The organism is Streptomyces sp. NPDC002467, from assembly GCF_042889825.1.
GTDB lineage: Bacteria > Actinomycetota > Actinomycetes > Streptomycetales > Streptomycetaceae > Streptomyces.
Genome location: NZ_JBIARJ010000018.1, coordinates 109,888 through 167,558, shown reverse-complemented (window position 1 = coordinate 167,558; position 57,671 = coordinate 109,888). Strand labels below are relative to the sequence as shown.

48 protein-coding genes (2 of these 48 only partly in view) are annotated in these 57,671 nt (G+C 71.5%); 13 read left to right on the top strand and 35 right to left on the bottom strand.

The window, feature by feature from the left end; genetic code table 11:
- The 20 genes from ACFYYJ_RS31565 to ACFYYJ_RS31470 all read right to left on the bottom strand — a co-directional run.
- Positions 1-44 carry the start of an ABC transporter permease gene (locus tag ACFYYJ_RS31565; RefSeq protein ID WP_385363918.1) on the bottom strand. 697 nt of this gene lie to the left of the window's left edge, so only the first 44 of its 741 coding nucleotides appear in the window; the start codon lies at positions 42-44; its stop codon lies beyond the left edge, outside the window.
- A complete protein-coding gene (locus ACFYYJ_RS31560; RefSeq protein WP_389137480.1) occupies positions 41-976 on the bottom strand; it encodes an ABC transporter ATP-binding protein in 936 nt (311 codons plus the stop codon). Before ACFYYJ_RS31560 ends, ACFYYJ_RS31565 begins: the two co-directional genes overlap by 4 nt.
- A gap of 137 nt (positions 977-1,113) precedes the next feature.
- The gene (locus ACFYYJ_RS31555) at positions 1,114-2,982 is read right to left on the bottom strand and encodes a peptidoglycan binding domain-containing protein (RefSeq protein WP_389137478.1); all 1,869 of its coding nucleotides are present in this window, start codon (positions 2,980-2,982) and stop codon (positions 1,114-1,116) included.
- A gap of 316 nt (positions 2,983-3,298) precedes the next feature.
- Positions 3,299-3,682, bottom strand: a complete 384-nt coding sequence (locus tag ACFYYJ_RS31550) for a DUF6113 family protein (RefSeq protein WP_385126071.1) — start codon at positions 3,680-3,682, stop codon at positions 3,299-3,301.
- Positions 3,679-4,575: an N-acetyl-1-D-myo-inositol-2-amino-2-deoxy-alpha-D-glucopyranoside deacetylase gene (mshB, locus tag ACFYYJ_RS31545; RefSeq protein ID WP_385126069.1), complete on the bottom strand. Its 897-nt coding sequence runs from the start codon at positions 4,573-4,575 to the stop codon at positions 3,679-3,681. The genes ACFYYJ_RS31550 and mshB overlap by 4 nt, the downstream gene beginning before the upstream one ends.
- Before the next feature lie 66 nt (positions 4,576-4,641).
- Complete coding sequence (locus ACFYYJ_RS31540) at positions 4,642-4,836, bottom strand: hypothetical protein (RefSeq protein ID WP_053677094.1); 195 nt, start codon at positions 4,834-4,836, stop codon at positions 4,642-4,644.
- A 436-nt stretch (positions 4,837-5,272) separates the two neighbouring features.
- A complete protein-coding gene (locus ACFYYJ_RS31535; protein WP_385126067.1) occupies positions 5,273-6,343 on the bottom strand; it encodes an ABC transporter ATP-binding protein in 1,071 nt (356 codons plus the stop codon).
- Positions 6,336-7,319, bottom strand: a complete 984-nt coding sequence (locus ACFYYJ_RS31530; RefSeq protein ID WP_385126066.1) for an ABC transporter ATP-binding protein — start codon at positions 7,317-7,319, stop codon at positions 6,336-6,338. Before ACFYYJ_RS31530 ends, ACFYYJ_RS31535 begins: the two co-directional genes overlap by 8 nt.
- Positions 7,320-7,331: 12 nt before the next feature.
- The gene (locus tag ACFYYJ_RS31525) at positions 7,332-8,258 is read right to left on the bottom strand and encodes an ABC transporter permease (RefSeq protein ID WP_385366219.1); all 927 of its coding nucleotides are present in this window, start codon (positions 8,256-8,258) and stop codon (positions 7,332-7,334) included.
- Positions 8,259-8,343: 85 nt separating this feature from the next.
- A complete protein-coding gene (locus ACFYYJ_RS31520; RefSeq protein WP_385126065.1) occupies positions 8,344-9,267 on the bottom strand; it encodes an ABC transporter permease in 924 nt (307 codons plus the stop codon).
- A gap of 30 nt (positions 9,268-9,297) precedes the next feature.
- Positions 9,298-10,926 (bottom strand): ABC transporter substrate-binding protein, encoded by a 1,629-nt coding sequence (locus ACFYYJ_RS31515; RefSeq protein WP_385126063.1) that lies wholly within the window; start codon positions 10,924-10,926, stop codon positions 9,298-9,300.
- A 107-nt stretch (positions 10,927-11,033) separates the two neighbouring features.
- The gene (locus ACFYYJ_RS31510) at positions 11,034-11,999 is read right to left on the bottom strand and encodes a GNAT family N-acetyltransferase (protein ID WP_389137472.1); all 966 of its coding nucleotides are present in this window, start codon (positions 11,997-11,999) and stop codon (positions 11,034-11,036) included.
- 66 nt (positions 12,000-12,065) lie between these two features.
- Complete coding sequence (locus ACFYYJ_RS31505) at positions 12,066-13,685, bottom strand: ABC transporter substrate-binding protein (RefSeq protein ID WP_385366218.1); 1,620 nt, start codon at positions 13,683-13,685, stop codon at positions 12,066-12,068.
- A 93-nt stretch (positions 13,686-13,778) separates the two neighbouring features.
- Positions 13,779-14,831 carry an ABC transporter ATP-binding protein gene (locus ACFYYJ_RS31500; protein WP_385126059.1) on the bottom strand — a complete coding sequence of 351 codons (1,053 nt, stop codon included), beginning with the start codon at positions 14,829-14,831 and terminating at the stop codon, positions 13,779-13,781.
- Positions 14,824-15,870 (bottom strand): ABC transporter ATP-binding protein, encoded by a 1,047-nt coding sequence (locus ACFYYJ_RS31495; protein ID WP_385126091.1) that lies wholly within the window; start codon positions 15,868-15,870, stop codon positions 14,824-14,826. Before ACFYYJ_RS31495 ends, ACFYYJ_RS31500 begins: the two co-directional genes overlap by 8 nt.
- Positions 15,871-15,890: 20 nt before the next feature.
- Complete coding sequence (locus ACFYYJ_RS31490) at positions 15,891-16,838, bottom strand: ABC transporter permease (RefSeq protein WP_385126058.1); 948 nt, start codon at positions 16,836-16,838, stop codon at positions 15,891-15,893.
- The gene (locus ACFYYJ_RS31485) at positions 16,831-17,763 is read right to left on the bottom strand and encodes an ABC transporter permease (protein WP_385126057.1); all 933 of its coding nucleotides are present in this window, start codon (positions 17,761-17,763) and stop codon (positions 16,831-16,833) included. The genes ACFYYJ_RS31490 and ACFYYJ_RS31485 overlap by 8 nt, the downstream gene beginning before the upstream one ends.
- A 174-nt stretch (positions 17,764-17,937) precedes the next feature.
- Positions 17,938-19,575, bottom strand: coding sequence for an ABC transporter substrate-binding protein (locus ACFYYJ_RS31480; protein WP_385126055.1), 1,638 nt, complete (start codon positions 19,573-19,575; stop codon positions 17,938-17,940).
- 429 nt (positions 19,576-20,004) lie between these two features.
- Entirely contained in the window at positions 20,005-21,909 is a 1,905-nt protein-coding gene (typA, locus tag ACFYYJ_RS31475) for a translational GTPase TypA (protein ID WP_385126054.1), read from the bottom strand.
- Between the two features lie 378 nt (positions 21,910-22,287).
- Positions 22,288-24,822: an ABC transporter family substrate-binding protein gene (locus tag ACFYYJ_RS31470; protein WP_389137468.1), complete on the bottom strand. Its 2,535-nt coding sequence runs from the start codon at positions 24,820-24,822 to the stop codon at positions 22,288-22,290.
- 355 nt (positions 24,823-25,177) lie between these two features.
- Between ACFYYJ_RS31470 and ACFYYJ_RS31465 the strand changes: the two genes are divergently transcribed.
- The 7 genes from ACFYYJ_RS31465 to ACFYYJ_RS31435 all read left to right on the top strand — a co-directional run bounded on the left by ACFYYJ_RS31465 (position 25,178) and on the right by ACFYYJ_RS31435 (position 35,114).
- Positions 25,178-25,408: a hypothetical protein gene (locus ACFYYJ_RS31465; RefSeq protein ID WP_376659823.1), complete on the top strand. Its 231-nt coding sequence runs from the start codon at positions 25,178-25,180 to the stop codon at positions 25,406-25,408.
- A 91-nt stretch (positions 25,409-25,499) separates the two neighbouring features.
- Positions 25,500-26,327, top strand: a complete 828-nt coding sequence (locus ACFYYJ_RS31460) for a hypothetical protein (protein WP_389137466.1) — start codon at positions 25,500-25,502, stop codon at positions 26,325-26,327.
- 1 nt (position 26,328) lies between these two features.
- Positions 26,329-28,233: a fumarate reductase/succinate dehydrogenase flavoprotein subunit gene (locus ACFYYJ_RS31455; RefSeq protein WP_389137464.1), complete on the top strand. Its 1,905-nt coding sequence runs from the start codon at positions 26,329-26,331 to the stop codon at positions 28,231-28,233.
- Entirely contained in the window at positions 28,230-29,006 is a 777-nt protein-coding gene (locus tag ACFYYJ_RS31450; RefSeq protein WP_384744428.1) for a succinate dehydrogenase/fumarate reductase iron-sulfur subunit, read from the top strand. Before ACFYYJ_RS31455 ends, ACFYYJ_RS31450 begins: the two co-directional genes overlap by 4 nt.
- Before the next feature lie 64 nt (positions 29,007-29,070).
- Positions 29,071-32,178, top strand: a complete 3,108-nt coding sequence (locus ACFYYJ_RS31445) for a protein kinase (RefSeq protein WP_389137462.1) — start codon at positions 29,071-29,073, stop codon at positions 32,176-32,178.
- Positions 32,179-32,265: 87 nt separating this feature from the next.
- Complete coding sequence (locus ACFYYJ_RS31440) at positions 32,266-34,341, top strand: TPM domain-containing protein (protein ID WP_389137526.1); 2,076 nt, start codon at positions 32,266-32,268, stop codon at positions 34,339-34,341.
- Between the two features lie 53 nt (positions 34,342-34,394).
- Positions 34,395-35,114 (top strand): PspA/IM30 family protein, encoded by a 720-nt coding sequence (locus ACFYYJ_RS31435; RefSeq protein WP_385126047.1) that lies wholly within the window; start codon positions 34,395-34,397, stop codon positions 35,112-35,114.
- 253 nt (positions 35,115-35,367) lie between these two features.
- Here the strand turns inward: ACFYYJ_RS31435 and ACFYYJ_RS31430 are convergent, their stop codons facing one another.
- From ACFYYJ_RS31430 to ACFYYJ_RS31395, 8 genes are all read right to left on the bottom strand, one after another.
- Entirely contained in the window at positions 35,368-37,986 is a 2,619-nt protein-coding gene (locus tag ACFYYJ_RS31430; protein WP_385126046.1) for a SpoIIE family protein phosphatase, read from the bottom strand.
- 137 nt (positions 37,987-38,123) lie between these two features.
- Positions 38,124-38,552 (bottom strand): ATP-binding protein, encoded by a 429-nt coding sequence (locus tag ACFYYJ_RS31425; RefSeq protein WP_385126088.1) that lies wholly within the window; start codon positions 38,550-38,552, stop codon positions 38,124-38,126.
- 218 nt (positions 38,553-38,770) lie between these two features.
- Entirely contained in the window at positions 38,771-39,163 is a 393-nt protein-coding gene (locus ACFYYJ_RS31420) for a (deoxy)nucleoside triphosphate pyrophosphohydrolase (protein WP_385126045.1), read from the bottom strand.
- A gap of 64 nt (positions 39,164-39,227) precedes the next feature.
- Positions 39,228-39,413 (bottom strand): SPOR domain-containing protein, encoded by a 186-nt coding sequence (locus ACFYYJ_RS31415; protein WP_360900784.1) that lies wholly within the window; start codon positions 39,411-39,413, stop codon positions 39,228-39,230.
- Between the two features lie 160 nt (positions 39,414-39,573).
- Positions 39,574-41,274 carry a purine-cytosine permease family protein gene (locus tag ACFYYJ_RS31410; protein WP_389137457.1) on the bottom strand — a complete coding sequence of 567 codons (1,701 nt, stop codon included), beginning with the start codon at positions 41,272-41,274 and terminating at the stop codon, positions 39,574-39,576.
- Positions 41,275-41,606: 332 nt separating this feature from the next.
- A complete protein-coding gene (locus tag ACFYYJ_RS31405; RefSeq protein WP_385126043.1) occupies positions 41,607-42,359 on the bottom strand; it encodes a GntR family transcriptional regulator in 753 nt (250 codons plus the stop codon).
- Between the two features lie 199 nt (positions 42,360-42,558).
- Positions 42,559-43,722: a DUF4190 domain-containing protein gene (locus tag ACFYYJ_RS31400; protein WP_389137455.1), complete on the bottom strand. Its 1,164-nt coding sequence runs from the start codon at positions 43,720-43,722 to the stop codon at positions 42,559-42,561.
- Between the two features lie 125 nt (positions 43,723-43,847).
- Entirely contained in the window at positions 43,848-45,425 is a 1,578-nt protein-coding gene (locus ACFYYJ_RS31395) for a S8 family peptidase (protein ID WP_385126041.1), read from the bottom strand.
- Between the two features lie 226 nt (positions 45,426-45,651).
- Here ACFYYJ_RS31395 and ACFYYJ_RS31390 point away from each other — a divergent pair, with 226 nt between their 5' ends.
- The 3 genes from ACFYYJ_RS31390 to ACFYYJ_RS31380 all read left to right on the top strand — a co-directional run bounded on the left by ACFYYJ_RS31390 (position 45,652) and on the right by ACFYYJ_RS31380 (position 48,982).
- The gene (locus tag ACFYYJ_RS31390; RefSeq protein ID WP_385365843.1) at positions 45,652-46,764 is read left to right on the top strand and encodes a threonine synthase; all 1,113 of its coding nucleotides are present in this window, start codon (positions 45,652-45,654) and stop codon (positions 46,762-46,764) included.
- A 413-nt stretch (positions 46,765-47,177) separates the two neighbouring features.
- A complete protein-coding gene (locus tag ACFYYJ_RS31385; RefSeq protein ID WP_385364263.1) occupies positions 47,178-47,999 on the top strand; it encodes an isocitrate lyase/phosphoenolpyruvate mutase family protein in 822 nt (273 codons plus the stop codon).
- Positions 48,000-48,058: 59 nt separating this feature from the next.
- Entirely contained in the window at positions 48,059-48,982 is a 924-nt protein-coding gene (locus tag ACFYYJ_RS31380) for an EamA family transporter (protein ID WP_385364265.1), read from the top strand.
- Positions 48,983-49,004: 22 nt separating this feature from the next.
- Here ACFYYJ_RS31380 and ACFYYJ_RS31375 read toward each other — a convergent pair whose 3' ends face one another.
- The 4 genes from ACFYYJ_RS31375 to ACFYYJ_RS31360 form a co-directional block, all read right to left on the bottom strand.
- On the bottom strand, positions 49,005-49,796 hold the full coding sequence (locus ACFYYJ_RS31375; protein ID WP_385126037.1) for a trypsin-like serine peptidase: 792 nt from the start codon (positions 49,794-49,796) through the stop codon (positions 49,005-49,007).
- On the bottom strand, positions 49,793-50,884 hold the full coding sequence (locus ACFYYJ_RS31370; RefSeq protein ID WP_389137451.1) for an alpha/beta hydrolase: 1,092 nt from the start codon (positions 50,882-50,884) through the stop codon (positions 49,793-49,795). Before ACFYYJ_RS31370 ends, ACFYYJ_RS31375 begins: the two co-directional genes overlap by 4 nt.
- A gap of 247 nt (positions 50,885-51,131) precedes the next feature.
- Entirely contained in the window at positions 51,132-52,289 is a 1,158-nt protein-coding gene (locus ACFYYJ_RS31365) for an alpha/beta hydrolase (protein ID WP_389137449.1), read from the bottom strand.
- 161 nt (positions 52,290-52,450) lie between these two features.
- The gene (locus tag ACFYYJ_RS31360; RefSeq protein WP_389137447.1) at positions 52,451-52,888 is read right to left on the bottom strand and encodes a MarR family winged helix-turn-helix transcriptional regulator; all 438 of its coding nucleotides are present in this window, start codon (positions 52,886-52,888) and stop codon (positions 52,451-52,453) included.
- Between the two features lie 87 nt (positions 52,889-52,975).
- Between ACFYYJ_RS31360 and ACFYYJ_RS31355 the strand changes: the two genes are divergently transcribed.
- Positions 52,976-53,992, top strand: coding sequence for an SMP-30/gluconolactonase/LRE family protein (locus ACFYYJ_RS31355; RefSeq protein ID WP_389137445.1), 1,017 nt, complete (start codon positions 52,976-52,978; stop codon positions 53,990-53,992).
- Positions 53,993-54,003: 11 nt separating this feature from the next.
- Here the strand turns inward: ACFYYJ_RS31355 and ACFYYJ_RS31350 are convergent, their stop codons facing one another.
- Positions 54,004-54,867: a hypothetical protein gene (locus ACFYYJ_RS31350; RefSeq protein ID WP_389137443.1), complete on the bottom strand. Its 864-nt coding sequence runs from the start codon at positions 54,865-54,867 to the stop codon at positions 54,004-54,006.
- 419 nt (positions 54,868-55,286) lie between these two features.
- Between ACFYYJ_RS31350 and ACFYYJ_RS31345 the strand changes: the two genes are divergently transcribed.
- Positions 55,287-55,490, top strand: a complete 204-nt coding sequence (locus ACFYYJ_RS31345) for a hypothetical protein (RefSeq protein ID WP_389137441.1) — start codon at positions 55,287-55,289, stop codon at positions 55,488-55,490.
- Here ACFYYJ_RS31345 and ychF read toward each other — a convergent pair.
- Positions 55,480-56,568, bottom strand: coding sequence for a redox-regulated ATPase YchF (ychF, locus tag ACFYYJ_RS31340; protein WP_384743076.1), 1,089 nt, complete (start codon positions 56,566-56,568; stop codon positions 55,480-55,482). The genes ACFYYJ_RS31345 and ychF overlap by 11 nt on opposite strands.
- A gap of 216 nt (positions 56,569-56,784) precedes the next feature.
- Between ychF and ACFYYJ_RS31335 the strand changes: the two genes are divergently transcribed.
- On the top strand, positions 56,785-57,234 hold the full coding sequence (locus tag ACFYYJ_RS31335) for a DUF6542 domain-containing protein (protein ID WP_385126000.1): 450 nt from the start codon (positions 56,785-56,787) through the stop codon (positions 57,232-57,234).
- On the opposite strand, the gene ppgK is transcribed toward ACFYYJ_RS31335, so the two are convergent.
- Positions 57,231-57,671 carry the 3' portion of a polyphosphate--glucose phosphotransferase gene (gene ppgK, locus ACFYYJ_RS31330; RefSeq protein ID WP_385364286.1) on the bottom strand. It continues 315 nt past the right edge of the window, so the window shows 441 of its 756 coding nt (coding positions 316-756); its start codon lies off the right edge, out of view; it ends in the stop codon at positions 57,231-57,233. The two genes, ACFYYJ_RS31335 and ppgK, sit on opposite strands and share 4 nt — an antisense overlap.

Sequence of the window (57,671 nt, the reverse complement as noted above, 5' to 3'; positions counted from 1 at the left end):
TTTCGCAGGGCGCGGATGATCTCGAGCTTGACGAGGGCGTTCACTTCGTGGCCTCCTCGGCCTCGGTGAGGGCGATGAAGGCCTGTTCCAGGCCGAGGCCCGCGACCTCCAGGTTGCGGGGGTAGAGCCCCAGCCCGTACAGGGCGTGGACGGTCGCGTCGGCGTCGCGGGACTGGAGCCGCACGGTGTCGCCGCGCTGCTCGAAGGACGTCAGGAAGGGCAGCTCGCGCAGGCCGGTGGTGTCCGTCCCGTCGGCCACGTCGAAGGTGATCTTCCGGGCTCCGGCCTTCGCCTTGATCTCGGCGGCGGTGCCGTCGGCGAGGACGCGGCCCTTGGCGAGGACGATGACGCGGTCGGCGATCGCGTCGGCCTCCTCCAGGTAGTGCGTGGCGAAGAGGACGGTGCGGCCCTGGTCGGCCTGTTCCCGCATGGTGGCCCAGAAGGACTGGCGGGAGGTCACGTCCATGCCGGTGGTCGGCTCGTCGAGCACGATGAGGTCGCTGTCGCCGACGGTGGCGAGCGCGAAGCGCACCCGCTGTTCCTGGCCGCCGGAGAGCTTGTCGACCTTGCGGTCGGCGATCTTGTCGATGCCGGCGCGGGAGAGGACCTGGTCGATCGGGTGCGGCCGGGGGTGGAGGGCGCAGCCGAGCGCCACGATCTCCCGTACGGTCACCTCCTCCATGAGGCCGCCGCTCTGGAGCATCGCGCCGACGCGGCCGGCGGCGACCGCCTCGCGCGGGGTGGTGCCGAAGAGCCGGACGGAGCCGGAGTCTGCGGGGCGCAGGCCGAGGAGGAGGTCGAGGGTGGTGGATTTGCCGGCGCCGTTGGGGCCGAGGAGTGCGACGGTCTCGCCCGGGTGGAGTGCGAGGGAGAGGCCGTCGACCGCCCGGACCGTGCCGTAGCTCTTGGTCACGTTCTCGAAGCTCACCACGGTGTCGGTGGCGGGCTGCGCGGTGCGTGTCGCGGTCGTTGTCATGTACCGAGCTTCGCCGCCGGGGGGTGCCTCGCGGCAGTGTCGCCCGTCGTGAGGGGCGCATGACGGATGTCATGCCGTGGACATGACGGTGCCCCCGCCCGGGATCCGGACGGGGGCACTGCCGTACGCCGTACGCCCTAGCTGGGGTTGGTGTCGACGACCACGGTGCGCTCGGCCGTGGTCTTGCCGCGCAGGGCCTTGGTGAGGGCGCCGGCCACGTCCTGGGGGGTGACCGGGGTCTTCTCGCCGGTGCCCCGGGTGATCAGGATCCCGTCCCAGGTGTTCCCGTAGGTGGCCTTGAGCGCGTCGAGGTCGTACTTCTCGACGAGGTGGCCGTCCACGGGCTGCATGCTGAGGATCTTGGGCAGGGACTTGGCGCCGAAGGCGATGGGCTTGTTGCCGATCTTGACGATGGCGTTGGCGGACATCGCGGGCTCGGCGAACTCCTTCATCGCCCGGTCGATCTCGCCCTGCTCGATGGTCGGCGCCTTGGTGGTGACGGGCAGTTCGGGCGGGGCCGCCTTGCCGGTCGCGACCATGTCGCGGAAGGCCTTGGTGACTATGGCGACGGAGGCGTCGACGTCGAGGGTGGTGCCGGCCTTGCCGGGGACGGCGACGGCCTTGCCGGTGTCGAACTTGATGGTCGCCTCGGTGGCGGTGCCCGCGGTTCCGGCGATCTCCTGGAGGGCCGCCTGGAGCTTCTCCTCGTCGACCGGCATCACCGGGTCGGCGACGCGCTGGTTGCCGAGGAGCGAGCCGATGACGGTGATGGGGTTGTAGTCGCTGCCGGCGGCGTTGCGGACGGTGGTCTGGGCGTCGAGGCTCAGACCGGCCTTGTCCGGCTTCAGCTCGGCCTGCTTGCCGCCGACGCTGACCTGGAGCGGGGCGGCGGCGCGGGTGCCGAAGGCGGTCTGGAGCTTGGCCACGGCCTCGTCACGGCTGCCGCTGATGTCGGTGCCGAGGACGGTGGTGCCCTTGGGGACGTCGGAGTGGTTCAGGAGCAGGCCCGCCCCGTAGGCCACGCCGAACAGCAGGATGAGGCCGCCGCCGATCAGGACCGCCTTGGAGCGGCCCTTCTTCTTGGCGGGGGCGGACTTCGCCTGCGCGGGCGCGGGGCGCGGCGCGGACGGTCCGGGGGCCGGTACGCGGGCCGTGGACGGGGAGGAGGTGTCCAGGCCGGGACCGGGCCAGCGGTGCGCGTCCGGGCCGCCGGGGCCGTTGCCGAGTCCGGGTCCGGCGGTGGGGCCGGCGGGGGCTCCGCCCTGCTCGGCCCGGAACGCCTGGAGGGGCTGCGTGGAGCCGACGCCGGGCGCGTCGGGGCCGGGAGCTCCGGGGACCAGCCCGCCGGGCACGGGACCCGCGGGCGCCGGTGCGCCGGGCACGGGGCCGGGGCCGAAGCCGTGGGCGAGGTCCGACATCGGCGCGGCGGGCGTGGGCGGCTGGGGCGCGAAGCCGGCGCCGGGCACCGCCGGGTTCGGCGGCATCGGCGCCTGTCCGGGCGCGGGGGCCGCCATCGGGCCGGGGAGCGAGGCGCCGGTGGGCCGCGTCGGCAGCTGCGGGGCGGGCCCGGGGGCCATGGCGCCGGCGGACCGGGTCGGCAGCGGGGCGGGCCCGGGGCCCGGAGCAGGAGCCTGGGCGGGCGCGGGCGCCGGGGCGGGCGGCGGAGTGGGTGTCTTGCGGGGGGCGAACCAGTTGCTGGACGGTGCCTCGGCTTCGCCGGCCGGCTCGGGCTCTGCCTGGATCCGGGTCGGCTGGGGCTTCGGCCGCTGCTCCAGGCGCGGCTGCGCCTGGGCGGGCGCGGCGGGCAGGGCCGGGCGCGACCCGTGCTCGGGGCTCTGCGGCACGTCGGGTCCGTCGTCCGCCGAGCCGGAGTCGGCGCTCATCGGCTTGCGTACGACCACGGGCGGGATCGGCCGCGAACCCGGGATGTTGATCCGGATCCGGGTCGTCAGCGTGGTCTCGGTCTTGGGCCCGTCGGGATCGGGCGTTGACGGGTTCGAGGTCACAGGGTTCTCCTCCGGGGACTGGCCGGTTCCATACGGCGGCGTACCCGAGGGGTAGGCGGCTCCACCGGGCCCTTTGGACCCGGAGGACGAACTGGCGGTTTCACGACTCAAGGCAGGTTCTCCCGGTTGGCTCCGCCGCCCGTCATACCGTGCGCGGGCAGCTCGGCGGCCCGTCCACCATACTGGCCGCCGCCCGGACGCAACTGACCCCGGGGATTCAGGGGTTCCCCGGACCCCTCATCGAACCCCCGTGCGGCGGCCCGCGAGCCCCTCGCCCGTCCCCTCCCCGGATCCCTCTACGGAGTCCGACACCACGTCACTTGGCGGGCCGCCCGGCCGAAATCGGCCGCTCCAGCGGGCCGCGCAGGGTGGCACACATCACAGCGAGCACCGTACCGCCCAAAAGGTAGGCGTACATGCCGATTCCGGACGAACTCAGCAGGAAGTCGCCCTCGGGGCGCGGGACACCGAGCATCACGTACGCGAGGAACCAGCCGACCACGGGTCCGCCCACCCCGAGTCCGGTCCCGAGGGCGATCCGGCCGCCGAGGAACAGTCCGAAGAGGGCCGCCAGCCCGAGCAGCAGCCCGAGGGGGAACCACAGGTCCACCACGAGCCAGCCGGCGAGACCAGTCAGTGCGCCGAGCACCAGGAGGCCCAGGGCCGCGGCGATCCGCGCCGGGGTCAGCGCCGCGGTCACGCCCCGACCCCCGCGAAGAGGTCGTGCTCGCGCTCGCCCGCCGGGGCGCCCGGCTCGCCCTCGACGAGTTCGTAGTACTCGCGGACGAACAGCGGCTGCCCGAGGTCGTTGGAGAGCGCGAAGAAGGGTCCGTCCACGGCGATCTGGGTGACGTGGGCGCGCATCGCGGCCGCCTTCGCCGCCGCGAGCTCCTCGGGCACCTCGATCTCGGCGGTGATCCGCTCGTCGGCGACGACGCCGGGCACGTCCTTCGGGGAGGCGATCCCCGGGAAGGGCGACTCGGTCCCGGTCGCGCGCAGTTCGGCGAATCCCTCCTCGACCACGGAGAGCGGGACGCGGTTCCAGTAGACCTTCGCGATCCGGTGCGGCTCGCCGAGGTCGCGGCGGTAGGCGCCCTCCGCGGCCAGTTCTGCGGCGCGCGTGGCGACCCGGTGGGCCTGGATGTGGTCGGGGTGCCCGTATCCGCCGTCGGGGTCGTAGGTGACGAGCACCTGCGGGCGGACTTCGCGGATCACCTCGACGAGGTACGCGGCGGCCTCGTCCACGTCGGCGGACCAGAAGGCCTCGGGGCGGTCGTTCTGCGGGGCGCCCATCATCCCGGAGTCCCGGAAGCGGCCGGGACCGCCGAGGAACCGGTGGTCGGTGACGCCGAGTTCCGCCATGGCGTCGGCGAGCTCGCCGACGCGGTGGGCGCCGAGGGTGTCGTCACGGTCGGCCGCGAGGTGCGCGAGGGCGGGCGGGATGACCTCGCCCTCCTCGCCGAGGGTGCAGGTCACCAGGGTGACGTGGGCGCCCTCGGCCGCGTACTTGGCCATGGTGACGCCGTTGTTGATCGACTCGTCGTCCGGGTGCGCGTGCACCAGGAGCAGCCGACGGGCGGGGAGACCGTTCATGGGCCCAGCCTAGGGCCTGTCATTTCGATCGGGCCGGACCCCGGGAGGCACCCCCGCGCGACGGGCTCAGAACTTGAGGCCGCTGATCATGCTCGCCACGTTGGAGGTGAGCTGGCTGAGGGTCGGAGCGATCGTGGAGCTCGCCAGATAGAAGCCGAGCAGTACGCAGACCACCGCGTGTCCCGCTTTCAGGCCCGACCTGCGGACCAGCAGGAAGACGACGATCGCCAGCAGCACCACGGCCGAGATCGAGAGTGCCACGGCGGTTCACCTCCACGTCGAGCGGACATCGGTAAGCGCATTCGTGCTCGGTAGGACTCATACCCACCGTGCGCTACGGATCATAACTATCCGTACCAGCGCATCGATCGAATTCCGGCAGCACGAGGGGCGCACGCCGCGCACGGGTTGGGTCACGGCAGAGGCCGACCGGAGGGGTTCTGGCCCCCTCCGGTCGACTGTCGGCACCCGCACGGCCGCACGTCACACAGGCTGCATGCCCCGGATCCCGGGGCAGAAACGGTCAAGTTGCCTACATGTTAACCGAGTTGCTCGTACCTCCCGGCATCCCGAACGGTCGGCCGGAGGCCGCCGGGCGTGGCCGGAAATCATCGGTACTTCGGCATGTCCGGCGCGGCGGGGCGCATTCGACCGGAACGGCCCGGCCGTGCGCCCCGAACGGGCGCCCTGCGCCGGGTCATACGCCCCCGCCGCCCAGGGTCTTCCCGACCGCACCGCCCTCCGGCGGAGAGGGGGGCACCACCTGCTTCTCCGCCGCGAAGTGGCAGGCCGAGGGGTGGGCCGCCGGGCCCGAGGGGAAGGCCGCGGGGACGGCCAGCAGCGGGACCTCGGTCGTGCAGCGGGGCTGCGCCTTCCAGCAGCGGGTGCGGAAGCGGCAGCCCGACGGCGGGTTGGCCGGGGAGGGCACGTCGCCGCTGAGGATGATCCGCTCGCGGTGGGCGCGGGCCTCCGGGTCCGGGACGGGCACGGCCGACAGCAGGGCCTGGGTGTACGGGTGCGTCGGGTGGTCGTAGATCTGGGCGTCGGAGCCGATCTCCACGATCCGGCCCAGGTACATCACGCCGACCCGGTCGGAGATGTGCCGCACGATCGACAGGTCGTGCGCGATGAAGACATAGCTCAGGTCGAACTCGTTCTGGAGCCGCTCCAGCAGGTTGATCACCTGGGCCTGGACGGAGACGTCGAGCGCGGAGACCGGCTCGTCGGCGACGATGATCTCGGGCCGCAGGGCGAGGCCGCGGGCGATGCCGATGCGCTGGCGCTGGCCGCCGGAGAACTGGTGCGGGTAGCGGTTGACGTACTCGGGGTTCAGGCCGACCACGTCGAGGAGTTCCTGGACCTTGCGCCGCCGGTCGCCCTTCGGGGCCACCTCGGGGTGGATCTCGTACGGCTCGCCGATGATGTCGCCGACCGTCATGCGCGGGTTGAGCGAGGTGTACGGGTCCTGGAAGACCATCTGGATGTTGCGGCGGACGGCCTTGAGGGCCCGGCCCGACAGCTTGGTGATGTCCTCGCCCTTGTACGAGATCGCGCCCGCGGTCGGGCGTTCCAGGTTCACCAGCATCTTGGCGACGGTGGACTTGCCGCAGCCGGACTCTCCGACGATGCCGAGGGTTTCGCCGGCCCGCAGCGCGAAGGAGACCCCGTCCACGGCCTTGACCGCGCCGACCTGTTTGCGGAAGACGATGCCCTGGGTCAGGGGGTAGTACTTGACCAGGTCCTTCACTTCGAGAAGGGACTCAGCCATGGAGGCACTCCTTCCAGAAGTGGCAGGCGCTGGTCCGCGCCTCGGGCGTCCCGGTCACCCCGTACAGCGGCGGGACGTCGGTGCGGCACACGGCCTGCGCCATCGGGCAACGCGGGTTGAAGGCGCAACCGGACGGGATGGCCAGCAGGTTGGGCGGCAGGCCCTTGATGGCGTAGAGCTCCTGGCCCTTCTGGTCCAGGCGCGGGATCGAGTCCAGCAGGCCGCGGGTGTAGGGGTGGGCCGGGGCCTTGTAGATGGCGTGGACGGGCGCCGCCTCGACGATCCGTCCCGCGTACATGACGGCGATCTTGTCGGCCACGTCGGCGACCACGCCCAGGTCGTGGGTGATCAGGATGAGGCCCATGTGCAGTTCGCGCTGGAGCTCGGCCAGCAGGTCCATCACCTGCGCCTGGACGGTGACGTCGAGGGCGGTGGTCGGCTCGTCGGCGATGATCAGCGAGGGCTCCAGGGCCAACGCCATGGCAATCATGATCCGCTGGCGCATGCCGCCGGAGAACTGGTGCGGGTAGTCCCCCACCCGCTCCCTGGCGGCGGGGATCTTCACCCGGTCCATCAGCTCGACGGCCTTGCCCCTGGCGTCCTTGCGGGACATCCCGCGGTGCACCTCGTACATCTCGCCGAGCTGCGCGCCGACGCTCAGCACGGGGTTCAGGGAGGACAGCGCGTCCTGGAAGATCATGGCCATGCCGGCGCCGCGGACCTTGCGCCGTTCGTCCTCCTTCATCTTCAGGAGGTCCTTGCCGTTGAACAGGATCTCGCCGCTCGTGATGCGGCCCGGCGGCATGTCCAGGATCCCCATCACGGCCTGGGCGGTCACCGACTTGCCGGAGCCGGACTCGCCGAGCACGGCGAGGGTCTCGCCCGCGTCCACCGAGTAGTCGACTCCGTTGACCGCCTTCGCGACTCCGTCGCGCGTCTTGAATTCCACGTGCAGGTCGCGGACTTCGAGCAGCATGTGCGGGGCTCCTCAGCGCAGCTTGGGGTCGAGGGCGTCGCGCACCGCGTCGCCGAGCATGATGAAGGCGAGCACCGTGATGCTCAGCGCGGCCGCCGGCCAGAGCAGCATGTGCGGGGCGTTGCGGATCTGCGAGGCGGCGTTGGAGATGTCGATGCCCCAGGAGACGGTGGGCGGGCGCAGGCCCACGCCGAGGAAGGACAGGGTGGCCTCCAGGGCGACGTACGTGCCGAGCGCGATCGTGGCGACGACGATGACGGGGGCGACGGCGTTGGGCGCCACGTGCCGCAGCAGCATCCGGCCGTTGCCGGCGCCCAGGGCCCGGGCGGCCTGGACGTAGTCGTTCTGCTTGGCGGTGATCACCGAGCCGCGGGCGATGCGGGCGATCTGCGGCCAGCCGAGCAGCACGATGAAGCCGACCACGGGCCAGACGGTGGTGCCGGTGACGACCGACAGGAAGACCAGGCCACCGAGGATGACCGGGATGCCGAAGAAGATGTCGGCGACCCGGGAGACCAGGGAGTCGCCCCAGCCGCCGAAGAAGCCGGCGAGGCCGCCGAGGGCGGAGCCGAGCAGGGCGGCGCCGAGGGTGGCGCAGACGCCGACGGTGATGGAGGCGCGGGCTCCGTAGACGGTACGGGTGTAGACGTCACAGCCCTGGGTGTCGTAGCCGAAGGGGTGGCCCGGTGCGGAGCCCTCCTGGGACTTGGACAGGTCGCACTGGAGGGGGTCGCCGCTCGCGATGAGCTGCGGCCAGATCGAGATGACGACGAGGAAGAGGATCACCAGCGCGGAGAGGATGAAGACGGGGTTGCGGCGCAGCTGGTGCCAGGCGTCGGACCACAGGGAGCGGGCCTTCTCCTTCGGGCCGCTCGGGCCCGGTCCGGCGGTCTTCTCGATGCCTTCCACGCTTTCGGCCTCGTCCAGCGCGAGATCCATGGGTCCCCCCTGGCCGGTGGGGGAGACCGCCTCCTTGGGGCGGGGGCCCACCGGGTCGTAACCACCTGGTTCGGGGCGCTCGGGATCAGGCATAACGGATCCTCGGGTCCAGGACCGCGTAGAGCAGGTCGACGAGCAGGTTCGCCAGCAGGAAGACGATGACGAGGATGGTCACGAAGCCGACCACCGTGGGCGCGTTGTTGCGCAGGATGCCCTGGTACAGCTGGTAGCCGACGCCCCGGATGTTGAAGATCCGCTCGGTGATGATGGCCCCGCCCATGAGGGCGCCGATGTCGGTGCCGATGAAGGTGACCACCGGGATCAGGGAGTTGCGCAGCAGGTGGCGCGTGACGATCCGGCGGCGCGGCAGGCCCTTGGCGACGGCGGTGCGGATGTAGTCGGCCTTGACGTTCTCGGCGATGGAGGTGCGCGTGAGGCGGGTGACGTACGCCAGGGAGACCAGGGCGAGCACGAGGCCGGGCAGGATCAGCTCGTTGAAGGGGACGTCCGGGGAGACGGTGGGCCGCACCCACTGGAGTTTGACGCCGAAGACGAACTGGAGGACGTAGCCCGTCACGAAGGTGGGCACGGAGATGACCACGAGGGTCAGCACCAGCAGCGAGGTGTCGGTGGCTTTGCCCCGGCGCAGTCCGCTGATCACGCCGAGGGTGATGCCGATGACGATCTCGAAGAAGATCGCGACCATGGTCAGGCGCAGGGTGACGGGGAAGGCCGAGGCCATCAGCTCGGTGACGGACTGGCCGTTGAAGGCCGTGCCGAAGTCGCCCTGGAAGATCTGCCCCATGTAGTGGAGGTACTGCTGCCACAGGGGGCGGTCGAGGTAGAGGTCCTTGCGGATGCGCGCGGCGGTGGCCGGGTCGGGGGCCTTGTCTCCGAAGAGGGCGGCGACCGGGTCACCGAGCGCGTACACCATGAAGAAGATCAGGAACGTGCTGCCGATGAACACGGGGATCATCTGGAGCAGCCGCCGGATCACATAACGTCCCATGGACTGCTCCAGGTTCGATCCGGTGGGTGGTCAGCTGACCTTGATCTGGTCGTACACGGGGACGCTGAACTGGTTGAGCGTCACGTCCGAGAGCCGCTCGGAGTAGCCCGCGCTGCCGTTCTGGTACCAGAGGGGGATGGACGGCATCTGCTGGGCGAGGACCTTCTCGGCGTCCTGGAACTTGGCGATGGCCTTGGCGGAGTCGCTCTCCCGGTTCGCCTCGTCGACGAGCTTGTCGAAGTCGGCGTTGCTGAACTTCCCGTAGTTGGAGGAGGCGCCGGTGTAGTACAGCGGCTGGAGGAAGTTCTGGATGAGCGGGTAGTCGGCCTGCCAGCCGGAGCGGAACGGGCCGGTCAGCTTGTAACTGCTCTGCTGGTTGCGGAAGTCGGCGAAGGTGCCGACCGGGTTGACCGTGCAGACGGGGCCCTCGCCCAGCGCGTTGTTGATGCTGTTGCAGACGGCGTCCATCCACTCGCGGTGCGAGCCGGTGTCCACGTTGGAGGTCAGCGTGACCTTGCCGCCGGGCAGGCCGCCGCCCTCCTGGATGAGCTTCTTGGCCTCGGCCGGGTCGAAGACGCAGGCGTCGCCGCAGATCGTCGCGTTGAAGCCGCCCTTCTCGCCGAGGGCCGGGGAGGTCCAGTCCTTGGCGGGGGTGCGGGTCTCGCGGAAGATCTGCTTGGTGATCTCGTCGCGGTTGATGGCCCGCGAGATGCCCAGGCGGACCTTCTCGGAGCCCTCCTTGTTCCACTGGGGGTCGTACAGCGGGAAGGTGAGGGTCTGGATGATCAGGGCCGGCTGGTTGATGTAGCGGTCGCCCAGGTCGTTCTTGACGTTCTTCAGCTGCTGCGCCGGGACGTCGTCGACGAGGTCGAGGTTGCCGGAGATCAGGTCGGTGTAGGCGGTGTTGTTGTCGGTGTAGACCTTGAGGTCGACGCCGTTGTTCTGCGCCTTGTCGGGGCCGCCGTAGGCGTCCCACTTGCGCAGCTGCATCCCGGTGCCCTTGGTGTACGAGTTCACCGTGTAGGGGCCGTTGCCCACCGGCTTGTTCAGCCAGCCGGAGTGGTCGGTGAAGAAGGACTTGGGCAGCGGGGAGAAGGCCTGGTAGCCGAGGGTCTCGGGCCAGGTGGAGAACTTGTCCTTCAGGGCGACCGTGAAGACGGTGGGGCTCTTGACGACCAGCCCGGACATCGTCTTGGCCTTGGGCTCGCCGCTCGCCGGGTGCACGTCCGCGTAGCCGACGATGTCGGAGAAGAAGGGCGAGTTGTTCTGCTTGTTGCGCACGTCCGCTCCGTAGTTCCACGCGTCCACGAAGGACTGGGAGGTGACGGGCTCGCCGTTGCTGAACTTCCAGCCGTCCTTCAGCGTGATCGTGAAGTTCTGGCTGTCCGTCGTCTCGATCTTCTCGGCGACCATGTTGTTCGCCTGGCCGGTCTTCGGGTCGTACCGCTTGAGGCCGCGGAAGAGCATGTCGAGGACCTTGCCGCCCTGCACCTCGTTGGTGTTGGCCGGCTCCAACGGGTTCTGGGGGTCGCCCCAGGAGGAGCTGACGATTCCGGAGCCACCGCCTCCACCGCTGTCACCGCCCCCGCCGCAGGCCGTCGCCGTGAGGGCGACGGCGACCGCACATGCGGCCCACTTGGCGTGGGTGGCTCCGCGCATGGAGTGCCTCCTATGGCTCCCAAGACTCACTTAGGGCCCAATGTCACCCTATGTGGGGGCCGCGACACTCCTCGTTGGACCGATTGCACCCTCGCGTCCCGCGCCTGTCACCCGCGCGAGTGCAAACTCAGCTCCCAGGTGTCCACCGCGTGGTGCGGGCGCATGCCGTACGCCTCGTAGAACGCGAGGGCGCCGGTCTCGTTGCGGGTGTCGACGCCGAGGCCGAGGGTGTCCCGGCCGCGCGCCGCGTAGGCGGCGAAGGCGTGGCGCAGGAGGAAGCCGCCGATGCCCCGGCCGCGCAGGTCGGCGCGGACGCCGAGGTAGTGGAGCCAGCCCATGCTGGTGCGGTCGTCGCGGGTGAGCAGGACACCCGCGTCGCCGGTGTCCGGCAGACCGGCGATCCAGACCAGCGACCAGTCGAGGCCGCGGGCGTCGAGGTGGTCCAGCCATCCCTCGTACGGGCGGCGCACATGGCCGAAGTGGGCGGCGAAGGCCTCCTCGACGAGGGCGTGGGCACGGCGGCGGTCGGCCTCGTCGGCGGCGCAGTCGCGCAGGACGAGCCCCTCGGGAGGGACGGGCTGCGGGTCGGCGGCCGGGGACAGGGCCCGGGTCATCACCTGGTGGCGGCGCACGGACCGGTAGCCGCGGCCGGGCAGCACGTCGGCGTCGAGGACCGGCTCCGCGCCCAGCCGGAGCCGCAGGACGGCGTCCCCCTCCCCCGCGGTCAGCTCGCGGGCCCGGGCCTCCATCAGCTCCAGCAGCCGGACGGCGGCCGGGCGGTGGCCGGGCAGTACGCAGTGGTCGGAGTCGATCCTGCCGGGCCCGGAGTCGTGCCACACCTGGGCGTAGGACACGAGCCGGCCGTCCTCGAAGGCCAGCCAGGAGTCCTTGGCCAGGTCGGTGCCGGGGTGGTGGAGGTCGGCCTCGACGGCGGCGAGGTCGGTCTCCGGTCTGCCGATCTCGATCACGTCGACGGCGTTGAGCAGGGCGCAGATGTCGGAGGCGTCCCCGGGCCCGGCGGGCCGTACGGTCGGCGTGCGCCGCCTGCGGCGGTCGTACGGTGTCGCGATCACCCGCCCACTGTCCGCGCGTCGGCGGGGCCCCGCAACTCCCTGCGGCGCGGACCCCCCGACGGGGTGTCAGTCGAGCTCGACGTGCGCGAGGTCCATCCGGCCCTGGCCGTCGACCGCGACGTTCCTCACGGACTTGGTGTGGGCCACGGCCGACATGTAGGTGAAGACCGGGATGTACGGGAGGTCCCTGATGACGATGTCGTCGGCCTGCTGGTAGAGCTTCAGGCTCTCGGCCGGGTCGGTCGCCCGGTCGGCGGCGGCGAGGACGGCCTCGAACTCGTCGTTCGCGTACCGCCCGAAGTTGGAGCCGTTCGCGATGGCCTCCTTCGAGAAGACCGGACGCAGGTAGTTCTCGGCCGCCGGGTAGTCCATGGCCCAGCCCATCCGGAAGGCGCCCTTGAACCGCTGGGACTTCACGTCGTCGGTCAGGGCGCCGGCGCTCTGGTACGGCTTGGTGGTGACGTCGAGGCCGAGGTTCGCCTTCAGCTGGGCGGCGACGGCCTCGATCCACTCCCGGTGGCCGCCGTCGTCGTTGTAGCCGAGCTCCAGCTTGTTGCCGGGGATGCCGCCGGCCTGCTCGAACAGTGCCTTCGCCTTGATCGGGTTGTAGGTGCCGGCCTCGCCCAGGGCGCCGCGGCGGTAGCCGGGGACGACCGGGCTGATGAAGTCGTCGGCCACCTTGCGGGTGCCGTGGAAGACCTTCTTGGAGATGGCGTCCCGGTCGATGGCCATCGAGATCGCCCTGCGGATCTCCACCTTGCCGAAGGCCTCGGGGTTGGCCGCCAGCGGGAGGCCGAGGTAGCCGACGGACGCCTCCGGCTTGTAGATGTAGCGGTCGCCGAACTCCTCGGCGACCGTGGCGAGAGCGGAGACCGGCAGCTTGTCGGTGATCTGGAGGGCGTTCTTGCGCAGGTCGGCGTAGGCGGTGTCCAGGTCGTCGTAGATCTTGAAGGTCACGGCGTCGAGCTTCGCGCGCCCCTCGGCCGGGTACTTGTCGTACTTCTTGACCTTGATCTGCTTGTGGTGCTCCCAGGCGCCGTCCATGCGGAACGGGCCGTTTCCGATCGGGGACTGGCCGAAGGCCTTCGGGTCGGCCTCGAACGCCTTGGGCAGCGGGTAGAAGGCGTCGTATCCGAGCATGGTCCGGAACTGGGAGAACGGCGCCTTCAGGGTGACCGTGAACGTCCGGTCGTCGACGACCCGCAGGCCCTTCAGCTCCTTGGCGGTGGGCTTCCCGCCCTTGCCCGGGGCCAGCTGCTCGGAGCCCTCGATCTTCGAGAAGAAGCCCATCGCCTCGGCACCGTTCTCCTGGTCGGCACCCCAGTTCCAGGCGCGGACGAAGGACCGCGCGTCGACCTTCTCGCCGTTGTGGAACGTGAACCCGTCCTTGATCCTGATCGTCCAGGTCTTGGAATCCGCGCTGTCGATGGACTCGGCGATCGCCAGCATGGGCTCGTTGGTCTTCGTGTCGTACTCGACCAGGCCGGTGAACAGCGCGTGGAGGACTTCCGCGCCCTCGGTCTCGACGGTCTGCTGCCCCACCAGCCCCCGCTGCGGCTCGCCGAGGGCCACGGTGATGTGCCCGCCGGCCTTGCCGGACCGCGTGTCCTCACCGGCTCCGCACGCGGTGGCGGTCAGCGCCAGGACGACGGCACCGGCGATCCACTGGGTGCCCGCTGTGCGCATGGGGGGTGCCTCCTGGGGGTCGCTTTCGGCGGTGCGGGAAAGCGGACGGGGCCCAGCCGGGATCGGCTGGGCCCCGTCCGTCGTTCCGGGGGATCAGATGGCCAGGACGGCCTTCTCCTCCGCGAAGTGGCACGCCGACTCGTGCGCGGCCGGGGAGTCGCCACCCTGGAAGCGCGTCGGGATCGCCAGCAGCGGCTCCTCCGTGGAGCAGCGGTCCTCGGCCTTCCAGCAGCGGGTGCGGAAGCGGCAGCCCGACGGCGGGTTGGCCGGCGAGGGGACGTCACCGGTGAGGATGATCCGCTCGCGGTGGGCGCGGGCCTCCGGGTCCGGGACGGGCACGGCCGACAGCAGGGCCTGGGTGTACGGGTGCGTCGGGTGGTCGTAGATCTGGGCGTCCGTGCCGATCTCGGCCATCTTGCCCAGGTACATGACGCCCACGCGGTCCGAGATGTGCCGGACGATCGAGAGGTCGTGCGCGATGAAGATGTAGGAGAGGTTGAACTCGTCCTGCAGCTTCTCCATCAGGTTGATCACCTGCGCCTGCACCGACACGTCGAGCGCGGAGACCGGCTCGTCGCAGATGATGATCTCCGGGTTGAGCGCGAGGCCGCGGGCGATGCCGATGCGCTGGCGCTGGCCGCCGGAGAACTGGTGCGGGTAGCGGTTGATGTACTCGGGGTTCAGGCCCACGACGTCCAGGAGTTCCTGGACCTTGCGGCGCCGGTCGCCCTTGGGAGCCACCTCGGGGTGGATCTCGTACGTCTCGCCGATGATGTCGCCGACCGTCATACGGGGGTTCAGCGAGGTGTACGGGTCCTGGAACACCATCTGGATGTTGCGGCGGACGGCCTTCAGGGCGCGCCCGGACAGCTTGGTGATGTCCTGGCCCTTGTAAAAGACCTCGCCGGCGGTGGCCCGCTCCAGGTTCATCAGCAGCTTGGCGACGGTGGACTTGCCACAGCCGGACTCGCCGACGATGCCGAGCGTCTCGCCCTGGTACAGGTCGAAGCTGATGCCGTCGACGGCCTTGACCGCGCCGACCTGCTTCTTGAACAGGATGCCCTGGGTCAGCGGGAAGTGCTTGACCAGGTTGCGGACCTGGAGGATCGGCTCGCGCTCAGGGGCGTTCTTGGTGAGCTCAGCCATGGAGCTGCTCCTTCCAGAAGTGGCAGGCGCTGGCGCGGCCGGGCAGCTCGGCGCCGTCCTGCCCGCTGACCACCTGGAGCAGGGGCACGTCGGTACGGCAGACGTCCTGCGCGACGGTGCAGCGCGGGTTGAACGAGCAGCCGGTCGGCAGCCGCAGGAGGTTGGGCGGCAGGCCCTTGATCGCGAAGAGCTCCTGGCCCTTCTGGTCCAGGCGCGGGATCGAGTCCAGCAGACCGCGGGTGTACGGGTGCGCCGGGCGCTTGTAGATCTCGTGCACCGGGGCCGTCTCGACGATCCGGCCGGCGTACATGACCGCGATCTTGTCCGCGACGTCGGCGACGACGCCGAGGTCGTGGGTGATCAGGATCAGACCCATGTTGAGCTCGCGCTGGAGCTCCGCGAGGAGGTCCATGACCTGGGCCTGGACGGTCACGTCGAGGGCCGTGGTCGGCTCGTCGGCGATGATCAGGTCCGGCTCCAGCGCGATCGCCATGGCGATCATGATGCGCTGGCGCATACCGCCGGAGAAGTGGTGCGGGTAGTCGTCCACACGCTCCTTCGCCGCCGGGATCTTGACCTTGTCCATCAGCTCGATGGCCTTGAGGCGGGCTTCCTTCTTCGACAGCCCCTGGTGGACGCGGAACATCTCGCCCAGCTGGTAGCCGACGGAGAGGACCGGGTTCAGCGAGGACAGCGCGTCCTGGAAGATCATGGCGATCTTCCGGCCGCGGAGCTTGCGCCGCTCCTCGAAGCTCATCTTGAGCATGTCCTGGCCGCGGAAGAAGATCTCGCCCTGCGGGATCTTGCCGGGAGGCATGTCGAGGATGCCCATGATGGCCTGCGCCGTCACGGACTTGCCCGAGCCGGACTCGCCGAGGACGGCGAGGGTCTCACCGGCACCCACGCTGTAGTTGACGCCGTTGACGGCCTTGGCCACGCCGTCGCGGGTGTGGAACTCGACGTGCAGGTCGCGCACTTCGAGGAGCGGCGCCTGGTCGTTCCCGTCGCGCGGGGCGGGAACACTGGAGGTGTTGTCCATGGTGATCACTTACGCCCTCCTCAGCGCAGCTTGGGGTCGAGGGCGTTGCGGACCGCTTCGCCGAGCATGATGAAGGCGAGGACGGTGATGCTCAGCATGATCGAGGGGTACAGCAGGATGTGCTGCGCGACTCGGATCTGGGCGGCACCGGCGGAGATGTCCACGCCCCACGAGATGGTCGGGGACGCGAGACCCAGACCCAGGTAGGACAGGGTGGCCTCGGCCGCAATGTAGCCGCCGAGCGCGATCGTCGAAACCACGATCACCGGGGCCATGGCGTTCGGCAGAATGTGCCGGAACAGGATCCGGGTGGTGCCGGCGCCCAGCGCCTTCGCGGCGTGCACGTAGTCGGCCTGCTTCACGGTGATGACCGAACCGCGCATGACGCGGGTGATCTGCGTCCAGCCCAGGAAGGCCAGGGCGAAGACGACCGTCCACACGGTGCGGTCGGTGAAGGCCTGGAGGACGACCATCGAGCCGAGCAGGAAGGGGATGCCGAAGAAGATGTTGGTGACACCGGAGATCAGCGTGTCCGTGAGGCCGCCGAAGTAACCGGCGATCATGCCCGTGATACCGCCGACGAGGGTGACGATCAGGGTCACGCAGGTGGCGACGATGATCGAGGCCCGGGTGCCGTAGATCAGGCGGGCGTAGACGCTGCGGCCCTGACCGTCGTACCCGAACCAGTCGGGCGAACCGATCTGGGAGAGCTCCGGCTTGCCGAGGAAGTGGTGGACCAGGTCGCCCTTGGTGGGGTCGGCGCTGGTGAACCAGCCCGGGAAGGCCGCGATCACGAGGAGCACGAGGATCAGCGCCGCGGAGACCACGAAGTACGGGTTGCGACGCAGGTCGGACCAGGCGTCGCCCCAGAGGCTGCGCGCCTTCTCCTTGGTGGCGGGAGCGATCGCGTCGACGGGGGCGAGAGCGCCCTCGGTCGAGACGGCTTCGGTCTTGGTCATGTCAGGCATACCGGATCCTCGGGTCCATGACCGCGTAGAGGAGGTCGACGAGCAGGCTGGCTATGAGGTAGACGACGACCAGGACGGTGACGACACCGACGACGGTCAGACCCTCGCGGCGGACGACGGAGTCGTAGATCAGACCGCCGACGCCCTTGACGTTGAAGATGCCCTCGGTGACGACGGCGCCGCCCATGAGCGCACCGATGTCGGTGCCCAGGAAGGTCACGACGGGGATCATCGAGTTGCGCATCAGGTGGACGCCGATGACGCGCCGCTTGGGCAGGCCCTTGGCGATGGCCGTGCGCATGTAGTCCGAGCGCAGGTTCTCCGCCATCGAGGTGCGGGTCAGGCGGGCCACGTAGGCGAGCGACAGCGAGCCGAGCACGATGGCCGGCGCGATGAGTTCGCCCCACGTCTCCTTGTTGCTGACGTTGGGGTCGATCCAGCCGAGCTGGAAGGCGAACACCGACTTGACGATGAAGCCGAGCACGAAGACCGGCATCGAGATGATCAGCAGCGTGAGGATCAGGACCAGGTTGTCCACCAGCTTGCCGGCCTTGAGGCCTGCGACGATCCCGAGGGCCAGACCCAGGACGATCTCGATCGCGAAGGCCAGGAAGGCCAGTCTCAGCGTGACCGGGAAGGCCGAACCGATGACGTCCGTGATCTCACGTCCGCTTCGGATCTGCTTGCCGAAGTCGAAGTGGACCAGGATGCCCTTCATGTATTCGTAGTACTGCTGCCACACCGGCAGGTCGAGCCCGTGTTCGTGCCTGAGTGCGGCGAGCGTGGCCGGGTCTGTTCCCTTGTCACCGAAGAGCCCGGCCACGGGGTCGCCGGGCAGGCTGTAGACCATCAAGAAGATGAGCGCGGTCGTCCCGAAGAAGACCGGAATCATCTGGAGCAGTCGTCGTGCGACATAGCGCCCCATCATGCCTCCGTAGAAGATGCGGCAGAGGCAGCCGGACGGGCCCTTTCGCCACGCACGCGCGTGACGAACCGTCACTGCGTCGCGAAAGGGCCCCCCGGGGCTCTGCGTTTAGGCCCGGATGCGGACCGGCTCCCCGCCGGTCCGCATCCGTCGAGCGGAATTACGCTGTGGGACTTACTTCTTGACCTCGACGCCTTCGAGGATCGGGTCGCCGTCCTGGGCGTACTTCACGTTCTGGACCTTCTCCGAGAAGCCCGCGTTGACCTTGTAGTACCAGAGCGGGATCGACGGCATGTAGTTCACCAGGTCCTTCTCGACGGCCTGGTAGGCCTTCACCGACTCGTCGAGGGACGAGGCCGTGTCGGCAGCGGCGATCTTGGCGTCCAGGTCGGCGTTGGAGAAGCCACCCTGGTTGCCGCCCGCGCCGGTGCGGAACAGGTCGCTGATGAAGTTGGCGTTCACCGGGTAGTCGAGGACCCAGCCGGAGCGGTAGATCGACTTGACCTGCTTGGACTTGCGGGCCTGGAGGTCGGCCTGGAAGTCCGGCTTGGCGTCACCGGTGCACTTGACCTGGGTGGCCTGGGTGATGCTGTTGCAGACAGCGTCGACCCATTCCTTGTGACCGCCATCCGAGTTGAACTGGATGAAGATCTCGTTGTTCGGAACGCCACCGCCCGCGGTGATGAGCTCCTTGGCCTTGGCCGGGTTGAACTTGGTGACGTCACCGGTCGCGTTCGGCGTGTAGCCGAGGACGCCCTTGGCGACCCAGCCCGTGGCGGGCTCGCGGGTGCCCTGGAGCACGGTCTTGGTGATGGTGTCACGGTCGATCGCCATCGACAGGCCCTGGATGACCTTCGGGTCGACCGGCTTCGGGGTCTTCCACTGGTCGGCGTAGAAGGCGATGGCCAGGGTCTGGATCGCGGAGTACGCCTGGTCCACGGCGCGGTCGCCGAGGTCGTTGCGGTAGACCGGGAGGTCCTTCGGGCCGATCTGACGCAGGACGTCGACGTTGCCCGACTTCAGGTCCTCGTAGGCGGTTTCGAGGGTGGAGTAGTTCTTGAGGATCACACCACCGTTCTTCGCCTTGTTCTCGCCCTTGTACTCGTCGAAGCGCGTGAGCTCGATCTGCTTCTTGTGCTCCCACGACTTGAACTTGTACGGGCCGTTGCCGACCGGCTTCTCACCGGCGGCCTTCGGGTCCTTGTAGAAGGACTCGGGCAGCGGGGAGAAGACCTCGTAGCCGAGCTTGTACGCGAAGTACGGAACGGCGTTGGCGAGCTCGATGGTGAAGGTGTTCTCGTCGACGACCTTCAGACCCTCCAGGGCCGTGGCGGTGGGCTTGGCGCCCTCGGCCTCGGGGTGGAGCGCCTCGAAGCCCTTGATGTCCGCGAACCAGGACGCGTTGCCCTGCTTGTTCTCGATGTTCGCGGCCCAGTTCCAGGCCTTGACGTACGAGTCGGCGGTCACCTTGGTGCCGTCGTGGAACGTCCAGCCCGACTTGAGCTTGACGGTCCAGAGCTTGCTGTCCTTGGACTCGACCGACTCGGCGTTGACCATGGTCAGCTTGCCGTCGGCGTCGTAGTCGACGAGCTGCGAGAACAGCCCGGACATGACGATCGAGCCGTTGGACTCCATCGTGTCGGCCGGCTGGAGGAGCTTCTCGGGCTCGCCCACCTCGACGGAGTAGATGCCGTTCGGGTCAACCTCACCCTTGCCGGCGGCGTCGCCCTTGTCGTTGCCACCGCAGGCGGTCGCAGCCAGGGCGACGACGATCGCGCCCGCTACCCACTTGGCGCTCTTGGCACCGCGCATGGGTTTCCTCCTCATGAGTCCACTGTTTGATGTGCGGGACACATGGACGTTTCGCCGACACCCCTGACGGCGAGTTGAACAGTGCCCCGAGTGTGCTCGTGAGTCGGCGCTCCCCACAGCGCGTGACCCATTGACCCGAGCTCAATGGAGCCAATCCTCGGGGACGGCCTGACCGTAAACCACACTTAAGTGGTCTCGTTTTCACAACATCACCGCATGGCGAAAACCCGAAATCCGGACAAACGGATAGGAGACAGACACGTGCGAAACGGACGGTTGATCCATCTTCCGGAGTGTCACGGTCGCTATACGGACACCGCGGACACTGGAACACGAGAATCCGGTTGACAAACGCCAACAGCCCCTCCCCACGAAACCGTGGTGGAGGGGCTGCCGGTGGCGTCTCGGCCCGTCAGGGCCGACGTGCCGTTACTTCGCGGACTTGGCGCGCGAAGCGGTGCGCGAGCGCTCCTTCTGGTCCAGGACGACCTTGCGGATGCGGACGGCCTCGGGGGTCACCTCGACGCACTCGTCGTCGCGGCAGAACTCCAGGGACTGCTCCAGCGAGAGCTTGCGGGGCGGGACGATCGCCTCGAAGGTGTCCGCGGAGGAGGAGCGCATGTTGGTGAGCTTCTTCTCCTTGGTGATGTTCACGTCCATGTCGTCGGCGCGGGAGTTCTCGCCGACGATCATGCCCTCGTACACCTCGGTGCCGGGGTCGGTGAACAGGACGCCGCGCTCCTGGAGGTTGGTCATCGCGAACGCGGTGACCGCACCGGAGCGGTCGGCGACCAGGGAGCCGTTGTTACGGGTGACGAGCTGGCCGAACCACGGCTCGTGGCCCTCGTGGATCGAGTGGCCGATGCCCGTGCCGCGGGTCTGGGTCAGGAACTCCGTACGGAAGCCGATGAGGCCGCGGGACGGAACGACGAACTCCATGCGCACCCAGCCGGAGCCGTGGTTCGACATGTTGTCCATGCGGCCCTTGCGGACACCCATGAGCTGCGTGACGGCGCCCATGTGCTCCTCGGGCACGTCGATCGTCATGCGCTCGACCGGCTCGTGGACCTTGCCGTCGACCTCGCGGGTGACGACCTGCGGCTTGCCGATGGTCAGCTCGAAGCCCTCGCGGCGCATCTGCTCGACCAGGATGGCGAGCGCGAGCTCACCACGGCCCTGGACCTCCCAGGCGTCCGGACGCTCGGTGTCCAGGACGCGCAGCGAGACGTTACCGATCAGCTCGCGGTCCAGACGGTCCTTGACCTGGCGCGCGGTGACCTTGCGGTCCTTGACCGCGGCCTTGGCGTCCGCGCCCTTGCCGGAGCCGCCGCGGCCGACCATCGGGGAGGTGTTGGTGCCGATGACCATGGAGATGGCCGGCTCGTCCACCGTGATGAGCGGCAGGGCGATCGGGTTCTCCGGGTCGGCCAGGGTCTCACCGATCATGATCTCGGGGATACCGGCGACCGCGCAGATGTCACCGGGGCCGGCGACCTCGGCGGGCTTGCGGGTGAGCGCCTCGGTCATCATCAGCTCGGTGATGCGGACGTTCGAGATCGTGCCGTCACGCTTGATCCACGCGACCGTCTGGCCCTTGCGCAGCTCGCCCTGCTCGACGCGGAGCAGCGCGATGCGGCCGAGGAAGTTGTCGGCGTCGAGGTTGGTGACGTGGGCCTGGAGGGGGGCCTCTTCGTCGTACGTCGGGGCCGGGACGTGCTCCAGGATGGTGGAGAAGAACGGCTCCAGGTTCTCGCTGTCGGCGGGGACGGTGCCGTCCTCCGGCTTGGTCAGCGAGGCGATGCCGTCACGGCCGCAGGCGTAGACGATCGGGAACTCGATCTGGTCCTCGTCGGCGTCCAGGTCCAGGAACAGGTCGTAGGTCTCGTTGACGACCTCGTCGATCCGGGAGTCCGGGCGGTCCGTCTTGTTGATGCAGAGGATGACCGGCTTGCGCTGCTGGAGGGCCTTGCGGAGCACGAAGCGGGTCTGGGGCAGCGGACCCTCGGAGGCGTCCACCAGCAGGACGACGGCGTCCACCATCGACAGACCGCGCTCGACCTCACCACCGAAGTCGGCGTGGCCGGGGGTGTCGATGATGTTGATCGTGATCGGGGCCCCGCCGTCCTTGGGGTGATACTTCACCGCCGTGTTCTTGGCGAGGATCGTGATGCCCTTCTCACGCTCCAGGTCGTTCGAGTCCATCATGCGGTCGTCGAGCTGCTGGTGGGCGGCGAAGGCACCGGCCTGCTTGAGCATGGCATCGACGATGGTCGTCTTGCCATGGTCGACGTGGGCGACGATGGCGACGTTACGGATGTCGTGGCGCGTGGGCACTTCGGCGCTTCTCCCGGGATAAGTGGATGGCGTCGCGTACGGTCCGGCACGCTCGCCTCGGCCGGGCGAAAACCTGCCACGGCCTTACCCCATGGTACGTCGCGCAGCGGGAACCGCCTGCCGGGGGGTCTGTCAAGAGGCCGGACGCATGAGCGCGGCCGAGTACGGGGTGGGGTGCCTCGGCCGCCGGTCCTGCCGGTAATCACGCGGGTCAACGGGCAGATCAGTGGGTGTGGCCATGACCTTGCCCGCCGGGGAACCGGCGGGCAAGGGACTTGAGTCACATCTGAGCTTCCGACCCTCCGGTCAACCGGACAGGCACCTTTTTGTCACCACTTCTTGGGCCGGGCTTCGCGGGCCCGGGAGTCGCGGTCCGGGCTACTTCTTCTTGTCCTTCGCGGTCGGCGGCTTCTTCCAGCCGATGTCCTGGAAGCGGGGGGCGCCGAGGCCGAAGGCACCCGCGTTGACCAGGCCCGGCTTGGCCGCCACCAGCTCGGGGCGCTGGTAGAGCGGGATGGAGCCGGCCGCGGCCCAGATCCGGGCGTCCGCCTTGCGGATCAGGTCGCGGGACTCGTCCTCGTTCAGGGAACCGAGCGCCTGGTCGAAGAGCTGGTCGATCTGGTCGGTGCCGACCCGGGTGTAGTTCTGTTCGACGAGCAGCGAGCCGTCCGCGGCCGGCTCCGGCTTGGCGAAGATGGGACGGGCGTCGGTGGCGGGGTAGGCGGTGGCCGGCCACGAGTAGAGGGCCAGGTCGTACTGGCCGGACGCGATGTGGTCCTTGAAGAAGCTCTCGTCGGCGACCTTGGTGATCTCGGTGTTCACGCCGATCTTCCGGAGCTCCTGGGAGATCCGCTCGCCGACCGCGCGCAGGGACTCCGAGCCGGCGCCCGCCGGGACCACGAAGCGCAGGGTCAGCGGCTTGCCGTCCTTGGCCAGCACGGAGCCGGAATTGCGGGCGGCCTGCTTGGCCGGGGCCGGGGAGCCCTGGGCCGGGGGCTCGGCGGCTTCCACGTCACGGGCCGGGCTGCGCTTGCCGTCCTCGACGGCGGTGATCCCGGCGGCCTGGGCGAGCAGGGACTTCTCCTGCTGGGCCCGGAAGGGGGCGGGGGCCAGCACCGGGGAGGGCCGGACCCCGGACGCATCCCGGGCGAAGACGTCGGCGTCGACGATCTCCCCGTCGGGGCCGTACGCGGCCGCGCCCTCGGCCAGGGCTCCGTCGCCGCTGTGGCCCTCGGGGCCCTCGGGGCGGCTGCCGAGCGTGCCCTGGTGCTCCCGGCGGGCGGCGGAGGTGGTCACCGCCCGCAGGTCGGAGGCGGCCGAGTGGAGCTCGCCGTCGTTCTTGTCGTCCTGGCCCACGATGTAGAGGCCGTCGTTGCCGGTGCCCGGGCCCGAGGCGTTCGAGGGGGCCGAGGCGGTCGACGGGGTCTTGGAGTCGTCCTGCTTCTCGCTCTCCGGGCCGGCCTTGGCGCCGGCCGGCTCGGTGATCTTCCCGCCGAGGCGCCAGCCGGCGTCCGCGAGCAGGGCCTGGGAGGCCTTGGTGTCCAGGCCGCCGAGGGAGTCGCTGTTGTCCTCGTACGCCTGCTGCCCGGCCAGCGCCACGTGGCTGCCCACCGGCTTCGCGGGCAGGCCGAGCGGCTTCAGCACGAGCTCGGCGATCTGCTTGCGGTCCAGGGCCCGGGCGACCGCCCGACGCACCCGCTCGTCGGCGAGCGGGCCGGAGGCACCGTTCATGGCGAGCTGCGTGTAGGCGGGCTCCAGGGACTTGCGGACCGTGAAGGCCCGCAGGGCCGTCTGCTCACCGGCGTACCGTTTCACCGCCTCGGCGTGCTTCTGACGGTTCTCCTTCTCGGCCGCGGCCTTGGTCTCGTCCGCGCCGAAGGCGTTCGCCCACGACAGGGTGGCCTGCGCCGGGGTCAGCGCCGCGGCCGGGCCGTGCGCCGGCGCCCCGCCCGCGCCGGTCTCGGCGGCGGCCCCCTCGGCCGGGGCGCCCTCGGCCGGGGCGCCCTTGCCGGAGCCGGCCTTGCCCGCCGCCTCCTTGGCGGCGGCCTCCTTCTGCGCCAAGGCGATCCGGTCGGCGCCCGCCCGGTCGATCTCGGCCAGGTCGAGCTTGCCCTCGGCCAGCGCCGCCGGCCGGTCCGCCCGGGGCACGGCCGTCAGCACCAGGGAGTCCAGCTTGGTCGGGGCTCCCCACCAGCGCGGGTTGCGGGTCAGGGCCACCGTGCCCGTCTTCTTGTCGACCGCGCCCAGCGAGAAGGGCCCGGCGGTCGCCTTGAGCGTGCCCCGGGCGCTCTCGTTGAAGGCGTCCGGGGTGCCCGTGACCTGCTTGGGGTAGAGCGGGGTGAACAGGGAACGCCAGTCCGCGTACGGCTTGACGAAGGTGACCTTGACCTCCAGGTCGGTCTTGCCCCGTTCGATCTTCTCGATCCGCTCGTAGCCGGCGTTGCGGGCGGTCCAGTACGCCGAGTCCTTGCCGTTCAGGGCCCGCCACTGCGCCACGAAGTCCGCCGCGCCGATCTCGCGGCCGTCGCTCCACACCGCCTGCTGGTTCAGCTTGTACAGGACGACCTGCTTGGGCTCCCGCTCGACGACCTCGGCCTTCTCCAGGTAGTCGGGATTGGCCACCGGACGCCCCCTGGCGTCCAGGACGAACAGCTGCGGCAGCACCGCACCGGCGATCCGGTTGGTGGTGGCGTCGGCATCGGCCTGGAAGGAGTTCAGGGTGTCCGGGATTCGGTCCACCGCCCAGCGCAGGGTTCCGCCGTCGGCGACCTGGTCGCGCTTGGTCGCGGCGATGTCCTGTCCGGCGGCGGCCGGGCCGCCCTCGTCGTCACCCGCACCGCAGCCCGCGAGCAGCGGCAGCGCGAGGACTCCCGAGGTCAGCAGCGCCAAGGACCTGCGCCTTCTCTGGGACATGGGTGGTACCTCCGGGGGCGGGACGTGGGGGGACGCATGATCACGTTCGGCGGTATATGGAGCTGATCACACCGGTTGCCGAAAACCACTGAAATCGACATCCCGCCGCACCCCTCGCACCGGCCCCTCGCCACGCCGCGAACCCCACCCGTGCGGACCAATGCGGTTTGCGCGCCGGAGGAGCGTTCCCCCGGCAGAGGGATGAGAATGGGGTGCAGGGAGGGGCGCACAGTTCACGCCTGCGCGCCCGCAATCGCTGCACGTCCCTTCACAACCGGGGACGCGAAGCGCGACACTCGCAGGCGCACATGAGCGTTGCCATTGCCACCGCACTCTGCGGAAGTGAGGTCACATCATGTCCCTGCAAGACGATCTGACCGCCGTACGACGCAACCTGGACGAGCTGACGCGCAAGGTCGAGCAGCTCGAACAGCAGGCCCGGCGCCAGAAGCCCGGGAGCTCGACGCCGGCGGCCGCTCCGGACCCGTCCCGCATGGTGACGGTCCCGGACACACCGTACGACGCCACCCTGTGGCAGGACGTCGACGACGAGGGCCTCGGCGCCCGCGACCGCCGCGCCCCCTGACCATCCGCATCCCCCGCACACCCCATCTGGCCCGGCCGCCCCGCGGCCGGGCCTCCTGGGCCACCCCTCATCACTCCACCCGGAGTCACCCTTGGCCACAGGCACGGAACCACCCCAGCAGCGGCGGCCCGCCGGCGTCCACGACGCCTCGCGGGCCGCGATCTCTGCCCGGCACCTGCGCACCGACCGGTGGTGGCTGGCCCCCGCCGGCACCGCGGCCGGGCTGCTCGCCTTCATCGTCTACTCGACGTGGCGGGCCTTCTCGAACGCCGACTACTACGCGGCCCCGTACGTCTCCCCCTTCTACTCCCCGTGTCTCGCGGAGAACTGCCAGGAGATGAGCGGCGGCCCGAACTGGGACCTCTTCGGCAGCTGGTGGGTCCTCTCCCCCGCCCTGCTGATCCTGATCTTCCCGCTCGGCTTCCGGCTGACCTGCTACTACTACCGCAAGGCCTACTACCGGGGCTTCTGGGCATCGCCACCGGCCTGCGCCGTCGCCGAACCGCACGCGACGTACACGGGCGAGACCCGCTTCCCGCTGATCCTCCAGAACGCGCACCGCTACTTCTTCTACACGGCGCTCCCGGTCGCGGGCATCCTCACCTACGACACCGCGCTGACCTTCCGCGACGAGGACCACGAGTGGGGCCACATGGGCCTCGGAACCGTGCTGTTCCTGGTCAACATCACGCTGATCTGGGCCTACACGCTGTCCTGCCACTCCTGCCGGCACATCATGGGCGGCCGCCTCAAGCACTTCTCCAAGCACCCGGTGCGCTACCGGCTGTGGGGCTGGGTCAGCCGGCTCAACACCCGCCACATGCAGCTCGCGTGGGCCTCGCTGATCAGCGTGGCCCTGTGCGACTTCTACGTGTACCTGCTCGCCACCGGCGCCTTCACAGACCCGAGGTTTTTCTGACATGGCTCAAGTGGAACGGCAGCAGTGGGACGTGGTCGTGGTCGGCGCGGGTGGCGCCGGGCTGCGGGCCGCGATCGAGGCGCGCGAGCGGGGCGCCCGTACGGCCGTGATCTGCAAGTCCCTGTTCGGCAAGGCCCACACGGTGATGGCGGAGGGCGGGATCGCCGCCTCCATGGCCAACGTCAACGAGCACGACAACTGGCAGGTGCACTTCCGCGACACCATGCGCGGGGGCAAGTTCCTCAACCAGTGGCGGATGGCCGAGCTGCACGCGAAGGAGGCCCCGGACCGGGTCTGGGAGCTGGAGACCTGGGGCGCGCTCTTCGACCGCACGCCCGACGGGAAGATCTCCCAGCGCAACTTCGGCGGGCACGAGTACCCGCGCCTCGCGCACGTGGGCGACCGTACGGGCCTGGAGCTGATCCGCACCCTCCAGCAGAAGATCGTCCAGCTCCAGCAGGAGGACTTCAAGGAGTACGGGGACTACGAGGCCCGGCTCAAGGTCTTCCAGGAGTGCACGGTGACACGGGTGCTCAAAGACGGGCAGAGGGTCTCGGGGACCTTCTGCTACGAGCGCGAGTCCGGCCGCTTCTTCGTGCTGGAGGCCCCCGCGGTGGTCCTGGCCACGGGCGGGATCGGCAAGTCCTTCAAGACCACCTCGAACTCCTGGGAGTACACCGGCGACGGCCACGCGCTGGCCCTGCTCGCGGGCGCGCCCCTGCTGAACATGGAGTTCGTGCAGTTCCACCCCACGGGCATGGTCTGGCCGCCCTCCGTGAAGGGCATCCTCGTCACGGAATCCGTCCGTGGTGACGGCGGAGTGCTGCGCAACTCCGAGGGCAAGCGGTTCATGTTCGACTACGTCCCCGACGTGTTCAAGGAGAAGTACGCGGAGTCGGAGGAGGAGGGCGACCGCTGGTACGAGGACCCGGACCACAACCGGCGTCCGCCCGAGCTGCTGCCGCGCGACGAGGTGGCGCGGGCCATCAACTCGGAGGTGAAGGCCGGCCGCGGCTCCCCGCACGGCGGTGTCTTCCTCGACGTGTCGACGCGGATGCCGGCCGAGAAGATCAAGCGGCGGCTGCCCTCCATGTACCACCAGTTCAAGGAGCTGGCGGACGTGGACATCACGGCGGAGCCGATGGAGGTCGGCCCGACCTGCCACTACGTGATGGGCGGGATCGCCGTCGACTCCGAGACCGCCGCCACCCTCGGCGTGCCCGGTCTCTTCGCGGCGGGCGAGGTCGCCGGCGGGATGCACGGCTCGAACCGGCTCGGCGGCAACTCCCTGTCCGACCTGCTGGTCTTCGGCCGCCGGGCGGGGCTGCACGCGGCGGAGCACGCCGCGACCGCCGCAGGCGCCCGCCCCGCCGTCTCCCAGGAGGGCATCGACGCGGCGGCCGCGGAGGCGCTGGCCCCGTTCCACGCCGCCGACGGCGCGGAGAACCCGTACACGCTCCACCAGGAACTCCAGACGACCATGAACGACCTGGTCGGCATCATCCGCCGGGCGGGCGAGATGTCCGAGGCCCTGGAGAAGCTGGCGGGCCTGCGCGAGCGGGCCTCCCGGGCCGGGGTGGAGGGGCACCGGCAGTTCAACCCGGGCTGGCACCTCGCCCTAGACCTGCGCAACATGCTGCTGGTCAGCGAGTGCGTGGCCCGCGCCGCCCTGGAACGCACCGAGAGCCGGGGCGGGCACACCCGCGAGGACTGCCCGACGATGGAGCGGAGTTGGCGCCCGGTGAACCTGCTGTGCCGCCCGGTCGACCCGGTGTCCGGGGACCCGGCCGCCGACCGGATCGAGCTCACCCGGGTGCGCACCGAGCCCATCCGTCCCGACCTGCTCGGGCTCTTCGAGAAGGAAGAGCTGGCCAAGTACCTCGCCGAAGAGGAGCTCTCCGAATGAGTACGTACGACGCGAGCTTCCGGGTCTGGCGGGGCGACGCGGAGGGCGGGGAACTACGGGACTTCACCGTCGAGGTGCACGACGGGGAGGTGGTGCTGGACATCGTCCACCGGCTGCAGGCCACCCAGGCCTCGGACCTCGCGGTGCGCTGGAACTGCAAGGCCGGCAAGTGCGGCTCGTGCAGCGCGGAGATCAACGGCCGACCGCGGCTGATGTGCATGACGCGCATGTCGACCTTCGAGCGGTCCGAGACGATCACGATCACCCCGCTGCGCGCCTTCCCGGTCGTCCGCGACCTGGTCACGGACGTGTCCTTCAACTACCGCAAGGCCCGGGAGGTGCCGGCCTTCGTGCCGCCGGAGGGGGTGGCCCCGGGCGCGTACCGGATGCAGCAGATCGACGTGGAGCGCTCGCAGGAGTTCCGCAAGTGCATCGAGTGCTTCCTGTGCCAGGACACCTGCCACGTGGTGCGTGACCACGAGGAGAACAAGCCCGCCTTCGCCGGTCCGCGCTTCCTGATGCGGGTGGCGGAGCTGGACATGCACCCCCTGGACGCGGCGGCGGAGGCGGGCCTGGACCGCAAGCGCACCGCGCAGGAGGAACACGGGCTCGGCTACTGCAACATCACCAAGTGCTGTACGGAGGTCTGCCCCGAGGGCATCAAGATCACCGACAACGCGCTGATCCCGCTGAAGGAGCGGGCGGTGGACCGCAAGTACGACCCGCTGGTGTGGCTCGGAAGCAGGATCCGGCGGCGTTCCGACCCGCAGTAGTCCGCGCGCGGTACACAATGCCCCCTGGGTGACCGTCGATCGACGTGACGTCAGGGGGTTTCGCGTGCGTGTGGGGGATCGGCTGGCCGACCGCTACCGGCTGGACCGGCGGCTCGGACAGGGCGGGATGGGCGAGGTCTGGCGCGCCCATGACGTGCGGCTGGACCGGTCCGTGGCGGTCAAGGTGCTGCTGGAGGCGGTGACGGGCGAGGAGGCCGTCGCCCGGTTCCTTCGCGAGGCGACCATCGGGGCCCGGCTCCAGCACCCGGGCATCACGGTGGTGCACGACGTGGGGCAGGAGGACGGGCGGCGCTTCATCGTGATGGAGCTGCTCTCCGGCGAGGACCTCGGGACGGTGCTGGCCCGCGAGCGGGCCGGGCTGCCGGTCGACACCGCGCTGGACCTGGCAGCCCAGACCGCGGAGGCCCTCGCGGCCGCGCACGAACAGTCGGTCGTCCACCGGGACCTGAAGCCCGCGAACCTCTTCCTGCTGCCCGGCGACCGCGTCAAGGTCTGCGACTTCGGCATCGCGCATTCCGCGGACGCCACAGCGGGACTGACGGCCACCGGCCGGGTGTTCGGCACCCCCGCGTACATGGCCCCCGAGCAGGTGCTGGGCCGGCACGTCGACGCCCGGTGCGATCTGTACGCGCTGGGGTGCGTGCTGTACGCGCTGCTGAGCGGGGGCCCGCCGTTCGGCGTGGAGGAGCCGTTGTACGTCCTGCTGCGCCGGCACGTCGAGGACACCCCGCCCGATCTGGGGATTTCCCCCGCGCTGGGCGGGCTGCTCACGGCCCTGCTGGCGAAGGCCCCCGCGGACCGGCCGGAGTCGGCCGAGGCTGCGGCCAAGGCGCTGCGGGGGCTCGTGGGGGCGGGAGCCGCTCCCGCGTACGTGCCCACGCTGGTCGACCCGGCCCCGCAGGGCGAGGAGTCGCCCTGGAAGTTCGTACGGGAACTGCTGCGCGAGGTGGAGGAGACGCTCGGGGCCGCCACCGGCGGGGCGGAGCCGCACGTGCGGGCCCTGACCGCCGCCGCGGACGCCGCCGCGCGCTTCGACGCCGGGCTGGCGGGGCGGCTGCTGGCCGCCGCCGAGGCGCACGCCTGGACGGCGGGCGGGGGCGACGGGGCCAGGATCGCTCCGCTGCTGGCCGAACTGGCCGCCGAGCTCTCGGAACACGCCCCCGCGCGCGCCGAGCGGCTGACCGTCGAGGCCGAGCAGGCGCTGTTCACGGTGTTCGGTTCGAACCGCGAGCAGGCACTGAGGGCCGTGGCCCCCGACCTGGCGGTGGTCGCCCCGGAGCGCGGCGCCCACTTGGCCCTGGAGTTGTCGGACGGGGACCTCGCGGACACGGCCTGGGCCTTGGCGGCCCTGGCCGCGGCCCGCACGGACTCCGGGCCCGTGGATCTCTACCTGGACCGGATCGAAGACGCCCCTTCGCGCGCGTTCGTCGAGGCGCAGGTCGTCAAGGAAATCGGCTCCCGGGACCTGCCCGCGGCCCTGCGGCGCGCCGGACAGCTCGGGGAGCCCGGCATGCGCGTCCTCGCCCTGGCCGGGCTGGCGGAGGCCAGGGCCCTGGCCGGGGACGCGCAGGACGCCGCCGATCTGCTCGGCTCCGCGGAGCGGGCCGCGGCCCACGCCTTGCGGGAGCGGGCCGCCGCGCTGCGGGAGGAGGCGACCGGGCTCGCCGCGCAGGGACAGCCCGTCCGGGCCGAGCGGCTGCGCGGCCAGGCGGAGGGTCTGCTGCGCCCGGATCCGGTGCCCGTGGGCGACGGGGATGCCGACGAACTGCTCCGAGCCCTGGCCGAAGCCCGCTGGAGCCTGGACCGGGGACCTCGGGTGGCGCTGGACCCGGCGACCGCGCGGGAGCAGGCCGCCGAGGCGCGGTCCCGTCACCCCGCCGGTCCCGAACGGGCGTTCGCCCTGGCCTGGATCGCCCTGCGGTGCGTGGACGACGAACGGACGCCGTGGCTCCCCGGCCCGACCGCCGATCCCGGCACCCCGCCGGACCACAGGCCGGTGAGCGCGGAGGGCGCCGACGCGCCGCTGCCGGTGAACCCCCGGACGGACGGCCTGTCCGGGGTGCCCCGGTGGTCAACGCCCGCGAGGCCGGATTCCGTCCGCCGCGCCGGCGCGAACGTGGCCTGGCTGGCCGGAGACCGGGTGGGCTGCGTACGGGTCGGGAACGGGGCGACCCTGTGGATCGCGGAAGCCGACGCGGGGGTTCCGGGGGCGCTCCCGGACGGGCCGAGGACGGTGGCCCTGGCCGCGGACCCCGATGGGGGCGCGGTCTGTGTCGCGGTGGAGTCCCGGAACGGGCCGGGCGTACGGCTGCTGGCGCGGGAGCCGCTCACCGGCCGGGTGCTGTGGTGGCGGGACCTGCCCGGCGAGAAGGCCTTGGACCCGCACCCGGCGAGGGCGGGGGGCCGGGACGCGCCCTCGCCGTTCTCGGTGACCGGGGGGCTGGTCCTCTACGGGGGCCGGAAGGCGGTGACGGCCCTGAGCGTGGCGTCCGGGGAGGAGGTCTGGCGCCGCTCCGGTCCGTACGACGGTTCGCTTTCGCCGGCCGTGGGCCCGGACGGCCTGGTGCTCGCGGAGCGGGAACGGCTGACGGGCCTGCAGCTGTCGACCGGCGCCTTCGTGTGGTCGGGGCGGCCGGGCGCGGACCCCGCCGTGGCTCCGGCGGGCCCGTCCGTTCCCGTCGGTCCGGTGCACGTGGTGTCCGGGCGGTCGGTGCGCGCCCTGCACCAGGGCACGGGCCGGCAGTTGTGGGCCACCGACGTCGGGGTGCCCGCGCCGGAGCTGCTGGTCACGCCCAGGGTGGTGTACGCGGCCGGGACGGACAAGAACATGCCGGGGGCCGCGGTGTACGCCATCGAGGCCGAGACCGGCCGGGCGCTCTGGCAGCGCCGGGTCACCCTCCGGTACGACTCCTGGACGTGCCCCCTCGAACTGCTCGGCATCCGGGCGGGGCTGCTGTACGTGAAGTGCGCGGTCGGCGGCCGGCGCCTGCTCCGCGGCTCCGAGGAGCCGTTCGTGACCGCGCTGGACCTCCACACGGGCGAACCGTGTTGGCGCTGGGAACACCCGGCCATCGGAACCCGGAACGCGGTCCTGCACGGGGACAGCCTCGTCCTGCCGCTGCCCGCGCTGACGGCGGTCGCCCTGCCCTGACTCCGGGTGCGGACGGGGTGAACCGCCCATACGCTCCCAAATGTGATCCCGCCGAAGAGCAAGCCCAAGACCACGCCGACCAGCGAGATATCCGTACGGGCCCTGCTCGCCCTGGCCGCCGCGCTGCTGGCCCTCGGCGGCTGGGGCGTGGTGCGGGCTCCGGCCGCGCGGGCGGAGGATCCCGTCACCCTTGCGCAGCAGGGGCAGATCACCGACCGCGTCGGCGCGCTGGGCGACCGGAAGGCGGCCGTGACCGCGGCGCTGGACAAGCTGTACGCGAACCGGAAGATCCAGCTCTTCGTCACCTACGTGCACGACTTCTCCGGGCGCTCCGCGCAGAGCTGGGCCGACGCCACCGCCGAGAAGAACGGCCTCGGCCAGGACGACGTCCTGCTGGCCGTGGCCACCGGGGCCCGCCAGTACGCCTACTCGGCCGCCCTCGACTCCGGTTTCACCGAGCAGCAGCTCGCGGAGGTGGCGCGGACCGCCATCGAGCCGCCGCTGAGGCAGAACGACTGGGCGGGCGCGGCGATCGGCGCGGCGAACGGTTACGACGCGGTCCTCGGCGGGCAGCCCGTACCGGCGCCGACCATCACCCCCGGCCCCGCCGATCCCGGCGGGGGCGGGGAGAGCGGCGCGAGCGGCGCCGGGGACTTCGTGCTCCCGGTGGTCGTGGTCGGCGCGGCCGGCGCGCTCGGGGTGTACGCGTACACCCGCCGCAAGCGCGGCGCCTCGGGCCAGGCGGGCCGGGGGACGACGACCGGGCCGGGCTGGCCCGAGGGTGCGCCGGACCGGCTCCCGCTGCCGGAACTGGACGCCCGGGCCAAGGCGCTGCTGGTGGAGACCGACGACGCGGTCCGTACGAGCACCGAGGAACTCGGCTTCGCCTCGGCCCAGTTCGGCGACGAGGCGGTCGGCCCGTTCACGCAGGCCGTGGAGTACGCGAAGGGCGAGCTGACCAGTGCCTTCCGGCTGCGCCAGCAGCTCGACGACGCGTACCCGGAGGACGACGCGACCCGGCGCCGGATGCTCGACGAGATCGTCGCCCGCTGCACCGAGGCGAACCGGCGGCTGGACGCCGAGTCGGCGGACTTCGACCGGCTGCGGGACCTGGAGAAGAACGCCCCGCAGGCCCTGGCGACGGTGGAGGAGCACTATCTGAACCTGACCGGGCGCACCGTCACCGCCGAGGCGACGCTGACCGCGCTGACCCGCCGGTACGCGGACTCGGCGTCCGCGCCCGTGGCCTCCAACGCCGAACAGGCCAAGGACCGGCAGGTGTTCGCGGCGACCAACCTGGGCCTGGCCCACGCGGCCCTCGACGCGGGCGACAACGGCAAGGCGGCCGTGCACGTACGGGCCGCCGAGGGTGCGGTCGACCAGGCGGCGACCCTCGTCGACGCGGTCGAGCGGCGGGCGCAGGAGCTGGCGGAGGCGGCGGGGAAGCTACCGGGCGCGCTGAGCGAGACGGAGACCGACCTCGCGGACGCGCGCGGGCTGCTGTCCGGGACCGCGGAGGGCACGTCCACGGCCGACCTGCGCGGCCGGATCGGCCGGGCGGAGGCCGTACTGGCAGACGTGCACAAGGAGCAGGAGGCCGGCCGGTACGACCCGATCGACGCGCTGCGCCGGATCGAGGAGGCCGACGCGGCCCTCGACGCGGCCCTGGCCGGGGCGCGGGAGCGGGAGTCGGGCCGGCAGCGGGCGGCTGCCCTGCTCGACCAGGCGATGCTCTCGGCCCGCAGTGCGATCGGCGCGGCGACGGACTACGTCACCACCACCCGGGGCGCGGTCGGCAGCCGGGCCCGCACCCGGCTGGCGGAGGCGGGACGGCACCTGGAGCGGGCCACGGCCCTGGCCCCGTCGGACCCGGCGGGGGCGCTGGCGGAGGCGCAGCAGGCGGACTCGCTGGCCCGGCAGGCGCAGGAGCTGGCGGAGGCGGACGTGCGGTCGTACCAGGACCCGTACGCGGGCCGGCCCGGCGGGGGCGGCGGCCAGGGCGGCGCGGTGCTCGGCGGAATCATCCTCGGCGAGATCCTGCGGGGCGGCGGCGGCTTCGGCGGAGGCGGCGGCTTCGGGGGTTTCGGCGGCGGGGGCAACGGCCCCGGCTCCTTCGGCGGCGGCGGGACCCGCGGCCGCATGGGCGGCGGGGGCCGCTTCTGACCTCGCGTTCGACACCGCCAACGGACCATCACCCTCGTTCAGGAGAAACCCAGATGAGCAAGCAGACCATCCTCGGCCGCGTCACGCAGCTCGCCAAGGCCAACATCAACGCGCTGCTGGACCAGGCCGAGGACCCGCAGAAGATGCTGGACCAGCTGATCCGCGACTACACGAGCAACATCTCGGAGGCGGAGCAGGCCGTCGCGACGACGATCGGCAACCTCCGGATGCTGGAGGCGGACCACAAGGAGGACGTGGAGGCCGCCGCCGAGTGGGGCACCAAGGCCCTCGCGGCGAGCAAGAAGGCCGACGAACTGCGGGCCGGGGGTGCGGCGGCGGACGCCGACAAGTTCGACAACCTGGCGAAGGTGGCGCTGGGGCGGCAGATCCGGTCGGAGAAGGAGGCGAAGACCGCGGAGCCGACGATCGCCGCCCAGACGGAGGTCGTGGACAAGCTGAAGGCGGGCCTGGACTCGATGAAGGACAAGCTGTCGGAGCTCCAGGCGAAGCGGGACGAGCTGGTGGCGCGGGCCAGGACGGCGCAGGCGCAGAACACGATGATGGACGCGGTGAAGAACATCGACGTGATGGACCCGACGAGCGATCTGCACCGCTTCGAGGAGAAGGTGCGGCGGGAGGAGGCGATGGCCCTGGGGAAGCAGGAGCTGGCGGCCTCCTCGTTGGACGCGCAGTTCGAGGCCTTGGACGACCTGGACAAGACCTCGGAGATCGAGAGCCGCCTGGCCGCGCTCAAGCAGGGCCGAGCAGCCTGACCTCCCCGGGGGTGCCGCTGCGCGGGGGGGGGGGGGGGGCCCCCCCCCCCCCCCCCCCCCCCGCCCCCGCCCCCCCCCCCCCCCCCCCGGGGCCCCCCGGGGGGTGAAAAAAAACGCGCGGCGCGCGCGCCCCCCCCCCACCGGGCGGCCCCCCGCGGGCCGGCCGGGGGGGGGCGGGGGGGGGGGGGCGGGCCCCCCCCCCCCCACCCCGCGCAGCCGTTCATACCTGCCAGGTGGCACCCCGCAGTAGCGGTCAGCCGTACATGTTCAACAGCTGCTCCGCGGACAGTTCCGCCACCGCCTCCGCCGTCCCACCGGGCAGCGGCAGCTCGAACCACACCGTCTTGCCCCGGTGGGTCCGCCGCGTGCCCCAGCCCGCCGACAGCAGGCCGACCAGTTGCAGGCCCCGGCCGCCCTCGTCCGTGTCGCGGGCCCGACGGCGCCTCGGTTGGACCAGGTTCGCGTCCCAGACCTCGCACACCAGGGTGCGGTCGAGGAGCAGGCGGAGTCTGATCTCGCCCTCTCCGTACCGCAGGGCATTGGTGACGAGTTCGCTGACCAGGAGTTCGGTGGTGTCCAGCAGGCCCTCCAGGCCCCACGCCGGCAGTTTCGCCCGGGCCAGTTCCCGGGCGCGGCCCACCGAGCGGGCCTCCCTCGGCAGCTGCCAGTCACCGACGGCGTCCACCGGCAGACCCTGCACCCGGGCCATGAGGAGGGCGATGTCGTCCTCGCCGTGCCGGGTGTCGAGGGTGTTCAGGACGTGGTCGCAGACGTCCTCCAGCGGGCGGACCGGGTCGGCGAGGGCCTCGCGCAGGCCCCGCAGGCCCTCCTCCAGGGGGTGGTCGCGGGATTCGACCAAGCCGTCGGTGTAGAGGGCGAGGAGGGCGCCCTCGGGGAGGTCGACCTCGACTTCCTCGAAGGGCTCGCCGCCCACCCCGAGCGGCATGCCCGGCGGCACTTCCAGCAGCAGCGCCGGCCTCGGCTTGCCGGCCTCGTCCGGGGGCTCCACCAGCACAGGCGGCATGTGGCCCGCGTTGGCGATGGTGCAGCGCCGGGTCACCGGGTCGTACACGGCGTACACGCAGGTGGCGAGGTACACCTCGGAGCGGTCGGCGTCCCGGGAGTGCAGGGCCGCCCGGGAGGCCTGCTGGGATCCGCCGGGGGCGCCCAGGCCGCGCGCGATCTCGTCGAGCGCGGCGAGCACCTCCGCCGGTTCGAGGTCGAGCAGCGCGAGCGTCCTCACGGCGGTCCGCAGTTCGCCCATAGCGACGGCGGCCCGCAGGCCGCGGCCCATGACGTCGCCGACGACGAGCGCGGTGCGGTGTCCCGGCAGTTCGATGACGTCGAACCAGTCCCCGCCGACCTCGGTGGCGGCGTTGCCGGGCAGGTAGCGGCAGGCGATGTCCAGGCCGGCCGCCTCCGGGTCGCCGGGGGGCAGCAGGCTGCGCTGGAGTATCAACGCCCGCTCGTGCTCGCGCCGGTAGAGCCGTGCGTTGTCTATGCACACGGCGGCGCGTGCGGCGAGTTCCACCGCGACGGCCCGGTCCCGTTCGCCGAAGGGTTCGCTGCCCTTGGTACGGGAGAACTGCGCGAGCCCGACCACCGTGTCGTGGGCGACCAGCGGGACGACCAGCGTGGACTGGACGAGGTCGTCCGGCCCTCCGCCCTCGATCAGCCGGGGCCGTGCGGTGCGCAGGGCGAGCGCGCCCGGCGAGGCCGCCGGGTAGCGGTGGATCTCCCCCACGGAGACCAGCGAGCCCGGCCCGGACAGCGGCGCGTCCGAGACCGCGGAGGAGAAGGCGACCCGGCGCAGCGCCGCGGACGGGGCGCGGCCCGGCCCCTGCCCGGGCAGGCTGGGCACACCGGGGCCCTGCGGTCGGGCGGGACGGTCGTCGTCGCCGAGCAGCAGCGCCTGGTAGAGGTCGACGGCGGCCAGGTCGCAGAAGCCGGGGACGGTGACGTCGAGGAGTTCGCGGGCGGTGGTCTCCAGGTCGAGGGAGTTCCCGATGCGGTGCCCGGCCTCGTTGAGCAGGGCGAGGTTGCGGCGTACTCCCGCGGCCTCGCGGGCCGCGAGGTGGCGGCGGGTGACGTCGGTGCCGATGCCGGCGATGCCGATGGGTCGGCCGCTGCCGCCGTGCACGCGGTAGAGGTTGATGGACCAGTGGCGGTTCTCGCGGCTGCCGGGGGCGGCTCCGGTGATCCGCAGGTCGGTGACGGAGTCCCCGGTCTCCAGGACCCGGCGCAGCGCTTCGGCCATCCGGTCGGCCTCGTCGCGGGGCAGGTAGTCGTGGACGGTGCGGCCCCGGTGCTCCTCGGCCGCTCCCCCGAAGACGGTGGCGAAGCGGCGGTTGGCGCGCTGCACGGTGAGGTCGGTGCCGAAGAGGAGGAAACCGAAAGGAGATTGGCCGAAAATCGCCTGTGAAGCCGCAAGATCGGATTCGATGCGCCGCAGCGCGCGTACGTCGACGACGACGCACAGCGCGGCCCGCTCGTTGGTTTCGGTCTGGGTCGGCATCACGTAGATCTCCGCGACCCCGTGCGCGCCGCCCCCTCCGGGGATCCGGAACGGGATCAGGCCCGTCCACTCCTTGCCGTCGAGGATTTCGGACACCCTGCGGTGGGCGTCGGCCCGGAGCTCGGGCGGCATGAAGGCGTCGACCGGGTCCCGGCCGACCGCCTGGGAAGCGGGCAGCCCGAAGAGTTCCTCGGCGCGCAGGCTCCACTGTTCGATCAGCCCGTCCGGCCCGATCGAGAACGATGCGACCTTTATGTAGTCATATATCGAGCCAGGTGGACTGCTGTGCCACAGGGCGTCGTGCCATGTCTCGCGAGGCATGTTGGTCTGATGTGCCTGCGCAGGTATCTCGCTCACGCGACCGTCCCCTCCAGCTCACCGCAACCGGACCGGCCATGACCGCAGTATTCAGCACCACGGCCCTGCTCGGCACGGCGTTCACGATCACAAAAAGGTCCCGTTAGTTTCGAGCCACGTCACGTGATCTCACCTTGTTACTCACCAGGAAGAGCCAACTCGAACCACACGGTCTTGCCCGATTTCCCGTGACGGGTCCCCCAGCGCTGCGAGGAGACGGCGACGAGGTGCAGGCCACGGCCCCCTTCGTCATCGGGTTGCGCGACCCGTTCCCGGGGCGGATCCGGAAGCGGATCGGAAACCTCCACGAGCAGCGCGGGCCCGCCCGCCGGGCCGGCGGCGGCTTGATCCTGCCGTACAAGCCGGACCCCGATGGGGCCGGAGGCGTACCGCAGGGAGTTGGTGACGAGCTCGCTGACCAGCAGGACGGTCACGTCGCCCACGGATTCCAGACCCCAGTCCCGGAGGGTGCCGCGCACGACGTGACGCGCGGTGCGGACGGCACCGGGCTCGGCGGGGAAGGCCCATTCGGCACGCTCACCGTCTGTGTCGATCACGCCGATCACTTCCCGGGCCATCAGCGACCCCAGTCCGGTTCGTCTGTGACGAAAGAGGGACGAGATAGGGACTAATAGCGACATACCCGATATTCGAGGCGTCGTACCACCCGACTCCCGCCCACCGGCGCACTGTGGCGCGGACGGCCCAGCGCGCGAGCGTCACGCGCCCCCGTCGCGCCCGCCCCCGGTCACGACCCCGGTTCCGCCCCCGGTCACGGCCCCGTTCACGCCCGCAGCCGGCGGCCGGCCTCGGCGACCGCGGGCCGGTCCTGGTCGAGCCAGTCCACCGACTCCAGCTCCTCCGGCCCGAGCCAGCGCAGTTCGTCGTGGTCCTCCAGCGGCGCGGGCACCCCGGAGAGCAACCGGGCCGTCCACACGTGCAGCACGAGGCCGGGCTTCAGCGGCCACTCCCCCGGGATCCGCTCCAGCGGCTCGATCTCCACGCCGAGCTCCTCGCGCAGTTCGCGCACCAGCGCCTCGGGGACGGACTCACCCGGCTCGGCCTTGCCCCCGGGCAGCTCCCAGCGTCCGGCGAGCTCCGGCGGCGCGCTGCGTCGGGCGGCCAGCAGGCGCCCCTCATGACAAAGGGCTCCGCCCACGACCACTCGTACAGTCATGGGCGGAGCCTATGCCGGCGCCGAATGTACCGACGCGCCCGCTCGGTAGGTGCTCGGTTCGTGCTCAGTTCGTCGTGGCGGTCTGACCGATCCGCTCGACCCAGTAGAGCTGCTTGTGTCCTCGGTCGTCGAGGCTGTCGGCGACCTTCTGGGCCTCGGCCCGGGTGGGGTACCGGCCCACCCGGTAGCGGTTGCCGTTGTCGTCCTGACGTATGACCAGCCACGGGAGCAGGGCACCGCTGTCGTTCATCGCGTTTCACCCTCCGCCGACGTATCTGCCCGGGAAACCGCATTGCGCATATGCCCGAGCTTACGCCCGACCTTTACCGAGCGGATACGGATTTACACGAAGAGGTACCTGGCGGGCGTACTCATCCGGCCATGTGTACGAGTGGGCCGCGCGCGCCGGTTCAGACGGGGCGTGCGGGGCGCACGGAGGGCATCGGCAGCACCACCGCGCCACCCGCCGTCCCCTTGCGGCAGACGTCACCGCAGGTCGCGTCGAGGGAGCAGCAGAGGGAGCAGATCGGGCCCGTCTGCACGGGGCAGTCCGCGATGTCGGGGAGTTCGTACGCCGTCTCGCAGACGGCGCATACGTGGGTGGCGGTTACGTCCTCGACCGTCACGTCCGGCCCGTTCACGGTGTTCGGCCGGGCCAGGTAGTACTTCCCCCTGGTCATCCAGGCGATCAGCGGGCACAGCAGGAGGGCCAGCCCGGCCGCGATGAAGGTGGAGAAGGCCTCGGCGTACGTGCCGAACAATCCGAAGAACGCGAGGATCGAGACGGTGGAGGCGATCACCATCGCGCCGAAACCCGCCGGGTTGACGGCGTACAGGTACGCGCGCTTGAACTCGATGTACGGCGGGCTGAGTCCGAGCCGCTTGTTGATGACGAGGTCCGCGGCGACCGCGGCGATCCAGGCGATGCCCACGTTGGAGTAGAAGCCCAGCAGCTTGCCGAGCATCGCGAACATGTTCAGCTCCATCAGCGTCAGCGCGATGCCGAGGTTGAGGAAGATGTACCAGACCCGACCCGGGTGGCGGTGGGTGACGCGGGAGAAGAAGTTCGACCAGGACAGCGAGCCGCTGTAGGCGTTGGTGACGTTGATCTTGATCTGCGAGACGATCACGAAGAGCGCGGCGGCGGGCAGCGCGAGGCCGCCGAGCCAGGGGCGCAGGGCCTCGATCTGCGGGGCGATCGGTTCCAGGGCGTGCGTCGTGCCGACCGCTTCGAGGGCGACGAAGGCGAGGAACGCCCCGCCGAGCTGCTTGGCGGCGCCGATGATCACCCAGCCGGGTCCGGCGGCGAGCACGGCGAGGTTCCACCGGCGGCTGTTGGCGGGGGTCTTGGCGGGCATGAACCGCAGGTAGTCGGCCTGTTCGCCGATCTGCGCGATGAGGGAGAGCGCGATGCCGGTCCCGAACCCGAAGCCGATCCACGAGAACCCGGACCCGGCGCCCTGCGTCCCGCCGAAGTCGGCGAAGGCGCCCCACGCGTCGGGCGCGTGGAAGGCGAGCACCACGAAGGGCAGCACGAGCCCGATCAGCCAGACGGGCTGGGTCCAGGCCTGCACCTTGGCGAGCGCGCCCATGCCCTTGAACACGATCGGGATCACCACGAGGGTGGTGAGGAGGTAGCCGACCTCCAGCGGGAGGCCGACCGCCTGGTGCATGGCCTGGGCCATGATCGAGCCTTCGAGGGCGAAGAAGATGAAGGTGAACGAGGCGTAGATGAGCGAGGTCAGGGTGGACCCGAAGTACCCGAAGCCGGCGCCGCGGGTGACGAGGTCCATGTCCAGGCCGTACGTGGCGCACGCTCGGGCGATCGGGATGCCGGTCAGGAAGATGACCGCGGCGGCGGCCAGGATCGCGGCGGCGCCGCTGGTGAATCCGTAGGCGAAGACGATGGACGCGCCGATGGCGAAGTCGGCGAGGTAGGCGATCCCGCCGAGGGCGGTGCCGGCGACGGTGCCGGGACCCCAGCGGCGGAAGGAGTGGGGCGCGTATCTGAGGGAGTAGTCCTCCCTGCTCTCGTCGGCGGCCAGCTTCGCGTAACTGCGGGCCGCTTTCGTGGGGGCGGGGGCGGAGGCGCTGGTGGCGGTGTCGGTCATACCGCCGGACGGTAAGGGCGGCATGTGACGCCCCGTCACCCATGGCCATTACCCGTGGGTTACACCCGCCGAACCCCCTGTCCGCTGTCCGGTGCGGCGCCGCGGTCGGGGGCCGGCCCCCGAGCCCCCGCTCCTCAAACGCCGGAGGGGCTGGATGTGGCCGGCCTCGGCTTCCAGACGTCCGCCGGTGGGCCCGATCGCCCGGAGGGCGATTCACCACGTCTGGCAGACGGCAGCGACCAAATTCAGCCCCGCCGGCGTTTGAGGCGCGGGGTCCGGGGCGGAGCCCCGCCGGCGGAGCCGCCCAGGCGCCGCGCGACGTACAGCAGGGGTCAGCGGACGGGCAAGTGGTACGACAGCCGGTACCGGTCCGCCGGCACCACTACGTCCGCGGTCTCCACCGCGCGGCCCGACGCGTAGTACGTGCGGCCGATCACCAGCACCACGTGCCCGGGGACTCCCCCCAGCAGTTGGATCTCCTCGGCCAGGCCCGGCCGCGCGCCGACCTCCTCGACCACGTTGTCCACGACCACGTCGATCGCGGCCATCCGGTCCACCACCCCCGAGCCCCCCAGCGGCCCCTCCTCGGGGAGCATCACCGGGGTCCGGCCGGTCACGGCGAGCGGCTCCCACGAGGTGGACAGCATCATCGTCTCCCCCGCGTCGCGGAAGACGTACCGCGTCCGCATCACCCGCTCGCCGGGCTCGATGCCCAGCCGCTTCGCGATCTCCGCCGGCGCGCCCGTCTGCTCGCTGTTCGAGTCCCACGTGCCCCGCGCCCCCGCGTCCGCCTGCTCCTGGCGGAACGGCGTCGACGCGCCGCCCGTCCGGTAGCCGGAGCGGGCGACCCGCCGCGGGACCGGCTGTTCGCGTACGTACGTACCGGACCCGGACCGGCCCTCGACCAGGCCCTCCGCCATGAGGACCTTGCGCGCCTCCAGCGCCACGGTGTCGGAGACCCCGTACTCCTCGCGGATGCGGGCCTGCGAGGGGAGCCGGGCGTGCGGGGGCAGGGAACCGTCGACGATCTTCTGTCGCAGATCCCCGGCCACGCGCAGATAGGCCGGCTGCTCACCGAAAGTCACTGGCCACTCCCATCAGGTTGACAGACAGCCACACCCTGGCAACCGACGGTTGAAGACCGCAAGCAAGGGCCAGAGTTTCACTCGAAGTGATGAAGCCTGGTCACCCAAACCCGTTACCGCGCGTTACCGGAAAAGGCCTCGAACCCACCTCGCAAGCCCGCGCCCCGGTGCCCCCGCGCCCCCGCGCCCCCCACACCGGCTACACCGACTGGTTCGACGGCCCCCGGCCGCCCGAGTCGGACTCCGAGTCGTCCGGGTACTCCTCCAGCCACGGCGGGATCCGCGTCGACAGCCCGTACGCCCCGCGCAGCACCCGCTCGGTCTCGGGCAGCATCGCCCCCGCCGCGCGGTCCCACTGCTTGTCGAACTCGGGCGCCGTCTTCGCCTGCGCGGCGCGCTGCCACGCGGCACGCGCCGCCTCGATCTCCCGGAGCTGCGCCCGGACGGCCTTGTCCATCCCCGGCAGCGCCGCGTGGCCCTCGACCACCTTGGCCTCCTCGCCCAGCGCCGAGGACACCTCCCGCGCCCACGCCTGGTGCTCGGCGAGGGCCTCGCCGACCTCCTCGTCCGGGGGCCTGCTCAGGACGAACTCGACGGTGTTCGCCGCCCGCAGGAAGGCCGCCTGCTCGGGTTTCAGCGATCCGGCGTCCTGGCGCAGGCTGCCCCGGTGGTCCTCCTCCGTCGTCCCGATCGCGCACACCACCCGCCGGTCGCCCAGGCGCCAGGACTCGCGCGAGGGCGCGAAGTAGTACATCTCCGCGTAGGAGGGCAGGGCCCAGCTGTCCATCGCGTACGCGTCCTGCGCCTTCCAGCACTCGTCCTCGAAGGCCAGTTCCGCCTCGGCCGACTCGATGGGCGCCTTCGGGTCCATCGGCTTGGACTCGGTGACCTCGCCGTGGTGCACCAGCGCGCAGTCGGTCTTGTACATCAGGGGGTGGTCGTCCATCAGGTCCCCGCCCGGGACGTTGAAGCAGTCGCCCGCCCGCAGGTCGTCGAAGTCGGTGAGCTCGCCCTCCACGTCGGCGAGCTCGTTCACCGACGCCAGCCGGTCGCGGAACACCGTCGCGACCCGGTCCGCGGAGAGGACCACGACACCCGTCATCAGCACCGACACCACCAGGCCGACGATCGCCAGGGCCTTGCCCTTCTCGCCCCTCTTCCCGATCTGCACGAGGGCCACGACGCCGAAGACGATGCCGAGCGGCGGCAGGCACAGCAGGCCGACGAGGAGCGAGGCGAGCGCGAATCCGTTGAGCCGCGGCGGCTGTTGCCCGTACCCGGGCGGCAGGCCCCAGCCCGGCTGCGGGGAGGGCGGGGCCCAGGGGTCGCCCGGTCCGGGCGGCGGTATCGGCGGGGTGCTCACAGGGGCGGACTCCATCACGGGGGGGGGGCGCGAACGGACGCGCGAATAGTACGCAGCGGGGGCGACCGGCTCTCCGGTCGCCCCCGCCCTGCTCACCGCTCACGCACCTGCCGGGCCCCGGTTCCTCAGAACTGGAGCGCCCAGGAGTCGATCTTCCCGGTGTCGATGTTCGCGTTGTCGTTCACCCGGAGCTTCCAGACTCCGTTGGCGACCTCCGACGAGGCGTTCACGGTAAAGGTCTGGATGATGTTGTCGGCGCTGCCGCCGGCCCGGTTGTGCAGGGTGTAGACGCTGCCGTCGGGCGCGATCAGGTCGACCTTGAGGTCACCGATGTAGGTGTGCTTGATGTCGACCGGGACGCTCAGCGTCGCCGGGGCGTTGCCGGAGACCCCGCTGACGGTGATCGGCGACTCGACGGTGGCGTTGTCGTTGATCGCGTAGTCGGCGGTGTTCTCGAACCGCGGACCGGGCGGGACGGTGCCGCCGGAGCCGACGTAGAGCAGCCGGTTCGGGGAGCCCGTTCCGGGGCCGGTCACGACGTTCGGGGTGGCCGCGTTCACCAGGCCGTCGCGGACCTGCGCCGGGGTGCTCGCCGGGTTCTGCGACAGGTACAGCGCTGCCGCGCCCACGACGTGCGGCGTGGCCATCGAGGTGCCGGAGATGGTGTTGGTGGCGGTATCCCCGGTGCCCCACGAGGAGGTGATGGAGGAGCCCGGCGCGAAGATGTCCAGGATGCTGCCGTAGTTGGAGTAACTGGCCTTCGCGTCGGTGTTGGTGGTGGCGCCGACCGTGATGGCCTCGGCGACGCGCGCCGGGGACTTGGTGGAGGCGTCGGTGGACTCGTTGCCCGCCGCGACGCCGTAGGTGATGCCGGAGGCTATGGAGTTGCGCACGGCCGTGTCGAGCGCGGAGTCGGCGCCGCCGCCCAGCGACATGTTGGCCACGGCCGGCTTGACGGCGTTCCGGGTCACCCAGTCGATGCCGGCGACGACCTGCGCGGTCGTACCGGACCCGTTGTTGTCGAGGACGCGGACACCGACGATCTTGGCCTTCTTCGCCACGCCGTACGTGTTGCCCGCGACGGTGCCGGCGACGTGCGTGCCGTGGCCGTGGCCGTCCTGGGCGGTGTTGTCGTTGTCGATGGCGTCGTAGCCGTAGGTGGCTCGGCCGCCGAGGTCCTGGTGGGTGATGCGGACACCGGTGTCGATGATGTACGCGGTGACGCCCTCGCCGGCCTTGTCCGGGTAGGTGTAGCTCTGGTTCAGCGGGAGCGCGCGCTGGTCGATGCGGTCCAGGCCCCAGGACGGCGGGCTGGGCTGGGTGCCCTCGGCGCCGTCGATGGTGAAGACGCGGTTCTGCACGACCGACTTGACCGCCGGGTCCGCGGCGAGCTTCCTGGCCTGCGCCTCGGACACCTCGACGGAGTAGCCGTTGAGGGCGGCGCTGTAGGTCCGGTCGATCCGGGCCCCGTACCGCTTGGCGACGGCCTTGCCGCTGTCGGCGGTCGAGCGGGCGGCGGAGTCCTTCAGGGTCACGATGTAGCTGCCGGACACGGATCCGGGGGCGCCCGCGTTCTCGATGACGCCGAGCGCGCCGCTGTCCGCCGCCGAGGCGGGTAACGCGGCGGCGGCGCCGAGCGCGAGGGCCGCGACGGCGGTCACGCTGAGGCCGGCGAGCTTCCGGCGGGTGTGACGCACGGACATTGAGGGTCCTCCTCGTCGGTGGTGCGTTGCGGGGGGTGGGGCGCGCGGCCGCCGTCGGAACGAGCCGCAAGAATTCCTGTTTCAGCCATGCCCATGACAAAGCATTCGGCCCAACGGGCTGTCGCCACCGAAAGGTTGACCCACCGCCGCAGCACCCACAAGAGCGCTGCGGAGACGTAACATCCGTGCCATACGAATGCCATGAACGAGCAAAGGCGCTCCGCACATGACGCACGCACTGCCCGGTTACGTCTGCCCCGAGGACGGCACGCGCGCCGACGCCCGGACGGCACCCTGGTGCTGCCCGGCCTGCGACGGCCCGTGGGACCTCGACTTCGCGCCGGATCCGGCCGGCCCGCTGGAACCGGCCGCCGGACCGAACTCGCTGTGGCGGTACGGGGCGGTGCTGCCCCTGCCGGGGGCGTTCTCCGTCTCGCTGGCGGAGGGGCACACTCCGCTGGTGCCGCTGGCGGAACGGGTTCACGCCAAACTCGACTTCCTGATGCCGACCCTGTCGTTCAAGGACCGGGGCGCCGTGATGCTGGCGGAACTGGCCAGGAGACTGGCCCCGGAACGGGTCGTGGCGGACAGCAGCGGCAACGCGGGGACGTCGGTGGCGGCGTACTGCGCGCGGGCCGGACTGGATTGTGAAGTTTTCGTGCCCGAGGGCACGTCGGAGAAGAAGACGGAACAGATGCGGGCGCACGGAGCGGCCGTACGGGTGGTCCCGGGCGGCCGGGAGGCCGCGGCGCAGGCCGCGCGGAGCGCCGCCGACCGGCCGGGCGTCTTCTACGCGAGCCACGTCTTCAACCCGTACTTCCTGCACGGCACGAAGACGTACGTGTACGAGATCTGGGAGGAGCTCGGCGGCCGCCTCCCGGACGCGCTGGTCGTCCCCGTCGGCAACGGCACCCTCCTGCTCGGGGCGGCGCTGGCGGTGGAGGAGCTGGCCGCGCGGGGCGTACGGCCGCCGGCGCTGATCGCGGTCCAGTCGGCGGCGGTGGCCCCGCTGGCGGCCGCCTTCGCCGGGGGTGCGGAGGATGCGGCGCCGGTGCCGCAGCTCCCCACCCTGGCGGAGGGGATCGCGATCCCCTCGCCGCCGCGGGCCCGGCAGATCCTGGCGGCGGTCCGCAAGTCCGGGGGCACGTTCCTGACGGTCCCGGACGACCGGCTCCGCGAGGCCCAGCGGGACCTGGCCCGTCGCGGGCTGTTCGTGGAACCCACGGCCGCGGCGTGCTGGGCGGCCGTGGGCCCGAACGCCCCGGACGACCCCCTCCACGGCCGCACGGCGATCGTCCCCCTGTGCGGGGCGGGCGCCAAAACGGGCCTACCGGCGTAGCCGTCCCGTCCCGGCCCGGCCGAAGGCACGCCGCTACGCGGCTCCCCGGGCCCCGCCCAGACCCGCTCCTCAAACGCCGGAGGGGCTGGATCTCGCCCCTGCCGTCGCCCAGGCGCGGCCGGCTCTCCCCCGGAGCCGGCCCGGCTCCGCCGGGAGATCCACCCCCTCGGGCGCGGTGAGCCCCACCGGGGGCAAATCCAGCCCCGCCAGGGGCAAATCCAGCCCCGCCGGCGTTTGAGGCGCGGGGTCCGGGGCGGAGCCCCGGCAACGGCGCCGCGCGTGGCACGCCCCGCCAGGGGCAAATCCAGCCCCGCCGGCGATTGAGGCGCGTAGCCCGGGGCGGAGCCTCGGCGGGGGGCCTACGTGTCGGAAATCCGCGAGCCAACCGCCGGCCCGCATGGTGAGGTGAGGGCATGACCACCACGCACCCCGAACTCACCGCCAAGGCAACCGCGTTCGCGGCCCTGCACACCCCCGCCTCCCCCCTCGCCCTCGCCAACGCCTGGGACGTCGCCTCCGCCCGCATCGTCGAGGCGGCCGGTGCGCCCGCCGTCGCCACCACCAGCGCGGGCGTCGCCTGGTCTCTCGGCTCCCCCGACGGTGACGCCCTGGCCCGCGACCGGGCCCTCGACCTCGTCGCCCGGGTGGCGGCCGCCGTCTCCGTGCCCGTCACCGCCGACATCGAGGGCGGCTTCGGCGCAGACCCCGCCGGCGTCGCCGAGACCGTCGCCGGTGTCCTGGCCGCCGGCGCGGTCGGCATCAACATCGAGGACGGCCACCGCGCCCCCGCCGAGCACGCGGAGCGCCTCGCCGCGGCCCGCTCCGCCGCCGACGCCGCCGGGGTCCCGCTCTACGTCAACGCCCGCATCGACACGTACCTCTTCGGCCTCGGCGACCCGGCGACCCGGCTCGACGAGACCCTCGCCCGCGCCGCCGCCTACCTCCGCGCCGGGGCCACCGGCGTCTTCGTGCCCGGCGTCACCGACCCGGCCACCGTCGCCGAGCTCGCGAAGGGCATCGACGCCCCGCTGAACGTCCTCGCCGGCCCCGGCGCCCCCGGGGTCGCCGAGTTCGGCGCCCTCGGCGTCTCCCGCGTGAGCCTTGGCTCCTGGGTCGCGGAGGCCGCGTACGCCGTGGTCCGGCGGGCCACCGAGGAGCTGCTCTCCGGCGGCACCTACGGGGCGCTCTCCGACGCACTGCCGTACGGCGAGCTGAACGGCCTCCTCAAGGGCTGAGGGCGGGACCTGGCGGGACGGGGCGGAGCGGGGCAGGCCGACGACCATAGGATCTCGTCATGCGCACATCAGCTCCGCCCGAGGAGAAGACCGCGGCGGCCCCGGCCGCGGCCGTCTGGACCGCCCTCGTCCTCGTCTACGTGGTGTGGGGTTCGACCTACCTCGGCATCCGCGTCGTCGTCGAGACCATGCCGCCCTTCCTCTCCGCCGGAGCCCGCTTCATCACCGCCGGCCTGCTGCTGGTCGGCGCGGTCGCCTGGCGCTACGGCCCGGCCGCGCTCAAGGCCACCCGGGCCCAGGTCGCCTCGGCGGTCCTGGTCGGCCTGCTGCTGATCCTCGGCGGGAACGGCCTGGTCGTGCTCGCCGAGACCTCCGTGCCCTCCGGGCTGGCCGCCCTGCTGGTCGCGGCGGTGCCGATGTGGGTGGTGGTGCTGAGGGCGGGCACCGGGGACCGGCCGCCGCGGCGCACCCTGGGCGGGGTCCTGGTGGGGCTGGCCGGGCTCGCGGTCCTGACCGGTCCGGGCATCGGCGGGGCCGTGCGGCTGTCCGGGGTGCTGCTGGTGGTGGCGGGCTCGGTGCTGTGGTCGCTGGGCTCGTTCTCCGCGTCGAAGCTGCCGCTGCCGGGCAACCCGTTCACCGGCAGCGCGTACCAGATGCTCGCGGGCGGGATCGGCGGCGTGGTGGTCGGCCTGGTGCGCGGCGAGCACCGCGGTCTGGACCCGGCGGCGTACTCCACGGCCTCCTGGCTGGCCCTCGGTTACCTGGTCGTCTTCGGCTCGCTCGTCGGCTTCACTGCGTACGTGTGGCTGCTCCAGGCCGCGCCGCTGTCGCTGGTGTCCACGTACGCGTACGTCAATCCGGTGGTCGCCGTCGCGCTCGGCTGGCTGATCCTCGACGAGGCCCTGACCTGGCCGATCGTGCTGGGCGGCGCGGTCGTCGTGGCGGCGGTGGGCGTGATCGTCAGTACGGAGCGCAAGAAGTAGCCGGAAGCGGGCGCGCGCCGACTCAGCCCCGCGCCGCCCGCTCGTACAGGGCCTTCGCCCGCTCGTCGAACAGTGCCGCCGTGGAGTCCACGTCCGTGTCCCCGCCGCTCAGCACTCCGATCAGCCGGCCGGGGTGGCCCGGACCGCCTCGGTCGGCGATCCAGGGGCTGCCGCTGGTGCCCGTCCAGAAGCCCGCGCAGCTCATGTAGAGCATGTCGGGGTCGTTGTCGTCGTGCCGGGTCTGCGTCGTGCACGAGACGGGCTTGTTCTTCGGGTTGTGATCGGACTCCGGGTAGCCGACGACGGTCACGTCCCGGTCGTAGCCCGAGGTCCATTCGGGTTTCGGGGCCTCCGCCGCCCCGCCGACGGCCTGCTGCACGCTGCGCCCGTCCTCGTCCGGCGCGAGGGTGAGGAAGGCGAAGTCGGCGGTCTCCTCGCCCCACTTCGTCCAGCGGTCGTCGACGTGGATCGAGCGGACCTTCCACACCCCCAGGGGCTGGGTGCCCGCGCCCTCGCCCGAGAAGGCGGGAGCGAAGGCCAGCTCGCCGATGGCCAGGCCGTCGTGGGCGACCTCGCCCGGTTGCCCGGCCTCCCCGGCCGGGGCCACGCAGTGCGCGGCGGTCGCGACGACGTTGCCCTTCGGGCTGTCGACGACGCTCGCCGTGCACCAGTGCTCGCCGCCCGCCATGAGCACGCCGACGGTGGGGAAGGGGAGCACGAGCCGGTCGCCGGGCGATTCGATGAACGCGACGGCGCACACCGCCGCGATCCCCGCCACGGCGGCCATCGAGGCCCCCTTCACCACACGGCTCATCGCACGGTGGGATCGGGGGTCGGCGCGGACATCACCTTGCTGATCCACTCCAGCGCGCCCTCCCTCATGCCGCGAACGTACGACTTCCCGTTGTGCTCACCATCCTGGATCACCTGGAGCGTGGTGTGCACGGGACCCTTGCCGTAGTCCTGCATGAACTTCTCGGCCTTTTCGCGGCCGGTCTCCGCGGTGCCGATCTGGAAGTTGATGTAGACGTCCGGGCCGCCCGTGTTGATCAGCTTCTCGGCGAGCTTCTCCGGGTTGTCCTGGTCCATGGCCTGCGTGTTCCCGTTCCACAGCGGGGAATCGGGGACGATGTCGACCCCGCTCGCGATGGCCGCCTTGAAGCGGTCCGGGTACTTCAGGACGTGCTTGAAGGCGCCGAACCCGCCGGCCGACGAGCCCATGAAGGCCCAGCCGTCGCGGGAGGTGAAGGTCCGGAAATTGGCCTTCGTGAAATCCGGGATGTCTTCGACCATCCAGGTGCCCATCTTGGGCTGGCCGGGGATGTCGGAGGCGTCGAAGTGGTGCTTGGTGTCGGCGTTGTGCACCGGCATGATCAGGATGAAGGGCAGGCTCTTGCCCGACTTCGCCCCGTCGGCGACGGCCTTCTGCAGGCCGAGGCCGGGGCCCGTGCCCCAGTAGTTCGTGGGGTAGCCGCGACCTCCTGGCAGGGAGATCAGCACCGGGAAGGCGCTCTTGGCGTACTTCGGCTCGTCGTACTCCTTCGGCACCCACACCCACACGTCACCCGTGAACCCGGACTTCGCCCCGGTGAGGGTGGTCTTCCCGATCTGGGTGCCGTCCGGCAGCCGGCTCGTACGGGTGAACTGGGCCTTCGGCCCGGTCGGCATCCGCACCCCCGACGGCGCCTCGGACACCGCGGCGGCGGTGGAGGTCTTCTGCACCTTCCCGAAGGACACCGGTTCCCCTATGTCCGAGAAGAGGCCGTACTTGTACGCTGCCGCTCCGCCGCCGGCGGTCAGGACGAACGCGAGCCCGCCTCCGATCAGAAGCAGGCGCAGGCGCTTGGGGCGACGGCCGCCCTTGGTCGTGGGGCCGCCGTCGCCTTGCTGGTCATACTGCACGGAATTTGTCCCGTTCCCTCTCCGGCGCTCACCTCGGAGCGCGGGTCGGACCGTTCGGTCCCCCTACACCCCTGTCAGAGGTATGAACGACGGGACGGGTTGCCTGGGACGGGCGTGACGTGTCGATCGCCACCCGATGGTGGTCGGGCGTTCGACCGGACGGCCGGGAGCCGGGCCGGGGCCGGGCCGGGGGCGCGGTCGAGGGCCGGGTCGAGGGCAGGGGTCGAAGGCGCGTTCGGGGGCGCGGTCAGCCGGTCGCGGGCTTGGGGCCCTTCAGCACCTTGCTGATCCACTCCAGGGAGCCTTCCTTCATGCCCCGCACGTAGTGCCACCCGTTGTGCTCGCCGTTCTGGATGTCGCGGATGGTCGTCTTGACCGGGCCCTTGCCGTAGCTCTGCACGAACTTCGTCATCCGGTCCTTCCCGCTCTCCTTCGTGCCGATCTGGAAGTTGATGTAGACCTCGGGCCCGTTGGTGTCGATCAGCTTCTTGGCGAGGACCTCGGGGTTGTTCGCGTCCATCTCCGCCTGGTGGCCCTTCCACAGCGGGGAGTCCGGGACGATCTCGCCGCCGCTGGCGATCACGGCCTTGAACTTGTCCGGGTGCTGGAGGAGCGTCTTCATGCCGACGAAGGCGCCGGAGGAGGAGCCCATGAAGGCCCAGCCGTCGCGGGACTTGTACGTACGGAAGTTGGCGCGGGTGAAGTCCGGGACGTCCTCGGCGATCCAGGTGCCCATCTTGGGCTGGCCGGGGATGTCGGCGCCGTCATAGTAGTACTTACTGTCCGGGTTGAGCACCGGCATGATCACGATGAAGGGCAGGCTGGTGCCGGCCTGGACGCCCTCGGTGATGGCCTTCTGGAGGCCGAGGCTGCGGTCGGCCCAGTAGTTGTTCGGGTAGCCGTTGCCGCCGGGGAGCGCGATGAGGACCGGGAAGGCGCTCTTGGCGTACTTCGGGTCGTCGTACTCCTTGGGCGCCCACACCCACACGTCGCCCTCGAAGCCGGACTTCGCGCCCGCGAGGCGGGTCTTGGCGATGATCGTGCCGTCGTCGAGCTTGGTCGTCTGCTTGAAGTCGGACTTCGGGCCGCTCGGCATCTGCACGTCGGGGTCGCCGGTGGGCGTGGGCGAGGCCGAGGCCGAGGCCGCCGGGGCTCCCGGGGTCTGCTTCTCGGACCCGGCCGGGGACGAGGGCTGCTTGCCGAAGGTCACCGCGTCGCCGTTGCCGGAGAACCAGTCGAGCTTCCACGCGGCGAACCCGCCGGCGCCGAGGAGGAGGGCGAGGACGACGACCCCGGCGATCCATATTCGGCGCCGGGACCTGCCGGGCTGCTGCGGCTGCCGGTACTGCGACTCCTCGGCCTCGTGGGGCCGGGGCGGGGCCGGGGGCTGCGGGTGCTGGTGCACGTACTTCGCTCCGAACGGTCGTGGCTGCCCGACGGGCAGAAGGACTTGCTGCTTTTCCTGATGTACGAATTGCCCCGCACAGTTCCAAATCCCGGCAAAAACATGTCGGAATCCTGAGTGAACGTCAGGGGCGGCGGCGCCGGTCGGCCGCCGGCCTGCCGTCAGCGCTGCTCGTCGAGGACCTCGGCGCACCGGCCCAGCAGCGCGATGAGCTGCGCCCGCTCCTCCGCGGTGAACGCCTCGGCCAGCGCCCGCTCCACGCGTACCGCGCCCGAGTCGGCCTGTTCCATCACCGCCCGACCGTCCTGGGTGAGGCGGGTCTCCAGCACGTTGCGGTGGAGTTCGTGCGGGGTCCGCTCGATGAGCCCGCGCTCCTGGAGGTTCTTCAGGACGGTGTTCATGGTCGGCGGCGTCACCCCGCACAGCCGGGCGAGCGCGGCGGCGGAGACGCCGGGCTTCTCGGCCAGCCAGAGCAGCGCGGCGTACTGCGGAACCGTTACCGCGGCCGGCTTCACCGCGGCGTTCTTCGCCGCGAGGAGCGCCTGCTCGGCGCGCTTGATGTGCGCGCCGATGCGCTCGTCGGGGGCCATGGAGGTCATTCCCGCATCCTACGACCCTTGCGTACATTAGAGCTCTAACATAAGTTCGTCTACGCACACCAAGTAGAAGACACCTGGGGATACGTGATGGAACTCCTGCCCGCCGCCACGCCGACCACCGCACTGCGCACCGCCCTGAGCACCGCACTGGCCACCGCCCTCGCCCTGGCCTGCCTGGGAGCGGCACCGGCGTCCGCGCTCTCCTCGTCGTCCGACGCCCGGATGTCCACCGCCTTCTCGATACCCGGCGCGAAGGTCTACCCCGAGGGCATCGCCACCGACGCCCGTACGCACACCGTCTACGTGGGCTCGTACGCGGACGGCACCGTCTACCAGGCCCGACCCGGCCGCACCGAGGCGGAGGTGTTCCTGCCCTCCGGGACCGACGGCCGCCACACGGCGAACGGCCTGCGGGTCGACGCCCGGGGCCGGCTCTGGGTGACGGACTCCACGGCCGGGGTCTCGGTCTACGACACCCGGACCGGCTCCCGCCTGGCCCACTTCGAGGTGGCGGGCGGCGGCCCCCGCTTCGTCAACGACCTGACGATCACCCCGGACGGCGCCGCGTACCTCACCGACAGCGTCCGCGGGGTGATCTACCGCGTGACCCCCGAGCAGCTGGCCGCCGGCAGCGGCCCCCTCACCGAGGCGTACGACCTGTCCCCGGCCCTGCGCCCCCGCCCGGCGGGCGGCTTCAGCCTCAACGGGATCGTCTCGGACCGCGCCGGCCGCTACCTCCTCGCGGTCGACATGCCGGAGGGGGACCTGTACCGCGTGGACCTCGCCACCGGGGCCGTGCTCCGCGTCGACCTCGGCGGCCGGGACATGAAGGCCGCAGACGGCCTCGACCTCTCCCCCGACGGCACGCTGCGCGTGGCGCACAACACCACCGACACCCTGACCCGCTGGCAGCTCGGCGCGGACGGCACCAGGGCCCGCCTGACCCGCACGGTCACGGACCCGTCCCTGCAGATCCCGACGACCCTGTCCCACACCCCGGGCCGCACGCTGGTCGTCCGCTCCCAGTTCGACAAGGGCGGCCCGATGACCCCGAGCACGGGCAGCCCGACCACCTTCACGGTGGCCTCGGTACGCGGATTCTGACGGGGCGACGGTCAGGGGCCGCCGCGGAACGCGCCCAGCCGGGCCTGCTCGTCCTCGACGATCCGCCGGACCAGAGCGGTGCCCGACACGTCGGCGGCGGCCTCGGCCGCAGCGGGGTCGGGCCGTTGATCCGCGATCTCCGCGATCAGGCGGTAGTACTCGGCCGGGCGGAGCTCGAAGTCGACCAAGGCGGCGAGCTCGGTCGGGGGACCGCGGAGCAGGTCCACCGAGGCCTGCGCGAGCAGCCGCGGCACGCCCTCCCGCTCGGCCCGCCCGATGAGGGCCCGGACCTCCGAGGCGGCCTTCAGCGCGCGTTCCCGTGCGGCCCCGCCCGCGAGGAGCAGCCGCAGCCGGCACGGGACCAGCCGGGCGGCGTCGAGCAGCGGCCCGAGACGGCACGTCAGGGCGCGGGCGGCGGCGAGCGCCCGCCGCGCCTCGGGGCCCGCCTCCACCAGCACGTGCAGGGCGACGAGCAGTGCGGTGGTCCGGGGGTCCGGCCGGTCGACGTCGATGCACACGGCGATGGTCTCCCGTACGGCTTCGGCGATCCGGCGGGCGGCCGCGACGGCCTGGGCGGCGGTCTGCCTGCCGACCCCGGGGATCTGCCGCAGCCGGTAGGGCCCTGCGTCCAGGACCTGCCCGACGGTGCGGAAGCCACCCCGCTCGACCTCCCCGAGCCGCAGTCCCCCCTCGGTGACCTCCTTCAGTCGGGCCACCGGGATGGCGTCGAGCTCGCGTGCCGCGAGGCCGTCGCAGATCGGAGCCAGGGCCGCGCGGACCTCCTCGACGGCCCGCTCGTGGTCCGCGGCCACGGCCTGCGCCGCCTCGTACAGCCGCGTCCCCCGGGCAACCGCCTCCCGGTCCCTCCGCCCCATCGCGCCCCGGCCCCTCTCGTCAGACCCCCGCATCCTCCCACCTGCGAAGGAGCCCGTGCGGCGACGGCGAGGAAGCCGTCAACGGCGCGGACCACGGCGGGAAGTGCCGGGAGGCTGCACACGGCGCCGCGGCGGGCGAAGCCCGCCCGCCTCCGGCCTGCCGTGCCGGGCTGTCGGTGCCGGACTGTCGGTGCCGACTGCTTCCATGGCGTCATGAGCACCGCGCACGAGGCCGCCGTCCTCCTCCCCCACCCGTCCCGGCTCCGCGCCCATCTCCGCGCACTGGCCGTCCTGGACACCGCGATCGGCGGCGATCCGCGGTCCTGCCGGTACACGCTCGACACCGCGTGGGGCCCCGGCACGGAGGCGGCCCTGATGGAGAACGGTTCGGGGGACGGCTTCTGCGTCCCCCGGCCGGCGTGCTCATACGCGGCTTCGGCCACGCGCCCGGGATGGGTCCGTACGGGCCGGACGACGCGCAGGTCCGGCCCGACGTCATCGACGAAGTGCCCGCCACGCTGCGCCCGTTCCCGGACGAGCCCGCAAGCGTCCACGCAGCACAAGGCCGCCCGACCCGCTCCACCGCGGGTCGGACGGCCCTGGCCGAACGGATCAGACGTTGAAGCGGAACTCGACCACGTCGCCGTCCTGCATGACGTAGTCCTTGCCCTCCATGCGGGCCTTGCCCTTCGAGCGGGCCTCGGCCACCGAGCCGCATTCGACCAGGTCCGCGAAGGAGATGACCTCGGCCTTGATGAAGCCGCGCTGGAAGTCGGTGTGGATGACGCCGGCCGCCTCGGGGGCCGTGGCGCCCTGCTTGATGGTCCAGGCGCGGGTTTCCTTCGGGCCTGCCGTCAGGTAGGTCTGGAGGCCCAGGGTGGCGAAGCCGACGCGGCCCAGGGTGGCCATGCCCGGCTCGTCCTGGCCGACCGACTGGAGGAGTTCGAGGGCCTCGTCGTCCTCCAGCTCGATGAGCTCCTGCTCCAGCTTCGCGTTCAGGAAGATGGCCTCGGCCGGGGCGACCAGGGCGCGCTGCTCGTCCTTGAAGGCCTCGTCCGTCAGCTCGTCCTCGTCCACGTTGAAGACGTAGAGGAACGGCTTCGTGGTCAGCAGGTGGAGCTCGTGGAGGAGGTCGCCCTGCTCCGTGCCCTTGGTGATGCCCTTCGAGAAGAGCGTGTCGCCCGCTTCGAGGATCTTCTTCGCCTCGACGACGGCCGCGAGGACCGCGACCTTCTCCTTCTGGAGGCGGGACTCCTTCGTCAGGCGCGGTTCGGCCTTCTCGATGGACTGGAGGTCGGCGAGGATCAGCTCGGTGTTGATCGTCTCGATGTCGTCCTTGGGCGAGACCTTGCCGTCGACGTGGACGACGTTCTCGTCCTTGAAGGCGCGGATGACCTGGCAGATCGCGTCCGACTCGCGGATGTTCGCGAGGAACTTGTTGCCGAGGCCCTCGCCCTCCGAGGCGCCGCGCACGATGCCGGCGATGTCGACGAAGTCGACCGTGGCCGGCAGGACGCGCTGGGAGCCGAAGATGCCGGCCAGGGTCGCGAGGCGGGAGTCGGGGACGCCGACGACGCCCACGTTCGGCTCGATGGTGGCGAACGGGTAGTTGGCCGCCAGCACGTCGTTCTTGGTCAGGGCGTTGAACAGGGTCGACTTGCCGACATTCGGCAGACCGACGATTCCGATCGTGAGCGACACGTTGGCGACTTCCCGTAGCTGGAGGGGGCGGCGGCCCGGGTGCGGGCCACCGGACAGTTTACTTTCCGATGAGTGGCGGTGGATGTACGCGTGTCCGGGACCGGATCCGGCGGCTCCCCCGCCTAGTTTTGTGGGGTGGAGCGATACAGGACGCGACCGGTCCCTCACCCCCAGCGAGTACCGAGCCCGCCGAGGCAGCCGAGGCCCCAGCGGCCCGTGCGGCCCCCGGCGCAGCGCACCCGCCCGACGGCAGCCGCCGCGAGCGTCGCGCGGCGGCTGCCTCGACCGCGGCTGACGGGGCTCGGCGGCGGGTTGTTCGCGTGCGCGGCCATGGTCCTGGTGGCCGGGTTCGCCTGGCTGCTCTTCGACTCGTCCCTGTTCGTCTACGGGCTGCTGTTCCCGCCCGTCGCCGCGGCCACCGCCCTGTGGGTGCGGCCCGCCGACCTGATCACCGCGCCGATCGCCGCGCCCATCGCCTTCGCCGCCGGAGTGTGGCCCGTGTCGGGCGGCTCCGGCGGCTTCGGCGGGCAGCTGATGGGGCTGGTGTCCGCGCTGTCCCTGCACGCCGGGTGGCTGTACGCGGGGACGCTGGTCGCCGCCCTGATCGTCGTCGTCCGCAAGGCCGTGCTGATCGGGCGGCGGAGGGTTCCCCGACGGGTCGGCTAGACGGACCCACCGGCGGCGGCCTTCGCCGCCATCGCCGCGCCCACGATGCCCGCGTCGTTCCGGAGCTTCGCCGGGACGATCTCCGCGCGGATGCCGTCGATCAGCGGCAGGAACTTCTCCGGCTTGCGGCTGACCCCGCCGCCGATGATGAAGAGGTCCGGGGAGAACAGCATCTCCACGTGGGCCAGGTACTTCTGGAGGCGGTGCGCCCAGCGCTCCCAGGTCAGGTCCCCGTCCTCCTTGGCCTTCACCGACGCCCGCGTCTCCGCGTCGTGGCCCTTCAGCTCCAGGTGGCCGAGCTCCGAGTTCGGGACCAGGCGCCCGTCCGTGAACAGGGCGCTGCCGATGCCCGTCCCCAGGGTGAGCAGGATGACCGTGCCCGAGCGTCCCGCGCCCGCCCCGTACGTCATCTCCGCGACGCCCGCCGCGTCCGCGTC

Bases quoted from the DNA above. Each gene is read 5' to 3' on its own strand.
- ACFYYJ_RS31560 (WP_389137480.1), bottom strand. From the start codon at position 976: ATGACAACGACCGCGACACGCACCGCGCAGCCCGCCACCGACACCGTG.
- mshB (WP_385126069.1), bottom strand. From the start codon at position 4,575: ATGAACGGTCTCCCCGCCCGTCGGCTGCTCCTGGTGCACGCGCACCCG.
- ACFYYJ_RS31535 (WP_385126067.1), bottom strand. From the start codon at position 6,343: ATGGCTGAGTCCCTTCTCGAAGTGAAGGACCTGGTCAAGTACTACCCC.
- ACFYYJ_RS31530 (WP_385126066.1), bottom strand. From the start codon at position 7,319: ATGCTGCTCGAAGTCCGCGACCTGCACGTGGAATTCAAGACGCGCGAC.
- ACFYYJ_RS31525 (WP_385366219.1), bottom strand. From the start codon at position 8,258: ATGGATCTCGCGCTGGACGAGGCCGAAAGCGTGGAAGGCATCGAGAAG.
- ACFYYJ_RS31520 (WP_385126065.1), bottom strand. From the start codon at position 9,267: ATGGGACGTTATGTGATCCGGCGGCTGCTCCAGATGATCCCCGTGTTC.
- ACFYYJ_RS31515 (WP_385126063.1), bottom strand. From the start codon at position 10,926: ATGCGCGGAGCCACCCACGCCAAGTGGGCCGCATGTGCGGTCGCCGTC.
- ACFYYJ_RS31505 (WP_385366218.1), bottom strand. From the start codon at position 13,685: ATGCGCACAGCGGGCACCCAGTGGATCGCCGGTGCCGTCGTCCTGGCG.
- ACFYYJ_RS31500 (WP_385126059.1), bottom strand. From the start codon at position 14,831: ATGGCTGAGCTCACCAAGAACGCCCCTGAGCGCGAGCCGATCCTCCAG.
- ACFYYJ_RS31495 (WP_385126091.1), bottom strand. From the start codon at position 15,870: ATGGACAACACCTCCAGTGTTCCCGCCCCGCGCGACGGGAACGACCAG.
- ACFYYJ_RS31490 (WP_385126058.1), bottom strand. From the start codon at position 16,838: ATGCCTGACATGACCAAGACCGAAGCCGTCTCGACCGAGGGCGCTCTC.
- ACFYYJ_RS31485 (WP_385126057.1), bottom strand. From the start codon at position 17,763: ATGGGGCGCTATGTCGCACGACGACTGCTCCAGATGATTCCGGTCTTC.
- ACFYYJ_RS31480 (WP_385126055.1), bottom strand. From the start codon at position 19,575: ATGCGCGGTGCCAAGAGCGCCAAGTGGGTAGCGGGCGCGATCGTCGTC.
- ACFYYJ_RS31470 (WP_389137468.1), bottom strand. From the start codon at position 24,822: ATGTCCCAGAGAAGGCGCAGGTCCTTGGCGCTGCTGACCTCGGGAGTC.
- ACFYYJ_RS31465 (WP_376659823.1), top strand. From the start codon at position 25,178: ATGTCCCTGCAAGACGATCTGACCGCCGTACGACGCAACCTGGACGAG.
- ACFYYJ_RS31455 (WP_389137464.1), top strand. From the start codon at position 26,329: ATGGCTCAAGTGGAACGGCAGCAGTGGGACGTGGTCGTGGTCGGCGCG.
- ACFYYJ_RS31450 (WP_384744428.1), top strand. From the start codon at position 28,230: ATGAGTACGTACGACGCGAGCTTCCGGGTCTGGCGGGGCGACGCGGAG.
- ACFYYJ_RS31435 (WP_385126047.1), top strand. From the start codon at position 34,395: ATGAGCAAGCAGACCATCCTCGGCCGCGTCACGCAGCTCGCCAAGGCC.
- ACFYYJ_RS31420 (WP_385126045.1), bottom strand. From the start codon at position 39,163: ATGACTGTACGAGTGGTCGTGGGCGGAGCCCTTTGTCATGAGGGGCGC.
- ACFYYJ_RS31415 (WP_360900784.1), bottom strand. From the start codon at position 39,413: ATGAACGACAGCGGTGCCCTGCTCCCGTGGCTGGTCATACGTCAGGAC.
- ACFYYJ_RS31410 (WP_389137457.1), bottom strand. From the start codon at position 41,274: ATGACCGACACCGCCACCAGCGCCTCCGCCCCCGCCCCCACGAAAGCG.
- ACFYYJ_RS31395 (WP_385126041.1), bottom strand. From the start codon at position 45,425: ATGTCCGTGCGTCACACCCGCCGGAAGCTCGCCGGCCTCAGCGTGACC.
- ACFYYJ_RS31390 (WP_385365843.1), top strand. From the start codon at position 45,652: ATGACGCACGCACTGCCCGGTTACGTCTGCCCCGAGGACGGCACGCGC.
- ACFYYJ_RS31385 (WP_385364263.1), top strand. From the start codon at position 47,178: ATGACCACCACGCACCCCGAACTCACCGCCAAGGCAACCGCGTTCGCG.
- ACFYYJ_RS31380 (WP_385364265.1), top strand. From the start codon at position 48,059: ATGCGCACATCAGCTCCGCCCGAGGAGAAGACCGCGGCGGCCCCGGCC.
- ACFYYJ_RS31375 (WP_385126037.1), bottom strand. From the start codon at position 49,796: ATGAGCCGTGTGGTGAAGGGGGCCTCGATGGCCGCCGTGGCGGGGATC.
- ACFYYJ_RS31360 (WP_389137447.1), bottom strand. From the start codon at position 52,888: ATGACCTCCATGGCCCCCGACGAGCGCATCGGCGCGCACATCAAGCGC.
- ACFYYJ_RS31355 (WP_389137445.1), top strand. From the start codon at position 52,976: ATGGAACTCCTGCCCGCCGCCACGCCGACCACCGCACTGCGCACCGCC.
- ACFYYJ_RS31350 (WP_389137443.1), bottom strand. From the start codon at position 54,867: ATGGGGCGGAGGGACCGGGAGGCGGTTGCCCGGGGGACGCGGCTGTAC.